Annotated in this window: 49 protein-coding genes and 1 pseudogene (2 of these 50 cut by a window edge); 15 read left to right on the forward strand and 35 right to left on the reverse strand. The window is 71.5% G+C overall.

Going from position 1 to position 57671, the window contains the following annotated elements:
* On the reverse strand, positions 1-330 hold the 5' portion of the coding sequence (locus F5972_RS22140) for a PAS domain-containing sensor histidine kinase (protein ID WP_225311740.1). It extends 927 nt beyond the left edge of the window; 330 of the gene's 1257 nt are visible here — the first part of the coding sequence; its start codon is at positions 328-330; its stop codon lies off the left edge, out of view.
* 292 nt (positions 331-622) lie between these two features.
* On the opposite strand from F5972_RS22140, the gene F5972_RS22145 reads away from it, so the two are divergent.
* Positions 623-1228 (forward strand): hypothetical protein, encoded by a 606-nt coding sequence (locus tag F5972_RS22145; protein WP_150935468.1) that lies wholly within the window; start codon positions 623-625, stop codon positions 1226-1228.
* 34 nt (positions 1229-1262) lie between these two features.
* Here F5972_RS22145 and F5972_RS22150 read toward each other — a convergent pair whose 3' ends face one another.
* The 4 genes from F5972_RS22150 to serA form a co-directional block, all read right to left on the reverse strand.
* Positions 1263-2354 carry a branched-chain amino acid aminotransferase gene (locus F5972_RS22150; RefSeq protein WP_150935469.1) on the reverse strand — a complete coding sequence of 364 codons (1092 nt, stop codon included), beginning with the start codon at positions 2352-2354 and terminating at the stop codon, positions 1263-1265.
* Between the two features lie 142 nt (positions 2355-2496).
* Positions 2497-3543, reverse strand: coding sequence for a 3-isopropylmalate dehydrogenase (locus tag F5972_RS22155; protein ID WP_150935470.1), 1047 nt, complete (start codon positions 3541-3543; stop codon positions 2497-2499).
* Positions 3544-3624: 81 nt separating this feature from the next.
* Positions 3625-3750: a hypothetical protein gene (locus tag F5972_RS38920; RefSeq protein ID WP_263641850.1), complete on the reverse strand. Its 126-nt coding sequence runs from the start codon at positions 3748-3750 to the stop codon at positions 3625-3627.
* Positions 3751-4119: 369 nt separating this feature from the next.
* Positions 4120-5709, reverse strand: a complete 1590-nt coding sequence (serA, locus tag F5972_RS22160) for a phosphoglycerate dehydrogenase (protein WP_150935471.1) — start codon at positions 5707-5709, stop codon at positions 4120-4122.
* A 370-nt stretch (positions 5710-6079) separates the two neighbouring features.
* On the opposite strand from serA, the gene F5972_RS22165 reads away from it, so the two are divergent.
* From F5972_RS22165 to F5972_RS22175, 3 genes are all read left to right on the forward strand, one after another.
* Entirely contained in the window at positions 6080-6949 is an 870-nt protein-coding gene (locus tag F5972_RS22165; RefSeq protein ID WP_150935472.1) for a hypothetical protein, read from the forward strand.
* A 171-nt stretch (positions 6950-7120) separates the two neighbouring features.
* A complete protein-coding gene (locus F5972_RS22170; protein ID WP_150935473.1) occupies positions 7121-8524 on the forward strand; it encodes an MFS transporter in 1404 nt (467 codons plus the stop codon).
* Positions 8525-8767: 243 nt separating this feature from the next.
* Entirely contained in the window at positions 8768-9661 is an 894-nt protein-coding gene (locus F5972_RS22175; RefSeq protein WP_225311728.1) for a CAP domain-containing protein, read from the forward strand.
* Positions 9662-9734: 73 nt separating this feature from the next.
* Here the strand turns inward: F5972_RS22175 and F5972_RS22180 are convergent, their stop codons facing one another.
* The gene (locus tag F5972_RS22180) at positions 9735-10520 is read right to left on the reverse strand and encodes a hypothetical protein (RefSeq protein WP_150935475.1); all 786 of its coding nucleotides are present in this window, start codon (positions 10518-10520) and stop codon (positions 9735-9737) included.
* A 242-nt stretch (positions 10521-10762) separates the two neighbouring features.
* Between F5972_RS22180 and F5972_RS22185 the strand changes: the two genes are divergently transcribed.
* On the forward strand, positions 10763-11296 hold the full coding sequence (locus F5972_RS22185) for a DUF1707 and FHA domain-containing protein (RefSeq protein ID WP_150935476.1): 534 nt from the start codon (positions 10763-10765) through the stop codon (positions 11294-11296).
* Between the two features lie 113 nt (positions 11297-11409).
* Here the strand turns inward: F5972_RS22185 and ilvC are convergent, their stop codons facing one another.
* The 5 genes from ilvC to F5972_RS22210 all read right to left on the reverse strand — a co-directional run bounded on the left by ilvC (position 11410) and on the right by F5972_RS22210 (position 19007).
* Positions 11410-12402, reverse strand: coding sequence for a ketol-acid reductoisomerase (gene ilvC, locus F5972_RS22190; RefSeq protein ID WP_150935587.1), 993 nt, complete (start codon positions 12400-12402; stop codon positions 11410-11412).
* Positions 12403-12462: 60 nt separating this feature from the next.
* Positions 12463-12987 (reverse strand): acetolactate synthase small subunit, encoded by a 525-nt coding sequence (gene ilvN, locus F5972_RS22195; protein WP_111698790.1) that lies wholly within the window; start codon positions 12985-12987, stop codon positions 12463-12465.
* A gap of 49 nt (positions 12988-13036) precedes the next feature.
* Positions 13037-14980, reverse strand: a complete 1944-nt coding sequence (locus tag F5972_RS22200; protein WP_263641851.1) for an acetolactate synthase large subunit — start codon at positions 14978-14980, stop codon at positions 13037-13039.
* A gap of 141 nt (positions 14981-15121) precedes the next feature.
* The gene (locus F5972_RS22205; protein WP_225311729.1) at positions 15122-17785 is read right to left on the reverse strand and encodes a putative bifunctional diguanylate cyclase/phosphodiesterase; all 2664 of its coding nucleotides are present in this window, start codon (positions 17783-17785) and stop codon (positions 15122-15124) included.
* A 301-nt stretch (positions 17786-18086) separates the two neighbouring features.
* Positions 18087-19007, reverse strand: coding sequence for a 2-hydroxyacid dehydrogenase (locus tag F5972_RS22210; RefSeq protein ID WP_150935479.1), 921 nt, complete (start codon positions 19005-19007; stop codon positions 18087-18089).
* A gap of 64 nt (positions 19008-19071) precedes the next feature.
* Between F5972_RS22210 and F5972_RS38280 the strand changes: the two genes are divergently transcribed.
* Positions 19072-20277: a PQQ-dependent sugar dehydrogenase gene (locus tag F5972_RS38280; RefSeq protein ID WP_225311730.1), complete on the forward strand. Its 1206-nt coding sequence runs from the start codon at positions 19072-19074 to the stop codon at positions 20275-20277.
* A gap of 348 nt (positions 20278-20625) precedes the next feature.
* Here the strand turns inward: F5972_RS38280 and F5972_RS38285 are convergent.
* The 7 genes and pseudogenes from F5972_RS38285 to F5972_RS22250 form a co-directional block, all read right to left on the reverse strand.
* Positions 20626-21966: pseudogene (locus tag F5972_RS38285) on the reverse strand (VanW family protein); the annotation flags it as partial.
* 719 nt (positions 21967-22685) lie between these two features.
* A complete protein-coding gene (gatB, locus tag F5972_RS22225; RefSeq protein WP_263641852.1) occupies positions 22686-24194 on the reverse strand; it encodes an Asp-tRNA(Asn)/Glu-tRNA(Gln) amidotransferase subunit GatB in 1509 nt (502 codons plus the stop codon).
* Positions 24191-24781 carry a DUF4276 family protein gene (locus tag F5972_RS22230; RefSeq protein WP_150935481.1) on the reverse strand — a complete coding sequence of 197 codons (591 nt, stop codon included), beginning with the start codon at positions 24779-24781 and terminating at the stop codon, positions 24191-24193. Before F5972_RS22230 ends, gatB begins: the two co-directional genes overlap by 4 nt.
* Positions 24778-25953, reverse strand: coding sequence for an AAA family ATPase (locus F5972_RS22235; protein WP_150935482.1), 1176 nt, complete (start codon positions 25951-25953; stop codon positions 24778-24780). The genes F5972_RS22230 and F5972_RS22235 overlap by 4 nt, the downstream gene beginning before the upstream one ends.
* 25 nt (positions 25954-25978) lie before the next feature.
* Positions 25979-27469, reverse strand: coding sequence for an Asp-tRNA(Asn)/Glu-tRNA(Gln) amidotransferase subunit GatA (gene gatA / locus F5972_RS22240; RefSeq protein WP_150935483.1), 1491 nt, complete (start codon positions 27467-27469; stop codon positions 25979-25981).
* Positions 27466-27765: an Asp-tRNA(Asn)/Glu-tRNA(Gln) amidotransferase subunit GatC gene (gene gatC, locus F5972_RS22245; protein WP_150935484.1), complete on the reverse strand. Its 300-nt coding sequence runs from the start codon at positions 27763-27765 to the stop codon at positions 27466-27468. The genes gatA and gatC overlap by 4 nt, the downstream gene beginning before the upstream one ends.
* A 148-nt stretch (positions 27766-27913) precedes the next feature.
* Positions 27914-30061 (reverse strand): putative bifunctional diguanylate cyclase/phosphodiesterase, encoded by a 2148-nt coding sequence (locus F5972_RS22250; protein ID WP_150935485.1) that lies wholly within the window; start codon positions 30059-30061, stop codon positions 27914-27916.
* 287 nt (positions 30062-30348) lie between these two features.
* Between F5972_RS22250 and F5972_RS22255 the strand changes: the two genes are divergently transcribed.
* The 3 genes from F5972_RS22255 to F5972_RS22265 all read left to right on the forward strand — a co-directional run bounded on the left by F5972_RS22255 (position 30349) and on the right by F5972_RS22265 (position 33246).
* On the forward strand, positions 30349-31743 hold the full coding sequence (locus F5972_RS22255) for a glycoside hydrolase family 6 protein (protein ID WP_150935486.1): 1395 nt from the start codon (positions 30349-30351) through the stop codon (positions 31741-31743).
* A 217-nt stretch (positions 31744-31960) separates the two neighbouring features.
* Positions 31961-32389, forward strand: coding sequence for a hypothetical protein (locus F5972_RS22260; protein ID WP_150935487.1), 429 nt, complete (start codon positions 31961-31963; stop codon positions 32387-32389).
* Positions 32390-32802: 413 nt separating this feature from the next.
* The gene (locus tag F5972_RS22265) at positions 32803-33246 is read left to right on the forward strand and encodes a hypothetical protein (RefSeq protein ID WP_150935488.1); all 444 of its coding nucleotides are present in this window, start codon (positions 32803-32805) and stop codon (positions 33244-33246) included.
* 423 nt (positions 33247-33669) lie between these two features.
* On the opposite strand, the gene ligA is transcribed toward F5972_RS22265, so the two are convergent.
* The 3 genes from ligA to F5972_RS22280 form a co-directional block, all read right to left on the reverse strand.
* On the reverse strand, positions 33670-35898 hold the full coding sequence (gene ligA / locus F5972_RS22270) for an NAD-dependent DNA ligase LigA (RefSeq protein WP_150935590.1): 2229 nt from the start codon (positions 35896-35898) through the stop codon (positions 33670-33672).
* Positions 35899-36227: 329 nt separating this feature from the next.
* Complete coding sequence (locus F5972_RS22275; protein ID WP_150935489.1) at positions 36228-36662, reverse strand: hypothetical protein; 435 nt, start codon at positions 36660-36662, stop codon at positions 36228-36230.
* A gap of 111 nt (positions 36663-36773) precedes the next feature.
* On the reverse strand, positions 36774-37778 hold the full coding sequence (locus tag F5972_RS22280) for a methionine synthase (RefSeq protein ID WP_150935490.1): 1005 nt from the start codon (positions 37776-37778) through the stop codon (positions 36774-36776).
* Between the two features lie 18 nt (positions 37779-37796).
* Here F5972_RS22280 and F5972_RS22285 point away from each other — a divergent pair, with 18 nt between their 5' ends.
* The gene (locus F5972_RS22285) at positions 37797-38426 is read left to right on the forward strand and encodes an MBL fold metallo-hydrolase (protein ID WP_150935491.1); all 630 of its coding nucleotides are present in this window, start codon (positions 37797-37799) and stop codon (positions 38424-38426) included.
* Between the two features lie 2 nt (positions 38427-38428).
* Here the strand turns inward: F5972_RS22285 and mnmA are convergent, their stop codons facing one another.
* Positions 38429-39526, reverse strand: coding sequence for a tRNA 2-thiouridine(34) synthase MnmA (gene mnmA, locus F5972_RS22290; protein ID WP_263641853.1), 1098 nt, complete (start codon positions 39524-39526; stop codon positions 38429-38431).
* A gap of 86 nt (positions 39527-39612) precedes the next feature.
* Between mnmA and F5972_RS22295 the strand changes: the two genes are divergently transcribed.
* From F5972_RS22295 to F5972_RS22305, 3 genes are all read left to right on the forward strand, one after another.
* Complete coding sequence (locus F5972_RS22295; RefSeq protein ID WP_150935492.1) at positions 39613-40653, forward strand: DUF695 domain-containing protein; 1041 nt, start codon at positions 39613-39615, stop codon at positions 40651-40653.
* 202 nt (positions 40654-40855) lie between these two features.
* A complete protein-coding gene (locus tag F5972_RS22300) occupies positions 40856-41776 on the forward strand; it encodes a Rieske 2Fe-2S domain-containing protein (protein WP_225311732.1) in 921 nt (306 codons plus the stop codon).
* Positions 41773-42327, forward strand: coding sequence for a hemerythrin domain-containing protein (locus tag F5972_RS22305; RefSeq protein WP_150935493.1), 555 nt, complete (start codon positions 41773-41775; stop codon positions 42325-42327). Before F5972_RS22300 ends, F5972_RS22305 begins: the two co-directional genes overlap by 4 nt.
* Before the next feature lie 22 nt (positions 42328-42349).
* Here the strand turns inward: F5972_RS22305 and F5972_RS22310 are convergent, their stop codons facing one another.
* A complete protein-coding gene (locus tag F5972_RS22310) occupies positions 42350-43504 on the reverse strand; it encodes a cysteine desulfurase family protein (protein ID WP_150935494.1) in 1155 nt (384 codons plus the stop codon).
* A gap of 119 nt (positions 43505-43623) precedes the next feature.
* Between F5972_RS22310 and F5972_RS22315 the strand changes: the two genes are divergently transcribed.
* Both F5972_RS22315 and F5972_RS22320 read left to right on the forward strand, forming a co-directional pair.
* Positions 43624-44115 (forward strand): TetR/AcrR family transcriptional regulator, encoded by a 492-nt coding sequence (locus F5972_RS22315; protein ID WP_150935495.1) that lies wholly within the window; start codon positions 43624-43626, stop codon positions 44113-44115.
* A gap of 236 nt (positions 44116-44351) precedes the next feature.
* On the forward strand, positions 44352-45569 hold the full coding sequence (locus F5972_RS22320) for an MFS transporter (protein ID WP_150935496.1): 1218 nt from the start codon (positions 44352-44354) through the stop codon (positions 45567-45569).
* A gap of 27 nt (positions 45570-45596) precedes the next feature.
* Here the strand turns inward: F5972_RS22320 and F5972_RS22325 are convergent, their stop codons facing one another.
* The 12 genes from F5972_RS22325 to F5972_RS22380 form a co-directional block, all read right to left on the reverse strand.
* Positions 45597-46157 (reverse strand): SRPBCC family protein, encoded by a 561-nt coding sequence (locus F5972_RS22325; RefSeq protein WP_150935497.1) that lies wholly within the window; start codon positions 46155-46157, stop codon positions 45597-45599.
* A 146-nt stretch (positions 46158-46303) separates the two neighbouring features.
* The gene (locus F5972_RS22330) at positions 46304-47257 is read right to left on the reverse strand and encodes an electron transfer flavoprotein subunit alpha/FixB family protein (protein ID WP_150935498.1); all 954 of its coding nucleotides are present in this window, start codon (positions 47255-47257) and stop codon (positions 46304-46306) included.
* A gap of 11 nt (positions 47258-47268) precedes the next feature.
* The gene (locus F5972_RS22335) at positions 47269-48048 is read right to left on the reverse strand and encodes an electron transfer flavoprotein subunit beta/FixA family protein (protein WP_150935499.1); all 780 of its coding nucleotides are present in this window, start codon (positions 48046-48048) and stop codon (positions 47269-47271) included.
* A gap of 182 nt (positions 48049-48230) precedes the next feature.
* Complete coding sequence (locus F5972_RS22340; protein ID WP_150935500.1) at positions 48231-49460, reverse strand: serine/threonine-protein kinase; 1230 nt, start codon at positions 49458-49460, stop codon at positions 48231-48233.
* Positions 49461-49508: 48 nt separating this feature from the next.
* Positions 49509-51419, reverse strand: a complete 1911-nt coding sequence (locus F5972_RS22345) for a serine/threonine-protein kinase (protein WP_150935501.1) — start codon at positions 51417-51419, stop codon at positions 49509-49511.
* A gap of 11 nt (positions 51420-51430) precedes the next feature.
* The gene (locus tag F5972_RS37415; protein WP_191910260.1) at positions 51431-53650 is read right to left on the reverse strand and encodes a serine/threonine-protein kinase; all 2220 of its coding nucleotides are present in this window, start codon (positions 53648-53650) and stop codon (positions 51431-51433) included.
* A 106-nt stretch (positions 53651-53756) separates the two neighbouring features.
* The gene (locus F5972_RS22355; RefSeq protein WP_150935502.1) at positions 53757-54272 is read right to left on the reverse strand and encodes a YbaK/EbsC family protein; all 516 of its coding nucleotides are present in this window, start codon (positions 54270-54272) and stop codon (positions 53757-53759) included.
* Positions 54273-54316: 44 nt separating this feature from the next.
* Complete coding sequence (locus tag F5972_RS22360) at positions 54317-55159, reverse strand: M55 family metallopeptidase (RefSeq protein WP_150935503.1); 843 nt, start codon at positions 55157-55159, stop codon at positions 54317-54319.
* Complete coding sequence (locus tag F5972_RS22365; protein WP_150935504.1) at positions 55156-56382, reverse strand: DUF6395 domain-containing protein; 1227 nt, start codon at positions 56380-56382, stop codon at positions 55156-55158. The genes F5972_RS22360 and F5972_RS22365 overlap by 4 nt, the downstream gene beginning before the upstream one ends.
* Positions 56383-56388: 6 nt before the next feature.
* The gene (locus F5972_RS22370; RefSeq protein WP_150935505.1) at positions 56389-56739 is read right to left on the reverse strand and encodes a hypothetical protein; all 351 of its coding nucleotides are present in this window, start codon (positions 56737-56739) and stop codon (positions 56389-56391) included.
* A gap of 56 nt (positions 56740-56795) precedes the next feature.
* Positions 56796-57575 carry an enoyl-CoA hydratase/isomerase family protein gene (locus F5972_RS22375; protein ID WP_150935506.1) on the reverse strand — a complete coding sequence of 260 codons (780 nt, stop codon included), beginning with the start codon at positions 57573-57575 and terminating at the stop codon, positions 56796-56798.
* Positions 57576-57596: 21 nt separating this feature from the next.
* Positions 57597-57671, reverse strand: the 3' portion of a protein-coding gene (locus F5972_RS22380; RefSeq protein WP_150935507.1) for a glycosyltransferase family 4 protein. 984 nt of this gene lie beyond the right edge of the window; 75 of the gene's 1059 nt are visible here — the last part of the coding sequence; the start codon falls outside the window, past its right edge; its stop codon occupies positions 57597-57599.

Consider the following 57671-nt stretch of genomic DNA (forward strand, 5'->3'; position numbering starts at 1 on the left):
GCTCCAGTATCGCTCCTCGAACACCCCCGGCCTGCCCGGCGCCTCGACGTCGTACCGCTGCAGCGGCATGAAGTTCCGCCGCCGCGTGGTGAGCACCTGCTCCAGCGAGGCGCGCAGGCTGGCCGCCCCCTGTGCCCCGGTATCCAGGGGCGCTGCGGGGTTGGGTGGGAAGACGTCGAACAGACGCCTGCCCAGCAGGTCCTCCGCCGTACGGCCGACCACCTTCAGGTACGTGTCGTTGGCCGCGATCATGACGAGATCGGGAGTCAGGATCAGCGAGGGGACATGACCCGCCCTGAACACCGCCTCGTAGTCGATCGTCGGCTTCATCACCGCGGCGCCCTTCCTCCGGCCCTCCTTCAAGAGTAGGTGAACGCCCAGCTCAGCCCTGCTGCGGCAGCCCTCGGCACGGGGCGAGTGGAGCGACGTGGCCCGGACGCGCCACGGCAATGATGGAGTAATAACCCGCCATGAAGGCGCCGGATTCATGATCGGCGTTCCTCCGACGAGTACGCTCGCGAATCGGTTCTTGTTCGCGGGCCAACCGTCATGCACGGACATCAGTGCAGCGGAAAGCACATGCACGCGGAAGCACGTGCACTTGGAAAGCAGGGGGCGACGAATGATTCACCGGCGCGGCGGGGCGTTTCTCACAGGCAGGGTCGCCGGTCTCCTCGTCGCCGGCGCCTCGGCCTCGACCGCCTTCATCACCGGTGTCGCGCCGATGGGTGCCGCCGCCGACAACGGACACGACCGCGCCGAGCGGAACGTCGTCCAGTCCCCCGGTGGGGAGCGACCCGGCGACCCACCCGGGGACAGGTCGGCCACGGGCGGTTCCACCCGCAACCACGGCTACCAGCACACCTCGGCGAACACGTCCGGCGGCTCCTCGAACGTGCAGAACGCGCTGTGCCGGCGCGCCCGGGTCTGCAACATCACCCAGCACGTGACCATCGCCGGTCCACGCGTGACCGTGAGCCCCTCGCCGCCGGCGACGCCCGCCGCGAAGCCGGTTCCGGTGCCCACGGTCACCGTCACGGTCACGATGACTCCCACACCCGCCCCGGCACCCCTCACCGTTCCGGCGGCGCCGTGCCCGGCCCCCCGGCCCCTGCTGAGCATCGACGGCAGGGTCGGCGCCGGGGTCGGCGTGGGCAGGGGCGCCGGCCTGCTCGACGGGCTGCTGTCGCTGTCCCTCCTCGGAAGGGGTGCGGCCTGCCCCGGCTGAGCGGCGTGTCCGGCGCGGGCCGCCCGCGACCGCGTCAGCAGATCTTGTGCACCCAGTGGTGGGTGTCGGGGCGAGCGCCGTACTGGATGCCGACGAGCTCCTCGCGGATCCGCATGGTGACGGGGCCGGGGGTGCCGTCGCCCACGGTCCAGCTCCGGTCGGTGCCCTTCACCGAGCCGACGGGAGTGACGACCGCCGCGGTGCCGCAGGCGAAGACCTCGGTGAGCTCGCCCGACGCGCAGCCCGCCTGCCAGTCCTCGATCGAGATCTTGCCCTCCTCGACCGTGTAGCCCAGCTCGCCGGCGAGGCTGAGGATCGAGTCACGGGTGATGCCGGGCAGCAGGGTCCCGGTGAGCGACGGGGTGACGAGGCGGTCGCCGAAGACGAAGAACAGGTTCATCCCGCCCATCTCCTCGACCCACCGGTGCTCGAAGGCGTCGAGCCAGACCACCTGGTCGCAGCCCTCCTCGACGGCCTGCCGCTGGGCCACGAAGGCCGCCGCGTAGTTGCCGCCGCACTTGGCGAACCCCGTGCCGCCGGGCGCCGCCCGGGTGTACTCGGTGGACAGCCAGACCGACACCGGCTTCAGGCCGCCGGTGAAGTACGACGCGGCGGGCGAGGCGATGACCATGAACTTGTACTTCTGCGACGGGTGGTTCACCCCGAGCGCGGTCTGCGTGGCGATCATGAAGGGGCGCAGGTAGAGGCTGTGGCCCTCGGTCGTCGGCACCCATTCGCGGTCGGTCTGGACGAGGAGTTCGAGCGACTCGACGAACGTCTCCTCGGGAAGCGGGGGCATCGCCATCCGGGCCGCCGACTGGTTGAACCTCGCCGCGTTCGCGTACGGCCGGAAGGCGACGATCGAGCCGTTCGACTGCCGGTAGGCCTTGAGCCCCTCGAACAGCTCCTGGGCGTAGTGGAACACCGCGGTGGCGGGATCGAGCACGAGGGGGCCGTACGGCTGGAGCTTCGCGTCGTGCCAGCCCTCCCCCTCGGTGTAGTCGATGGAGACCATGTGGTCGGTGAAGACCTGGCCGAAGCCGGGGCTCGCCAGCATCCGCTCACGCTCGGCCGCACCGCGGGCCTGGGGGTTGTGCTGCACGTCGAACCTGAGGTGGGTGGTCATGGCGAGGTCCTTCTCTCTTCGTCGTCGTAGTCATTGTGCGACGAGTCGGCTAAGGGAAAACTAGGGCATTCGACAGGTATGAAAAAGCGCATGGCGGCCCATACCGGGCCGCCATGCGCGTCGTCTGGATGAGCGGCCGGGATCAGCCGGCTACTCGGGCGGCGATGTCGTCGCCGATCTCACGGGTGGACCGGGCGGTCCAGGCGCTCTGGCGCTCGACCAGGTCGTCGGCCACGGCCTGCTCGACCCGGGCCGCGGTCCCGGCGTGGCCGAGGTGGTCGAGGAGCATGGCGACCGACAGGATCGTGGCGGTCGGGTCGGCCTTGCCCTGGCCGGCGATGTCGGGGGCGCTGCCGTGGACGGGCTCGAACATGGACGGCGCCGTACGGGCCGGGTTGACGTTTCCGCTGGCCGCGAGGCCGATGCCGCCCGCCACCGCCGCGCCGATGTCGGTCAGGATGTCGCCGAACAGGTTGTCGGTGACGATGACGTCGAAGCGCTGCGGCTGGCTGACGAAGAACATCGAGGCCGCGTCGACGTGGCAGTAGTCGGTCTCGACCTCGGGGAACTCCAGGCTCAGCCGGTCGACGGTGCGGGCCCACAGGTCACCCGCGTAGGTCAGCACGTTGGTCTTGTGCACGAGGGTCAGCTTGCGGCGCGGACGGGCGAGGGCCTTCTCGAAGGCGTAGCGCACGACGCGCTCGACGCCGTAGGCCGTGTTCAGCGACTCCTGGGTGGCGATCTCGTGCGGGGTGCCGCGGCGCATGACGCCGCCCGCCCCGGCGTACGGGCCCTCGGTGCCCTCCCGGACGACGATCATGTCGATGTCCTCGGGGCCCGCCTGCCCGAGCGGGGTCGCCACGCCGGGGAACAGTTTGACCGGGCGGAGGTTCACGTAGTGGTCGAGCTCGAAGCGCAGGCGCAGCAGCAGTTCGCGCTCCAGGACGCCGGGCGGCACACTCGGGTCGCCCACCGCGCCCAGCAGGATCGCGTCGTATCCGCGCAGCTCGTCGAGCACCTCGTCGGGAAGCGTCTCACCGGACGCGTGGTAACGCCTGGCGCCGAGATCGTATTCGGTGGTCTCGGACTTGACGCCCGCGGCGTTGAGGACCTTGAGGCCTTCGGCGACGACCTCGGTGCCGATACCGTCACCGGGGATGACTGCCAGGCGGATGTTGCTCGACTCCATGCGTTCACCTTACCGGTTGTCTCGGAGACCGAAACACCGATCTCACCATTCGGTCCGCTGCCGGCACCGGAGCGTCCGGGGTCAGCGCTGGGGCACGCCCCCGTTGTCGCGGCGGTCCAGGGCGATCTGCAGGGCCGCGGCCGCCTCGTCCTCCGCCTCGTCGGCGCGGGTCAGGGGTGCGCGGTTCCAGGGATACATGTCGTACATGGCGAATCTCACTTCGACCGAGGAGTGGATGCGGATCCGTACGTCGTTCGAGGCGTCTCCGCGCGTCGCGGATCCGGGTGCACCGGCCACCGGTGGACCGCGGGTCACGCGGCACAGGTGGGCCGAAGGCCGATGACGCCACGCTCCACGACGGGCCGGCCCGCCCTGATCGGGCTCCGTCGTGACAGGTGTCACGTGCGGGGCGTCAACCCAGACAGTACCCCAGAATCTCCTAGGACGACCTACTATCTCGGATCGTGAGACGCGGGTCCCCGTGAGCCGCCGGAGAACAGAACGGCCCGGCGCGTACGCGCCGGGCCGTTCTGTTCTCCGGGTTCAGCCTTCGGGGTGACCGGGCCCTCCGGGGGATCAGTCCTCCAGGTCGACCGAGCGGCCGCTGTCGGCCCCGATCTCGCCGGCGATCTGCTCGACGACCTCGGACGGGATCGCGGTGTCGACGGTCAGCGCGATCAGCGCCTTGCCGCCCTTCACGTCACGGGAGACCTGCATCGAGGCGATGTTCACGCCGTGCTCGCCGAGCAGGCGGCCGACGGTGCCCACGATGCCGGGACGGTCGGCGTAGGTGAAGAACGCCAGGTGCTCGGTGGGCTCGATCTCCATCGCGTAGCCGTTGACCTCGACGATCTTGGTGATCTGCCGCGGGCCGGACAGCGTGCCGGAGACCGAGACCGTACGGCCGTCGGCGAGCACGCCGCGGACCGTGATCACGTTGCGCCAGTCGGGGCTCTCCGCGCTGGTGACCAGCTCCACGACCACCCCGCGGTCCTTGGCCAGCAGCGGCGCGTTGACGTAGGTCACCGCGTCCTCCACCACGCCGGAGAAGACACCCTTGAGCGCGGCCAGCTCCAGCACCCGCACGTCCTGCGCGGCGATCTCGCCGCGGACCTCAACGTCGAGGCGGGTCGCGACCTCCCCCGCGAGCGCGGTGAAGATGCGGCCCAGCTTCTCGGTGAGCGGCAGGCCCGGCTTGACGTCCTCGGCGACCGCACCGCCCTGGACGTTCACGGCGTCGGGCACGAACTCCCCGGCGAGCGCGAGCTTGACGCTGCGGGCGACCTGCGTGCCGGCCTTCTCCTGGGCCTCATGGGTGGAGGCGCCGAGGTGCGGCGTGGCCACGACCTGGTCGAACTCGAACAGCGGGCTGTCGGTGCAGGGCTCCTTGGCGAAGACGTCGATGCCGGCGCCCGCGACACGGCCCTCCTTCAGCGCGGAGTAGAGGGCGTTCTCGTCGATGATCCCGCCGCGGGCGACGTTGACCAGCCGGACGGTCGGCTTGACGATGTGCAGCTCGCGGTCGCCGATGAGACCGACGGTCTCCTTCGACTTGGGCAGGTGGACGGTGATGAAGTCGGCCTGCTGGAGAAGCTCGTCCAGCGACACCAGCCGCACGCCCATCTGGGCGGCGCGGGCCGGCTGGAGGTAGGGGTCGTAGGCGATGAGCTCCACGCCGAACGGCTGGAGCCGCTGCGCCACGAGCTGACCGATCTTGCCGAGGCCGAGGATGCCGACGACCTTCTCGTCCAGCTCGACACCGGTGTACTTCGAGCGCTTCCACTCACCGGCCTTGAGCGCGGTGTGCGCCTGGGCGACGTTGCGGGCGCTGGCGAGGATCAGGGCGACCGTGTGCTCGGCGGCGCTGGTGATGTTGGAGGTGGGCGCGTTGACGACCATGACGCCGGCCTTGGTCGCGGCCTCGACGTCGACGTTGTCCAGGCCCACGCCCGCGCGCGCGACGACGCGCAGCTTCGGCGCGGCGGCGATGGCCTCCGCGTCCACCTGGGTGGCGCTGCGGACGATCAGGGCGTCCACGTCGGCGAGGGCGGGCAGCAGCTGCGACCGGTCGGCGCCGTCGGTCTGACGGACCTCGAAATCCGCGCCGAGCACGGCGAGGCCCGCTTCGGAGAGCTCTTCTGCGACGAGTACGACGGGCTTGGTCACTGGATGAGTCCTTCGTGAGGTGCGACTGCCTGGACGACGCGAGTCTATCCGGGGCTTGTGAAAGTCCTCACGAGAGCCCGGCATACGAGACGGACGTCACGCGGGCGTCGCGGCGGCACGACGACCCGGTCTCAGATCGGCCCCTCGGCACCGCTGGTCCCACCAGGCCGGCGGGCGCCGAGGAGCGGCCGGAGTGGAGGATGCCATTGTGACGGACGGGATTCATGAGACCCCCTCATGTACAGGCCCGATCGGTCGATGTACCCCACCCCGGGAGATCCCATCCGGACTGTCGCCATCTTGGTATTGATCGCACCTATTCTTGGGGATTAGCCTGATTCGCCATGGTCCAGTCCCTATCGTTCTGGCTATGAGCATCGGGAACCCCTCCCTGGGCGACGTTCTCGCGCGACATGGCAGCCCCCGGCAACTCCTGGCGGCTCTCGCGGAGTGGGGCATCCTGGTGGCGGTCCGCCCCGACCGCTCCGTGGTGCTCGGCACGACGCAGAACGGCGAACGCGTTCTGCTCGGCTACACGTCCGAGGCGACGTACGCCCGGCACCGTGGCAGCCACTCCCTCTCGGCGTGCGACGCCGACACCGTCCTCGACATCCAGCGCGTCACCGGCGTGCGCGAGATCGTGATCGACGCGGCCGGCCCCGCCGCCGCCGCGGTGCCGATCGACGACCTGCGGCGTTACCTGGAGGCGACCCGCACCGGCCCCACGCCGGCCCTGTCGGCCCTGGGCTCGCCCGTCCCCACGGCGTACGCCACGGGGGCGATGGCGACCGTGACCCGCGCGCCGGCCGCTCCGCCGCCCGCCCCGGCCCCGGCCGCGCCCGCGGGGCTGCCGTCGCCGTGGATCCCGGCGCCCCGCCAGCACCTGTCGGGGGCGATGCAGGTCGTCGACCCCGGCTACCGCAGGTCGAACCATCCGATCCTGCCCGCGCTCCGGGTGGCGATAGGCGAGCTGCTGCGCGAGTATCCGCTCGTCCACCACGTGTGGATCTGCGAGGCGCGGACCGCAGCGGGCCTGTGGGGGATCATGCTGCACGTCAAGGTGCGCACTCCCGTCGCCGACGACATCGTGAAGGAACTGCACCGCCGCGTGCGCGCCCGGCTGCCGCAGCTCGCGGCGAGCGAGGCTCCGGTGCTCATGGCCCGCGTCGCCGACGCGCACACCGAGCGCCGCCTGATCGAGATCGGCGCGCACGTCGTCTGCCCCGACGTACGCGACTGAACGTCGTGCCGCGGGCCCGCTTCCCACGGGTCCGCGGGTCCGGAGTTCGCGACGCCGTCCCGCTCGCGCCGAGTGCGCCGATCCGCCCCACCGTCCGGGCGGAGCCGTTAGCCGCCGAACCGTTGCCGGGGAGATCTTCCGGCCGGGCCCGCGCTCGGCTTGAATGACGCAATGGCCCCCACCGCGGCGACGCCCTCCCCCTCCGCAGTGTCCCTCGGTGTGCGCCTCGGGTACGCCGTCGGCTCGTTCTGCACGGCCAACTTCTCCACGATCCCCGGGCTGCTGCTGCTCTTCTACATGACGAACGTGCTGGCGGTGCCGGCCGCGCTCGCGGGCGTCGTACTCTTCCTCCCCAAGGCGTGGGATCTGGTCGCCAACACGCTGGTCGGCCGCTGGTCGGACCGCACGGTCTCGCGCTGGGGTCCGCGCCGTCCCTGGCTGCTTGCCGGCGCGGTCGTGCTGCCGGTGTCGTTCGCCCTGATGTTCGCCGGGCCGCCGCTGACCGGGGCTCCCGCCGCCGTGTACGTCGGTCTCACCTTCCTGGCCGCCGCGACCGGATACGCCCTGTACGAGGTGCCGTACAAGGCGATGCCGGCGGAGATGACCACGGACTACCACGAGCGGACCTCGCTGCTGCAGTGGCGCATGGTCCTCATCGCGATCTCGATCGCGATGAGCGGCATCCTCGCGCCCATGATCGCCGGCGGGACGGCCGGGGGATACCGGACCATGGGCGTCGTCTTCGGCCTGGTCCTGCTCGCCTCGATGCTGGCCTCGTTCTTCGGCACCGCCCGCGCTCCCTTCACCGGGCAGCAGAAGTCCGAGGGGACGCTGCGGGAGCAACTCGCCGCGGCCCGCACGAGCAGGCCGTTCATGTGGCTGCTCGGGCTGAGCTCGGCGCAGACGCTCGCGGTGGGCGTGATGCTGGCCGGTTCGCCCTACTTCGCCGCCTACATCATCGGCGACCCGGGCGCCACCACCACCCTCTTCGCGGCTCTCGTCGGCCCGATGCTGGTCACCATGCCGCTGTGGGTGTGGCTGGCCCGCCGGCTCGACAAGCGCGGCGCGATGATCCTCTCCGGCACGATGTTCGCGGGCGGCGGGCTGCTGCTCCTCCCGACGCCGGTTCTCGGCTCCCTGTACGCGCACCTGTGCGTGATGGTCGTCGGCATCGGCTACGCCGGTCTGCAACTGCTGCAGTACTCCATGCTCGCCGACGTGATCGCCCACGACGGCGTGGTGAGCGGCGAGCGCAGGGGCGGCGTCTTCACGGGCCTGTGGACGGCCGTGGAGAACGCGGTCGCGGCGCTGGGCGCGACCATCTACGGCTGGGTGCTGAGCGCGGGAGGCTTCCTTTCGTCCGATCCCGAGCACCCGGTGACCCAGCCCGGGAGCGCCCACGTCGCCGTGATGATCGGCGTGACGGCGGTGCCCGCCCTGATCACCCTCGTGGGCGTACTGATGACCTTCCGGTACGACCTGACCGCCGCCCGCCTGGCCGAGGCGATGGCGCACGCGCACCCGGAACGGCCCGCTCCCCTTCCCCGGCAGGACCAGACCTCTCCGGAGCGCTGAGCCGCGCCTCCCGAGGCGCTTCCGAGGCACTCCCGGACGCTTGGGACGGCCTTAAGGCGGCCCTCTCGCCGTAACCTGCCCGTGACCTGCGGAGTGTCCGACATCGTGTGGTGTGCGGGGGATAAGTGAGACTTAAGGGAGGGTAGATATTTTAGAGGTTGGGGTGATTTTTTCGGACATGTCAGGTCGGAGCGCACCATAATGACGACTTCCCCAGCGTCTAACCCCCACTGGAGAATGATCGTGAACAGAGCGCTCGGAGCGGCCCTGTGCCTCGGGAGTGTCGTGGCCATCGGCGTGTCCGCCGGCCCCGCTCAGGCCGAGACCCAGCACGCGGGCTGCCGGGTCGCCGCCGCGAAGCCGTACGTCGCCGTGGACGGGAAGATCCGCGCGGCGGGCTCGCGGGCCGGTTGCGAGAACGGCGCCCGGTTCCGGGTCCGGATCCTGAAGAGCAGGCCGGGCCCCGACCGCGTGGTCAAGAGCGGCTCGAAGGCGGTCCGCAACGCACGCGTCACGGTGACCACGACCTGCGTCGACGGCGTCTACTACAGCTTCGTCACCGACTACCGCGGCCACGTGTCGCGGTCGAAGCCGGTGCGGCTCGACTGCTCCTCCCCCACGCCCGTGCCGAGTCCCTCGGCGGGCACCCCCACAACCGGCCCGGCGACTCCCACTCCCGGGACCCCCGCCCCCAGCCCGTCCGCGAAGCCCACCGTCAGCCAGGCGCCCAGCGCCTCTCCGACGGGCGGCACGACGGTCGGCACCGCCGTCGAGAACGAGGTCGTACGCCTCACCAACGTCGAGCGGGCGAAGGCGGGCTGCGGCCCGCTGAAGCACGACGCGCGGCTTCGCACCGCCGCGTACGGCCACTCGGCCGACATGTCCGCGCAGAAGTACTTCGACCACACGTCGAAGGACGGCCGCTCCTTCGCGGACCGCATCAAGGCCGCGGGCTACTCCTTCCGCGCCGCCGCCGAGAACATCGCCATGGGCTACCCCTCGGCCCAGGCGGTGGTGCAGGGCTGGATGAACAGCTCCGGACACCGGCAGAACATCCTCAACTGCACCTACACCGACATCGGCGTGGGATACGCCGCCTCCGGCAACTACTGGACGCAGGACTTCGGCAAGCAGTAGAACCCGACCGACACGAGTCCCGGCCCGCGGCGGCGCCGCGGGCCGGGATCAGTGCCGATCAGTGCGGATCAGGTCAGCCGGTGCACGACTGCCAGGTGGCCGGGTTGGCCGAGGTGTTGGTGTTCTGGAACTTGTAGTTCGGCGTGCTGTCGTTGAAGTTCCACAGGCTGCCGGTCATGTTGCTCCAGGTGCCGGAGGAGTTCTTCACCGTCTGCGCGACCATGACGGTCGGCTGGGTGCAGCTGATCTGCGGGATCGGGTAGGCGGAACCGGAGTCGGAGAAGTCCTCGATGTCGTGGGCGTACATCTCCACGGTCGTCCGGCTGTCGTCCGCCAGGAAGCGCCTGCCGTTGCCGTCCTTCAGGTCGACGTAGAGGCAGATCAGGGAACCGTTCACGTTGGCCGAGTGGTTGGAGTCACACCACTCGTAGATGAAGGTGAGCTCCTGTCCGACGTTGAGGTTCGTCATGACGCCGGTGCAGGTGCCCCCGCTTCCCCAGAGGCTCGCGTTGCAGAGCGAGTTGTTCCCGGTCGTGCCGTTGTCGTCTCCGTAGTAGTAGACCGACCAGGAGCTGGGCCCGCGGTAGATGCCGGACTCCAGGTTGTAGTACCACTGCCCGATAGCACCCCAGGCGGTGCTGCCGTTGTTGAGGGCGGGGACCTTCCAGGTGACCGTCCAGCCACGGGTGTTGCCGATGGTGCCGTTGTACCCCGTGGTGAGCGCGTACACGCCTGCCGTCGTCACGCCCGACTTCGGGGGGTGAGGAACGGCGTTCGCCGGGGTCGTGCCGAACACCGCGACGCAGGCCACGATGAGAGCGGCGGTCAACCACCGGACACGGAGGAGGGAGCGGACCAACGGTCTCTCCTTAAGTAGGGAATGCCGACAAATTCAGTGTCAAAGAGGATCTATCCGATCGGAATGCGCATTCGGTACATGACAAAGATCTTGATGTTGGAGGTAACAGATCTTGTCAGATTTCCTGAAGGCCGCTTAAATGTGATCACGCACAGCAAGGGAACGGGTGCGCGACGGTTCCGAGGGCAGCGGAATATGGCGTCTTCTGGACACCTCGGACCACAGCGGCGGATACTCCAGTCATGAGCTCTCCCCCGGTGCGCGCCTCCGACGGGGACCGCGAGCGTGCGCTGAGCGAACTCCGCGACCGGGCCGCCGAAGGACGCCTGTCCATGGAGACCTTCGTCGGCCGGGTTGACCTGGCGCTTCGGGCACGCAGCCGCGGCGAGTTGGACGAACTGGTCGCCGATCTCCCGCAGCGCGGGCGCTGGCGCAGAAGGATCACCGACGCGGTCGCCTCGGTGTCGGAGCTGAGCAACCGCCTCGAGACCGCCTGGCGGCGCCCGCGGCTGCCCCGCCTCGCCCTGCCCGCGGACGGACGTGCCCGCTATCTGGTCGGCCGCGGATCCGCCTGCGACCTGGTTCTCGCGGACCTGACCGTCTCGCGGATGCACGCGGAGCTACGGCGGCAGGACGACTCCTGGCTGCTCGTCGATCTCGGCTCGATGAACGGCACCCGGTTGAACGGCTGGCGGCTGGTCGGCCCCGCCACCGTCAGGGCCGGCGACGAGGTGGCCTTCGGCGACTGCGAGTTCCTGGTCTCCATGCCGGCCTGACCGGTCGCGAGGATCGTGAACGCGACGCGGCGCCGCTCCCCGCCCTCAGGCGAGGAGCGGCGCCGCGGTCACACGGGCCTCGGGTCGCGTCGGACGCTCCCCGGTGCGAAGGGTCAGGCCTGCTCGCCCTTGAGCCAGCTCATCATCGGGCGGAGCTTGGCACCGGTCTCCTCGATGGGGTGGACGGCCAGCTCCTCGCGGTAACGCTTGAAGTTGGTCTGCCCGCCGTCGAACTCCTCGACCAGCTCGCGGGCGAAGCGACCGTCCTGGACCTCGTCCAGGATGCGGCGCATCTCCTTCTTGGTCTCCTCGTTCACCACGCGCGGGCCACGGGTGTAACCGCCGTACTCCGCGGTGTCGGACACCGACCAGTACATCTTGGAGACGCCGCCCTCGTACATCAGGTCCACGATCAGCTTCATCTCGTGGAGGCACTCGAAGTAGGCGACCTCCGGCTGGTAGCCGGCCTCGATCAGGGTCTCGAACCCGGCCTTGATCAGCTCGGAGACGCCGCCGCACAGCACGGCCTGCTCGCCGAACAGGTCGGTCTCGGTCTCCTCGGTGAAGGTCGTCTTGAGCGCGCCGGCCCGGGTGCCGCCGATGCCCTTGGCGTACGACAGCACGAGCGGCCACGCGCTGCCGGTGGCGTCACGCTCGACGGCGACCAGACAGGGCACGCCGCGGCCGGCGGCGTACTGGCGGCGGACGAGGTGACCGGGGCCCTTCGGCGCCACCATCGCGACGTCGACGCCCGACGGGGCCTCGATGAGGCCGTAGCGGATGTTGAGGCCGTGGCCGAAGAACAGCGCGTCGCCCTCGACGAGGTTCGGCGCGACGTGCTCGGCGTACAGGTGCCGCTGGATGTGGTCCGGCGCGAGGATCATCGTGAGGTCGGCCTCTTCGACGGCCTCGCCCGGCGACAGCACGCGCAGCCCGTCGGCCTCGGCCTTCTCCCGGCTCTTGGAACCCTCGGGCAGACCGACCCGGACGTCGACGCCCGAGTCGCGCAGGCTCAGCGCGTGCGCGTGGCCCTGGCTGCCGTAGCCCAGCACCGCGACGTGGCGGCCCTGGATGATCGACAGGTCGGCGTCGTCGTCGTAGAAGATCTCAGTCACATGCTTGCCTTTCGAACAGTTTCCCTCGCGCCGTACGGTCCCACCGCGGCGCTATGCGCTGCGGTCGATCGCGCGGAGCGAGCGGTCGGTGATGGAACGGGCGCCGCGGCCGATGGCCACCATGCCCGACTGCACGAGCTCCTTGATGCCGTACGGCTCAAGGACCCGGACGAACGCGTCCAGCTTGTCGGTCGTCCCGGTGACCTCGATCGTGACCGCGTCCGGGGCCACGTCCACGCAGCGCGCCCGGAAGAGGTTCACGAGTTCGAGGACGTGGGACCGGCTCTCGGAGTCGGTCCTCACCTTGATCAACATCAGCTCGCGCTGCACCGACTGGCTGTTGTCGAGCTCGACGATCTTGATGACGTTGACCAGCTTGTTGAGCTGTTTGGTGACCTGCTCCAGCGGGAGTTCCTCGACGTTCACGACGATGGTCATCCGCGAGATGTCGTCGTGCTCGGTCGGCCCGACCGCCAGCGAGTCGATGTTGAAGCCGCGGCGGCTGAACAGCGCGGCGACCCGGGCCAGCACACCCGGCTTGTTCTCCGTCAAGACGGACAGCGTATGGCGGCTCATGCCAACTCCTCGTGCTGCGGGCCGGGCTCGGGACGGGACGGGAACGCGCTCATTCTCCGCCCTCCCAGTTCGGCGCCATGTCGCGGGCGTACTTGATGTCGTCGTTGCTGGTGCCGGCGGCGACCATCGGCCAGACCATGGCGTCCTTGTGGACGACGAAGTCGATCACGACCGGCACGTCGTTGATCTCCATCGCCTTCGCGATGGTCGCGTCCACGTCCTCCGGCCGCTCGCACCGCAGGCCGACACAACCGTACGCCTCGGCGAGCTTCACGAAGTCCGGAATCCGCTTGACCTGCTGCAGGTCGGTGTTGGAGTACCGCTCGTCGTAGAACAGCGTCTGCCACTGGCGGACCATGCCGAGGTTGCCGTTGTTGATGACGGCGACCTTGATGGGCACGCCCTCGATGGCGCAGGTGGCCAGCTCCTGGTTGGTCATCTGGAAACAGCCGTCGCCGTCGATCGCCCACACGACCTTGTCCGGGCAGCCCATCTTCGCACCCATCGCCGCCGGGACCGCGAAGCCCATCGTGCCGGCGCCGCCGGAGTTGATGAACGTCCCCGGGTGCTCGTACCTGATGAACTGCGCGGTCCACATCTGGTGCTGGCCCACGCCCGCCGTGTAGATCGCCTCCGGGCCCACCAGCGCGCTCACCCGCTCGATGACGTACTGCGGGGCCAGCGAGCCGTCGGCGAACTCCTCGTAGCCCAGGGGGTAGGTCTCCTTGTAACCGTTGAGGAGCTGCCACCAGTCGGCGTAGTCGCCCTTGCGCCCGTCGGCCTGCTCGGTGCGGACCGCGTTGGTCAGGTCACCGATCACCTCGCGGCAGTCGCCCACGATCGGCACGTCGGCGTGGCGGTTCTTGGAGATCTCCGCCGGGTCGATGTCGGCGTGGATGACCTTGGCGTGCGGGGCGAAGCTGTCCAGCCGGCCGGTGACGCGGTCGTCGAACCGCGTGCCGAGCGCGATCAGCAGGTCCGCGCGCTGGAGGGCGCCGACCGCCGAGACGCTGCCGTGCATGCCGGGCATGCCCATGTGCTGGGGGTGGCTGTCGGGGAAGGTGCCGCGCGCCATGAGCGTGGTGACCACCGGGATGCCGGTCAGCTCGGCCAGCTCCAGCAGTTCGGCCGAAGCCCGCGCCTTGTGCACCCCGCCGCCGACGTACAGCACCGGGCGCTTCGCCTCGGTCATCAGCCGGGCGGCCTCGCGGATCTGCTTGGAGTGCGGCCGGGTCACCGGGCGGTAACCGGGCAGCTGCATGACCGGGGGCCAGGAGAACGTGGTCGTCGCCGTCAGGGCGTCCTTGGCGATGTCCACCAGGACCGGCCCGGGGCGGCCGGTGGCGGCGATGTGGAACGCCTCGGCGATCGTCCGCGGGATGTCCTCCGCGTTGGTGACCAGGAAGTTGTGCTTGGTGATCGGCATGGTGATGCCGGAGATGTCCGCCTCCTGGAAGGCGTCGGTCCCGATGAGCGGGGTCGCGACCTGCCCGGTGATCGCGACGATCGGCACCGAGTCCATGTAGGCGTCCGCGATGGCGGTGACCAGGTTGGTCGCCCCCGGGCCGCTGGTGGCCATGCACACCCCGACCCTGCCGGTCGCCTGCGCGTAGCCCTCGGCCGCGTGGCCGGCGCCCTGCTCGTGCCGTACGAGCACGTGCCTGACCTTGGTCGAGTCGTAGAGGGGATCGTAGGCGGGGAGAATGGCGCCGCCCGGGATCCCGAACACCGTGTCGACCCCGACGTGCTCCAGTGCCCGCACCAGGGCCTGTGCACCTGTCATCTTTTCGGTCATCGGCTCGTTCCTTGTGGCTGAGCTTGTGGTGGCTGTGCTGGTGGCTGGTCTTCTACCGGCATAAAAAATGCCCCGTTCCGCTGGGCGGAGCTGGGGCGCGCGCAGGACTGAGGGCTTCGTCAGGCTGCGCGCCTGCGAAGTACTACGAGGATCCCACCGCGATGCATGGCTACAACGATGTCCGATGACCGCCCTCACGTCAAATCATCTGGGACGCCCATCTCACCATCCAAGACAGTGTTTCCCGCTTCACCGTCGGGGCGCTCACACCCGCCGTCTTCCCTCGCTCCTCAGTCCAGACCGGCGGCGCGCCCCTCCGGCTCGCTCGGTGTTTCCCGGCTAGGCGGTGTTCTGGAGGGTGGTGCCCGGCATGAGGTCGTCGACTCCGCGGGCGGTCATCGGGCGGGCGACCAGGTAGCCCTGCCCACGCGTGCAGCCCATTTTACGGAGCAGGTCGAGCTGCTCGGGACGTTCGATGCCCTCGGCGACGACGATCAGGCCGAGATCGTTGCCGAGCTGCACGATGGTCCGCGTCAGCAGGGTCAGCGTGTCGTCGCGCCCCAACCCGGAGACGAAGGACGGATCAATCTTGATCATGTCGACCGGAAGCTGGCGCAGGAACGCGAGCGACGCGTAGCCGGTGCCGAAGTCGTCGATGGCCAGCCGTACGCCGAGGGTCCTCAGCTCCGACAGCCTGCCGATCATCTCGCCGGCGTCCTCGACCAGCATCTCCTCGATGACTTCGAGGGTGAGCGCGCTGGCCGGCAGCCCGCTGTCGCTCAGCGCCTCCGACACGGTCTCCACGAAGCGCGGCGCCATGATCTGCCGCGCGGACAGGTTGAGCGCCAGCCCGATGTCCCAGGACGACGCGCGCCAGGCCGCCACCTCCTGACACGCCTCGCGCAGGATCCACTCACTCAGCGGCACGATGATCCCGGTGTCCTCGGCCGGGCCGAGGAACTGCTCCGGCGGCACGAACGTGCCTCCACGCCACCAGCGGATCAGCGCCTCGACGGCGGTCACCCGCGACGTGGCGAGGTCGACGACCGGCTGGTACTCGATCGCGAACTGGTTCTCCATCAGCGCCCGCTGCAGGTCCGAGGCGATCTCCAGGCGGCGTACGACGTCGGCGTGCATGTGGGTGGCGAAGACCTCCACCCGGCGCCCGCCGAGCTCCTTGGCCCGCGACATCGCGACGTCGGCGTTGCGCAGCAGGTCCCCGGAGGGCAGGCCCTCCTCGGCGAAGGCGACGCCGACGCTGGCCGTCAGCGCGATGTCCCGGTCGGCCACCCGGAAGGGCTCGTTGGAGACCGCGCGGACGAGCCGCTCGGCCAGGTCGATGGCGGTCTGCGCGTCGGCGCCGCCCACAGTGCCGCCCGACATGCTGCCGCCCGACGCGCCCCCCTCCAGGAGGACCGCGAACTCGTCCCCGCCCCACCGGCCCAGCGTGTCGTCGGCCCGTACGGCCGACCGCAGGCGGCGGGCGGCCTGGCCGAGCAGGTGGTCGCCGCTCGCGTGCCCGACGGAGTCGTTGACGGCGGTGAAGCCGTCGAGGTCCAGGAAGATCACCGCGGTGCCGGCCGCGCCGCGGCGCGTGAGCACGTCGCGGGCCCGCTCCTCGAAGTAGGCCCGGTTGGGCAGCCCGGTGACCCCGTCGTGGAAGGTCAGATGGGTGACCTGGTTGCGCAGCGCGACCTGGTCGCTGAGGTCGCGGATCGTGACCAGGACGAGGTCGTCGTCGCGTACGTGCCGGGCGGCGACCGTCTCGGTCGGCCGCCAGGTCCCGTCGGAGGCCCGGAAGCGGCAGGAGACACGGGTGCCGCCCTCCTGCTCCGGCCCGTCGTCCTCGTCCGCCATGCGGCTGATCAGCGCCTGCACGGCCGGGAGGTCCTCGGGGTGGACGTAGTCGAAGACCGGCCGGAAGGCGAGGTCCTCCGGGCGGTAGCCGTACGTCGCCTCAAGGCCGGGACCCGCCTCCTGGACGACCCCCTCGGGGTCGCAGACGAGCACCACGTCGCCGGTGTTCTCGGCGAGCCGCCGCAGCTGCTGCTCCCCCACGTCGACCAGGCGGCGCATGCCGGCGGTCTCGACCAGCAGCACGAACAGGCGGCCGAGCAGGACGAGCACGACCGTGGCGGCCACGATCGCGAGGGCGGCGTCGCGGGTGCCCCCGACGGCGTGCAGGGTGGCGACCAGCGTCGCGACGGCGACCAGCACGAGCGGGGTGGCGGCGGTCACCGCCGCGGTCAGCGGCCTCGCAGGCCGGTCCTGCTCCACCCACGGCGTGACGGCGAGGACGAGCAGCAGGGCGGGCACGAGGAGTCCGGCGACGAGGGGCGGATGGTCGCCGCCGAGCCGGGCGAGCGCGGTCGCCAGCTCCGCGACGGTTATCGCGGCGAGCACCCCGACGCCGGTGAGCCCGACCACCCGGTTGCCCGACCGGGACGCGGCCACCGCGGGCGTCACCGCGCAGGTCGCGAGCAGGCAGATCACGGGGAGCGCGAGGGCGGCGAAGAACGCGCCGGTGTCCTCCGTACGGCGGAACGCCGGGCCGAGCACCGCGACCCAGGCCACGGCGAACACGGACGCCGCGCCGAGATAGGCGTCGGCGGCCTGGCGGATCACCCCCCGCGTGTACGCCGGGGGTTTCACCGACAGACCGCAGCCGATCGCGAGCAGCACCGATCCGGCGAGGATGAGCAGGTCGGCGAAGGTGAGCACGAAGGGCGTGCCGTCGGCCACCGGGCGGACGCCCACGCCGAGGAGCCAGGTGAGCGATCCGGCGGTCATCCACCGCCAGGCGGCGGGCTGGCGCCGGTGACCGGGAGTCACGCGGGAGGCGGCCATGATCAGCGACACCGCCGCGAGGAGACCGGTGACGACTCCCGCGACCGCGGTCACCACCGGGGCGGAACCCCCGGTGATCAGAGCCACGACGATCGCCACCGCGCCGAGCCCGGCGGCGGTGGTGAGGGGGACCCTGGGGTCGCGCCTGACGTTCACGTGCGTCGCCTCTGCACCTGTCGCCGCCTCACCCCTGGCGGAGGTGCCTTCCGGGGTTTCGGCGGGGTCCGGAGTCGCGTCAGCGTCGCCGGTTCCGGTGGGGTGTGCCGTCACTGCCCCTCCCGTCCTCGACTCGGCTTTACTCTCCCTGTCACATGGCCAGTGTGCGCACAGCCGCTGATCGAGAGGAGGACAACCGACGAGTCGTCACCGATCTGATAACCAAGCCGTGCACGATGAGCCTCACCCTACGCACCCCAGGTCACGGCGCAGCCACGTTCCGGAATCCTTAACGGAGCGGTCAGTAATGCCCGGTGATCATGTTAGCGAGGGGCCGGCCCGTCAGATGACGGATGATCTGCTCGCGCACCAGTTCGCGCGTACGCCGGACGGAGGCGGGTGTGCTGCCGGCCACGTGCGGCGTGATGAAGACGCCCGGCGCGGTCCACAGAGGGTGATCGGAGGGCAGCGGTTCGACCGGCGTCACGTCGAGGGCCGCCCGCAGCCTGCCCGCCCGCAGTTCGGCCAGCAGCGCGTCGCCGTCCACCACCGATCCGCGCGCCGCGTTCACCAGCAGCGCGCCGTCCTTCATCCGGGCGAGGAACTCCGCGTCCACCAGGCCGGCCGTGCTCGTGGTGGCGGGCACGAGCAGCACGACCACGTCGGCGTGCGGGAGCAGCGCGGGAAGCTCGTCCTGGCCGTGGACGTTCTCCCGGGCCGTCCGCGCCACCCGGACGATCTCCACCTCGAACCCGGCGAGGCGCCGTTCCAGCGCCTCGCCGATCGAGCCGTACCCGACGATCAGCACGGTGGAGTCGGCGAGGACCCCGGTGTGGTGGTAGGTCCACTCCCCGCGCGCCTGCGCGGTCACGAAGCCGGGGAAGTCCCGCCGCATCGCGATCATCGCGCCCACCGCCCACTCCGCCGTACCCGCGTCGTGGACCCCGCGCGCGTTGCACAGCACCGCCTTCGGCGGGAGGTGCGGCAGGTACGGCTCGACTCCCGCCGTCACGGTCTGCAGCAGGCGGAGGTTGCCCATGCGGGCCAGCAGGCCGGGGATGCCCGGCACCGGGACCAGCGGCGGCACCCAGATCTCCACCTCCTCGGGCGGTCCGGGCAGTGGGCCCGTCCCGTCGTAGACCTTCCGGTCGGGGACGGGCAGCCCGTCCGGCAGGGTGGACAGATCGTCGGCGATGTCCTGTGTGGCGACCCAGATGTTCACAGGCAACAACCTAGGGAACCATCGCGACGGCCCGCGAGTAAGGGTGGACGAGGAGGTCACGGTGATGACGGACAGGCACGGCGCGGGCACTGCCCTGTCGATGGGGAGACTGTCGGCCGCGCTGCTGGCGGTCGCCCTGCCGGTGGTCGCGGGGTGCGGGCAGGGCGGAGAGGCGGGCAGGACTCCCCCGCCGCTGCCCGCCGCGAGCACCCCCGGCGGCTCGGGCGGCTCCGGCGCGGGCACGGGCGCGGCAACGGGCACGGAGACCGGTCCGGACGGCGCCGCGACCGCCGACGCTACGGGCCGGCCGCGCACGCTGGTCCGCGGGCTCTCGGTCCCCTGGGCGATCGCGTTCCTGCCCGGCGGCGACGCGCTGGTGACCGAACGTGAGTCGGCGCGGCTGCTGCGGATCACGCCGACGGGCCGGGTCCGGGAGGCGGGCGTGATCGAGGGGGTGTCGGCGAGCGGCGAGGGCGGCCTTCTGGGCGTGGCCGTCTCGCCCCGCTACGCGACCGACCACCACGTCTTCGTCTACCTGACCTCCGGCGACGACAACCGGATCGTCCGCTACCGCTACGACGGGCGGCTCTCCGAGCGCCGGGTGATCGTCACCGGCATCCCGAAGGGTGCCATCCACAACGGGGGCCGCCTCGCCTTCGGGCCCGACGGCTACCTCTACGCCTCCACCGGGGAGACCGGCGAGCGCGGCATGGCCCAGGACCGGAACGCGCTGGGCGGCAAGATCCTGCGCATGACCCCCGACGGCCGGCCCGCCCCGGGCAACCCCTTCGGGACGCTGGTCTGGTCGTACGGCCACCGCAACGTGCAGGGGCTCGCCTGGGACGAGCGCGGCCACATGTACGCCACCGAGTTCGGCCAGAACACCTACGACGAGATCAATCTCGTCGAGAAGGGCCGCAACTATGGCTGGCCGGAGGTCGAGGGCGTGGGCGGCCGTCCCGAATACGCCGATCCCCTGCTGACCTGGTCGACCGACCAGGCGTCGCCGTCCGGTCTCGCGTACGCGCGGGGCGCGCTGTGGGCCGCCGCCCTGCGCGGTGAGCGGCTGTGGCGGGTGCCGGTGGACGGGTCAGGACGCGCGGGGCGACCTACCGCGCTTTACGACGGCGAGTACGGCCGGCTGCGCGCGGTGGCCGCCGCGCCCGACGGAACCCTGTGGGTGAGCACCAGCAACCGCGACGGACGGGGTTCCCCCCGGGACGGCGACGATCGCATTCTGGTGGTCGCCGCCGCCGCGCCCCCGTCCTGATCTCTTTCGCTGCCCTTGTCCCTGAGCCTGGCCCTGCCCTTGTCCTTGCCCTTGTTTCCGTCCTGAGCCCTGCCCCTGGCCCTGGCCTTTTCCGCGGTCGCCGCCGCGCGCCTTGGCCGCACGGCAGACGACCTTGGCCTGGGCCCGGTAGGAGGTCCGGAAGGTCTGCCGGGAGACGACCTCTCCGCCCTGCCGCAGCACGCGGGTCACGGTGGCGGTGAACCCGGGCTGCCCCGGCGTCTCGACGCAGCCGGGGCCGTGCCCGGTCATCGGCGGCAGCGTGACCTGGGCGCCGGAGACCGGCCCCTGCAGGTCCACGTCGTACCGCCGGGTGCTCCACAACGCGATGTCCAGCGACGTGCCGGTGGCCGACGCCTGGACGAACACGCCGTACGGCGAGTCGTTCCTCCACCGCAGGTCCGGATCGGGGAAGGACACCGCGGCCTCGGTGCCGACCGGCAACTGCGGGGCGTGGACCTCGGGCGGGGTGTGCTCGGCGACCCGCAACCCGGCCCGGATCACCGCGTTCAGCAGAGTGGTTGCGACCTGGGACATCCCCGGCGCGTCCGTGCCGGACCTCCCGTCGATCAGCGTGGGGACGATGCCGTCGAACCCCGCCTCCGCGTCACGCCGCCCGAGCGCCTCGTTGAAGGAGAAGGTCTCCCCCGGACGGACCAGGCGGCCGTCCAGGAGCGCGGCCGCGGCCCGGATGTTCCCGGCGCGCTCCGGGCAGCAGGCGTAGGAGGTCGTGAAACGGCCGACCTCCTCCTTGATCCCCATGCGGCGCACGTCGTCGTCGCCGCTCCGCGGCGGCCCGTCCACGACCCGCACGGCCACCGTACGATCGCCGGCGCCGAGGGCGGTCACCACGTCGGCCGCGAGGCGGTCGGTGTCCACGCGCTCCCCCGGCCTCGCGCCGACCAGCGCCGGCCGTCCGCTCCTGATCGTGAAGGAGGCGTCGCGGGACGCCCGCCCGGGGTCGAGCAGCCTCGGCGCGACGGGGGCGGCCGCCGCGACGGCGTCGAAGCGGGGACGCAGGACCGCGCCGTCCGGCGTGAACGTCAGGTGCCGTGCCACCACGGCCGGCGGCAGGGAGACGGAGCGGGTCCCGTTGGTCAGCGTGAGCGGCGCGGCCACCGCCCGGCTCGCCCAGCGCAGGGCCCGGTGCACCTCGGCGCGGGTGATGTGCGGCAGGTCCCGCAGCGTGGGCGCCACCACGACGATCTCGGGGTCGAGGTATCCCCTCACAATCTGGTCGGCGGTGACCTTCCGGTCGAGGACGCGGCCCACCCGGGGATAGACCGGGACCGGGGTGACTCCGTCGAACGAGACGCCGCCCTCTCGCGCCGGGCTGTCCAGCCGGTCGGCGATGTCCCCGACCAGGGCGTCGAGCCGGCGCCGGTCGACCGACACCACGGGCTCCACCTCACGGCTGCCGGTGAGCGCGGCCCACACCGCCCACGGGCTCGGGAAGCCGGTCACCGCCCGGCGGACCGTCCCCTCGACGTCGAGCGACAGACCGGCGTCCCCCGGGTTCAGGGTCAGCCGCCGCGTGCCCTGCCGTACGATCACCGGTGTCCTGGTCTGGGCGTACAACCGTTCGTTCAGGGTGGCGGCGGCCTCGGTCCGGCTCTGGCCGCCGATGTCCACACCGAGCACGCTGGTGCCGGGCAGGACCTTCCCGGTCATGGTGAAGGCCGGCACGAGATAGAGCACGACGAGCAGCGCCACCAGGCCGATCAGCGTGCGGCCGAGGATGCCGCCCTTCTTCGGCGGGTCGAGCAGGTCGAGGTCCGGTGCCGCGACGACGACCGGTTCCTCCCGGACGGCGCGGTCCGGCACCGGCCACGGCTCGATCGGCGGCGCGGGCGGAACGGCGCCCGCGCCGGACGGCCGGGCCGCGGGCGCCGCCGGGGCGGGCGGTTCGGCGAAGATGTCGGCCGACACCCCCTTGGGCAGCGCCGACACCCCTCGAGGCAGGGACGTGACCCGGCGCACCGGGTGTACGCGCGGCGGGGGAGACGCCGCTCCGGACGGATCCGCGGGATCCGTGGGCGGGTCGCCGGACGCTCCGGCGTTACGCACGCCTCGCTCTCCTCAGGCTCAAGGTCAACTCCGATCAGTTAACCCTAAAACACCCTCCGCTGGATATCTCCGGAAGCAACAGCTCTGCCACGCTTTCCGTGGAGCGCGCACGCCTTTGTCACCCAACCGGTCGTCGCCGTCGGCCGAGGACAGATCACCCGCACCGCCGCACACGTGGCCTCGGCACGGCGGAGCGGGCCCGAGCAAAACAGGGCACAGTGGAGCCGGCCTCGGCGGCACACGCCCCTCACGCGGGGACGCACCCGGGCCCACTCCCTACCGGCCGCCCGCCGCTTCCGCAGCGGGCGGCGCGGGACGGTTCGTCACCCCTGGACGCCGAGCCGCTCCAGGATGAGCTCACGGGCGCGGCCCGCGTCCGCCTTGCCCCGGCTGGCCTTCATCACGCCGCCGACCAGCGCCCCGACGGCCGCGATCTTCCCGCCGCGCACCTTCTCCGCGGCGTCGGCGTTGTCCGCGAGCACCTGGTCGATGATCGACATGAGCTCGCCCTCGTCGCTGACGACCTGGAGCCCGCGCTTGTCCACGACCTCGTCCGGGCCGCCCTCGCCGGCCAGCACGCCCTCCAGCACCTGGCGGGCCAGCTTGTCGTTCAGCGCGCCGGAGGCGACCAGTTCCGTCACCCGGGCGACCTGGGCCGGGGTGATCGGCAGATCGGCGAGGGCCGTGGCCGACTCGTTGGCCCGCCGGGCCAGCTCGCCCATCCACCACTTGCGCGCGTCGGCGGCCGGGGCGCCGGCGGCCACGGTCGCCTCGACCAGGTCGATCGCGTCCGCGTTGTGCATGGCGGCCATGTCCAGGTCGGACACGCCCCACTCGTCCTGCAGCCGCCTGCGCCGGGCCGAGGGCAGCTCGGGCAGTGCGGCCTTGAGCGACTCGACCCAGGCCGGGTCGGGGGCGATGGGCAGCAGGTCGGGCTCGGGGAAGTAGCGATAGTCCTGCGCCTCCTCCTTCGACCGCCCGGAGGTCGTCTGCCCGGTGTCCTCGTGGAAGTGACGGGTCTCCTGCACGATCCGCCCGCCCCCGGTGAGGACGGCCGCCTGGCGCTCGATCTCCCCGCGCACCGCGCGCTCGACACTGCGCAGCGAGTTGACGTTCTTGGTCTCCGTACGGGTGCCCCACTCGGACGAGCCGCGCGGCATCAGCGAGACGTTGACGTCGCAGCGCAGCGAGCCCTGCTCCATCCGCACGTCCGACACGCCGAGCGAGCGCATCACCTCGCGCAGCTCGGTCACGTACGCACGGGCGACCTCGGGCGCGAGCCGGTCGGTGCCCTCGATGGGCTTGGTCACGATCTCCACGAGCGGGATGCCCGCCCGGTTGTAGTCGACGATCGAGTAGTCGGCGCCGTGGATGCGTCCGGTCGCACCGCCGACGTGGGTGGACTTGCCGGTGTCCTCCTCCAGGTGCACCCGCTCGATCTCCACGCGGACGGTCCGGCCGTCCACTTCTACGTCAAGGTAGCCGTTCACGCACAGCGGCTCGTCGTACTGGCTGATCTGGTAGTTCTTCGGCATGTCCGGATAGAAGTAGTTCTTCCGGGCGAACCTGCACCACGTCGCGATGGTGCAGTTCAGCGCGAGGCCGATCCTGATCGTCGACTCGATCGCCTGCTCGTTGGCCGTCGGCAGCGAGCCGGGCAGCGCCAGGCACACCGGGCAGACCTGCGTGTTCGGCGGTGCCCCGAAGGCCGTCGGACAGCCGCAGAACATCTTCGACGCGGTGCCCAGCTCGACGTGCGTCTCCAGCCCCAGCACCGGCTCGAAGCGCTCCAGCGCCTCGTCGTACGGCATGAGCGTCTCAGTGCTGCTCACAGGTAACCAAGTCCCTTCAATGCGTTTCTCGCGTCGACGACCCATTCCGCGTACGCGGGCACCTGGGCGAGGACGTTGAGGTCGATGTTACGAGCGATGTACTCGAAGTAGTCGCGTACGGGCTTCCCACGACGAGGAGCCACCTCGGCGAGCACCTTCTTGGGATCGGCGATCTTCTCGACATCCCGTGGGCGGGCAGGCAGGCGCCCGTGGTCGCTCCCGCTCAAGCGGCGCCACAGGGCGACGTCCGCCAGGAGCCACGCCTCCGTTTCCTGAACGGGCACCAGCGCTATCACCGGCGTGGACAGGCCCGAGTCGCGCGCGACCCGCTCCGCCTTGTCCCGCTCCTTGTGGTCGTTGTGCACGAAGAGGAGATGGCAGTCGCCCGCCAGCTCGCGGAGTGCGCCGGTCGTCCGGTCGTGGTCGTAGATCGATCGACGGGAGCCGATCTCCGTGCTCTCCACGTCGACCGCGCAGCGAGAGGACTGGACGGTGATCTCACGAAGCTGCCGCGAGATCACCACGCCGAGGAAGACCTCGTCGGTCTCCCCCTCGGCGATGAGTCCGGGCACGAGCGGCCTGCTCATGGCACCTCGCCCACCGCGCTCAGATACTTGCGCACCTGACGCGGAGAGACGAACGTGCCGGGTTCTCCCTCCGACCGCACCGGCTTGGCGACCGTGACCCTGGAGACCCTGTCGTGGTCGGGATCGACACGTACGGCGGTGTCGAGGAAGACCAGCGCGTCCGGCCTGAGGCGGTACAGCTCCGAGACCACCACCGGCGAGTGCGTGGTGAGTATCACCTGCCGCAGCGGCCGGTGGACACACTCCGGGTCGCTGAGATCCGTGACCCGCTCCTGGATCCTGCGGAGCAGTTCCGCGAGGCGACTCGGATGCAGGCCGTTCTCGATCTCCTCGATGAGCAGCACCCCGGCGTGGTCCGGGTCGTGGAGCGCCGCCAGCAGCGCGATGACCCTGAGTGTGCCGTCGGACAGCAGCGTGCTCGGCACCGCTCCCTGCCCGTCCACGAGCACGTCGAACGTCCACTCCTGGTAGCGGTCGTCCAGGACAGGCTGTATGCCGGCGATGTCCGGGATGAGTGCCGCGAGGTCCACCAGAAGTTCCTCGATCGCACCGTGGGCCAAGAGCCTGCCGAGAACAGTGGCGAGGTTGCCTCCACCGGGCTCCAGCGGCCCGTCAGACACCGCCGAAGACCGGGAACGCAGGTTCTTCGGATCGGGCTGATGCAGGCGCCAGTTGCTCAGTTCCCCGTACAGCAAGCGCCCAAGGCGAAGATCACCGGCCTGCTCCCCCACGAGCTCCTGCAGCGCCTGCCCCAGGACCTCCCGCGCCTTCCCCTGTTGGTCGATCACCCAACGGGGCAATCCGGCGACGGCGGAATCGGGTTTGAAGCGAAAGCTGGTCTCTCGCGGCACCCCGTCTTCGCTCAGCTCGGCTCCGCTCCCGAATACCTGCGGGAGGAGAGTGTCTCCCAACTGCCGAATGGCGTGAGCAGTGATTTCGAAACGGGAGGTGGCCCGTCCCTTGCCGACCCGGTGGAACAGCTCATGCGGCCGGCCCCGGCGGGACGTCAATGGCTCCTCGTCACCCCAGCCGGCACTGCGCACGTATCCCAGCGCGTCGAGGAGGTTGGACTTGCCGCTGGAGTTGGGGCCGACGAGGGCGAGGAACGGCGGGATGTCGAGCTGGAAGTCCAGGAAGGACTTGAAGCCGTCGATCTCGATGCGGGTGATCATGCCGCCGTTCCCCTCCCCTCGGCGACTACAGCGCGGGTGCGCGGGACAGCAGCGGGCCGCCCCACCGGCTCTCGAACGCCTTCTCCACGGCCGCGCCGACCCGGTAGCAGCGGTCGTCGGCGAGGACCGGGGCCATGACCTGGAGCCCGACCGGAAGGCCGTCCTCGTCCGCCAGGCCGCACGGCACCGAGATCGCGGCGTTGCCGGCCAGGTTGGTCGGGATCGTGCACAGGTCGGCGAGGTACATCGCCATCGGGTCGTCGGCCCGCTCCCCGATCGGGAACGCGGTGGTCGGCGTGGTCGGCGAGACCAGCGCGTCCACCTGCTGGAAGGCCGCCTCGAAGTCGCGCATGATCAGCGTGCGGACCTTCTGCGCCTGCCCGTAGTAGGCGTCGTAGTAGCCCGACGACAGGGCGTACGTGCCGAGCATGATGCGCCGCTTGACCTCGGGCCCGAAACCGGCCGCGCGGGTGAGCGCCATGACCTCCTCGGCGCTGCGGGTGCCGTCGTCGCCGACGCGCAGGCCGTACCGCATGGCGTCGAAGCGGGCCAGGTTGGACGAGCACTCCGACGGCGCGATCAGGTAGTAGGCCGGCAGCGCGTAGGAGAACGTCGGGCAGGAGACCTCGACGACCTTGGCTCCGAGCGACTCCAGCAGGTCGACGGCCTCGTGGAAGCGGGCGAGCACGCCGGGCTGGTAGCCCTCCCCGCCGAACTCCTTGACCACGCCGATCCGCATCCCCGCCACGTCGGCCTGCCGCGCGGCCTCCACCACCGGCGGCACCGGCGCGTCGATGGAGGTCGAGTCGAGCGGGTCGTGGCCGGAGAACGCCTCGTGCAGCAGCGCCGCGTCGAGCACGGTGCGGGCGAACGGCCCCGGCGTGTCGAGCGAGGACGCGAACGCGATCAGGCCGTATCGGGACGAGCCGCCGTACGTCGGCTTCATGCCGACGATTCCGGTCACCGCGGCGGGCTGGCGAATCGAGCCGCCGGTGTCGGTGCCGGTGGACAGCGGCGCCTCGTAGGCGGACACCGCGGCCGACGAACCGCCCGACGAGCCGCCCGGGATCCGGGACAGGTCCCACGGGTTGTGCGTCGGGCCGTACGCCGAGTTCTCGGTGGACGACCCCATGGCGAACTCGTCGAGGTTCGTCTTGCCCAGGATCACCAGCCCGGCCGCGCGCAGCCGGCCGGTCACGGTCGCGTCGTACGGCGGGCGCCAGCCTTCGAGGATCTTCGAACCGGCCGTCGTCGGCATGTCGGCGGTGGTGAAGACGTCCTTGTGCGCGATGGGCACCCCAGCGAGCGGGCCGGGGTTCTCGCCCCCGGCCAGGCGCTCGTCCACCTGGCGCGCCTGGGCCAGCGTCGACTCGGCGTCCACGTGCAGGAAGGCGTTGACGCGGCCGTCGACCTCGGCGATGCGGTCGAGGTGGGCCTGGGCGACCTCGACGGCGCTGACCTCGCGGGCGGCGATGAGCGCGCCCAGTTCGGCGGCGGTCTTCTGGATCAAGCTCATTCTTCCTCCCCGAGGATCCGCGGCACGCGGAACCGGTCGTCCTCCACCGCGGGCGCACCGGAGAGGGCTCCCTCGGGTGTCAGACTCGGCCGTACGGCGTCGGGACGGAAGACGTTGGTCAGCGGCAGCGCGTGCGAGGACGGCGGGATGTCGCCGGCCGCCACCTCCGAGACGCGGGCGACGGCGCCGACGATCTGGTCGAGCTGGGCGGCGAAGTGGTCGAGCTCGTCGTCGGCCAGTGCCAGCCGGGACAGCCGGGCGAGGTGAGCGACCTCATCGCGGGTTATGGCGGACATGAGTCGTCGAACCCGTTTCATGATGGAGATTGGACCTACCCATCCTAGGGCTCGCCGCCGAGCGCGGCCGACCTGGCGACGCCGCGTCACACGGTCTTAATCCGAGCTTTCCCGCCCCGGGCGGCTGCCCGCGGCCCGGGACGGCGACTCAGTGCGAGGCGAGCCGGGCGTCACCCGGGTGACCGCCCAGGGCGGCGCCGAGCCGGGCGCGCAGCCAGGTGGTGGCCTCGGTGGCGGACATGGGCTTGGCCAGCCACCATCCCTGCCCCGCGTGACAGCCCATCTCCCGCAGCGACTCCGCGATCTCGGGCGATTCGATGCCCTCGGCGACCGACCTCAGCCCGAGAGACCGGACGAGGTCGATGATCGAGCGGACGATGCGCTCGTCGTCCCCCGGCTCGCCGAGCCGCCGTACGAACGACGCGTCGATCTTCACCTCGGAGACCGGGAGCCGCTGGAGCCGGACCAGGGAGGAGTAGCCGGTGCCGAAGTCGTCCAGCGCCAGCTGGACGCCGAGCCCGGCCAGCGTGCGGATGGCCTCGGCGCTGTAGGCCTGGTCGGTCATGAGGATGCGCTCGGTGACCTCCAGCCGGATGGCCTCGGGTGGCAGGTCCAGTTTCTCCAGCCCTGCCTCCAGCTGCTCGGGCAGGCCCGAGTCGAGCAGGTCGCGGGCCGACACGTTCACCGAGACCGGCACGTCGAGGCCCGCGTGCCACCAGCGCGCCGCCTGCCCCAGCGCCTTCCCGATCACATGCTGGGTGAGCTCGCGCATGAGGTACGACTGCTCGGCCAGCGGGATGAACTCGGCGGGCGAGATCGGCCCGCGCACCGGGTGCCACCAGCGCAGCAGCGCCTCGACGCCCTCGACCGTGCCGTCCTCCAGGCTCACCTTGGGCTGATAGTGGAGCTCCAGCTCGTCGGCGTCGATCGCCCGCCGCAGGTCGCCGAGCAGGCTCAGCCGCTCGGGCGAGTTGCGGTCCTTGCCCGGCAGGTAGAACTCGATGCCGGTGCGGCCCTCCTTGGCGAGGTACATCGCGACGTCGGAGCGCTGCATCAGCAGCTCGAAGTCGGGGGCGTGATCGGGATAGAGCGCGATGCCGACCGACGCGTCGAGGTCGAACGTCATGCCTTCGAGGCGTACCGGCTCGGTCAGCGCGACCCGCAGCCGCGAGGCGACCTCCCTGGCCGCCTGCGCGTCCCTGATGGACGGAAGCAGCACCGCGAACTCGTCCCCGCCGAGCCGGGCGACCACGTCACCCGGCCGCACGCTGTGGGTGAGCCGGTGGGCGACGATCTGCAGCAGCCGGTCGCCGACCGGGTGGCCGAGCGTGTCGTTGACCTCCTTGAAGCGGTCGAGGTCGAGCAGCAGCAGCCCCACCCGCTCGTGCGCGCGCGCCTCGGCCAGCGCCTCCTCCGTGCGTACGATCAGGATCTTGCGGTTCGGCAGGCCGGTGAGCCCGTCGTGCGTCGCCTGGTGGTCGCGGCGCAGCGAGAGCGTCGCGGTCCAGTGGACGGCGGCCAGCGGCGCGACGAACAGCGGGACCAGCGCTGGGGAATGCGCCATCACCACCACGACCAGCGGCGCGAGGCCGAGCAGCGTCCCGTAGACGAGCGCCTGCGGGCCGAGCGAGGCCTTCATCACCCGGAGCAGGGGGCGGCGCTCATGTAGCGCCACCGCCTGGCAGACCAGGACGGCGCGGACCACGAAGTACGCCGCGGCGGCCAGGGCGATGGCAGGGATGTCGAGGCCGTCGGGCGTCCACGGCGAGTGCGGCTGCGGGTGCGCGCCGAACGCGGCCAGGGCGCCGGCCGCGGCCGTGCAGGCCAGGGTCACCTGGGCGAGGTTGAACAGCACCCGGTGCCAGGCCCTGCGGTGCACCAGCCCGCTGACCACCACGGCGACCGCCTGCATCAGCGCCGCCGTCGGCAGTCCCTGGTACATGAGCACCGCGAAGGTGAACATCGTGGAGGTCGGCGTGCCTCCGACCAGCGTCGAGGAGCTGAACGTGACGGGACGCAGCTCGCCCAGCACCACCAGGACGGTCAGCATCCAGAACAACGGGGTGCGCGCCGCCTCGGCCAGCGTGCCGGGGCCGGCGCCCAGCCCGAACTCGGCGACGGCGAGCGCGGTGACACCGGCGGCGCTGACCACGGTGAGGTACGCCCATAAAGGCGATCCGGGGCGTGGCCCGGTGTCCCGGGTGTCGACGGGCGCACCCAGTTCGCCCAGGTCGGCGGCGGGGAGGAGAACGCGTGGCACCCCGGTGAGCGGCATGAGACCGCGTGAAAGCGTCATAGGTAAGAAACCCCCCAAGAGGTCACTATCGGAGGGTACGGCCTCTGGGCCACTTCGCGAAACCGGTTGGGCACACTGCGTCACCATGATTTCTGGAGAAATCACGGCACGGTCGGACTCGTGGTGAAACTTTCAAGTGATCCACGCGCCCATTCCCCCGCCCGCCTGCGTCTATTAGGTTGATCGTCCAGCCGAACCCATGTCGGCCCTTCTTGGACCCCCGTCCCGGTCCCTACGATCCGAGGGAACTGTGGGAGCGCTCCCACATTACCGGACGGAGTAATTCCATGTCTCGCAGAAGGCCCTTGACGGCGGCCATTCTCGCCGCGGCCACCACGGTCGCCGTGGGAGCGGCCGTTGTGACCTCCACCGCGGCCCAGGCCGCCGACTCCGTTTTCTACGTGGATCCGACGACCAGCGCCGCCAAGTGGGTCGCCGCCAACCCCAATGACAGCAAGACCGCGGTCATCCGGGACCGCATCGCCGCCGTCCCGCAGGGCCGCTGGTTCGCCAGCTACAACCCCTCCGCGGTGCGCAGCCAGGTCGACGCCTACGTGGGCGCGGCCGCGGCGGCCGGCAAGATCCCGATCATGGTGGTCTACGAGATGCCGAACCGCGACTGCGGCGGCGCGAGCGCGGGTGGCGCTCCCGACCACGCGTCGTACCGGGCCTGGATCGACCAGGTCGCCGCGGGCCTCGGAGGGCGTCCGGCCTACATCATCCTGGAGCCCGACGCCCTGTCGATCATGCCGAACTGCATGAACTCCTCCCAGCAGGCCGAGGTCCAGGCGTCCATGGCGTACGCCGGCAAGAAGTTCAAGGCCACCTCCTCGCAGGTCAAGGTCTACTTCGACGCGGGCAACGAGGCCTGGGTGGGCGCCTCCGACATGGCCAACCGCCTGCGGGGCGCCGACATCGCCAACAGCGCGGACGGCATCTCGCTCAACGTCTCCAACTACCGGTACACCTCCGCCACGGTCTCCTACGCCAAGAACGTCATCGGGGCCACCGGCCTGTCCTGGCTGAAGGCCGTGATCGACACCAGCCGCAACGGCAACGGCCCGGTCGGCAGCGAGTGGTGTGACCCGGCCGGCCGCGCCACCGGCACCTGGAGCACCACCAACACCGGCGACTCGGCCATCGCCGCGTACCTGTGGGTCAAGCCTCCGGGCGAGTCCGACGGCTGCATCGCCCCGGCCGGTCAGTTCGTCCCGCAGCGGGCGTACGACCTTGCGATCGCCGCCCCGTACACCCCGCCGCAGTCCCCGTCGGCCTCGCCGACGCGGTCCCCGTCTCCGTCGCCTTCGCCGTCGCCGTCCGCGTCGCCCTCTGCCTCGCCGTCGGCTTCACCGTCGGCGTCGCCGACCTTCACCGGCGACAAGGGCTGCACGGCGGTCTACAAGGTCGTCAGCGCGTGGGGCGGTGGGTTCCAGGGTGAGGTCGCCGTGACCAACGCGGGCTCCTCGGCGATCAGCAACTGGACGGTCAAGTGGAACATGCCCGGCGGGCAGTCCATCACCCAGTCGTGGAACGCCAACCTGACCGGCACCACCAGCATCACGGCCTCGAACCTGAACTGGAACGGGAACCTCGCTCCGGGCTCCAGCACCACGTTCGGCTTCCTCGCCAACTCCAGCGGAACCCCCTCCACTCCCAACCCGCTGAGCTGCACCGCTTCCTGACCCCCGCATGAAACCAGGCGTGCCGTACGGTCCTCCCCAGCCGTCCGGCACGCCTTCGCGTGTGCCTCACGATTTCCCGGCCACCGCGGCACCGCCACTCGTACGGCCTCGCTCGCAGGCTCTTTACCCACCGGTACTCACACTAGGTAACCGGTGAACAGCAAAGCGTTTAGGATGTCCAGGGAAACCACCGTCACTACTCCCCCAGTAGGTGCTCATGGGTGACGACGCCCTCTGCGAAGAGCAGGCAAGCCGGCACGACGCGATCGACGGCACGGTGATCGAGCTGCGCCCCTTCAGCCGGCGACGAGGGAGTGACCCGATCCGGTTGCAGATCGGAGAGCGCCCCTGGCGGCCCACTCCCGACACGCGGGTGGTCGAGATCTACGAGGAGTGCGACCCGCCCACCGCGGGACTGATCGAACAGGACGGCAGGCTCTACGTCTTCGACTGCATCGACGGCCGCGGGTCGAAAGTCAGCTTCTGGGCCTACACCCAGGTCGACGCGATCGAGGTCAGCCGCCTCCAGAACGCCGCCGGTGACGACCTCATCCGCCTGCTGGACGCCCTCTTCGCCGACAGGCCGTCCATGGCCGCCCTCGTCTTCGACAACCTCATCGAATCAAGCGCCCCCATCAACTGTTGATCCCCAAGCGAGCTCGCAGGCGAATAGCTGAACAACCACCTCAACGATGAGGATTGGGTCACACAGTATGGAACGATCCACAAGCCGATCGACGGTACGCCGTTCAAACGGAATCCCTCGGCCCACGAAGTTCCACACGAACTCTCACTCCTCAGGGGCAAGCTGACGCCAGACGAAGCAGCGATGGCGGTGAACCACCGACGTGTTCAAGGAGCGATCCCGGGAGAAGGCGTACGCTATGCGCTAGTCGGCAAGCTGCGAGCTGCCGGATTTCGGGTATGGGCCAGTCCAACGAGACGTATACCCGGGCATGTCTCCGTAGCACTGGTAGACGACGACCGCCTGTGGACCAATGATGACAGGGACAGGTTTGACGCCTGCTTCGAGTCGACAAGCTGGAAGGAAGGCATCCTGTGAGCGACCTGATCAAGCTGGGTATCGGAGAGCGCCCCTGGCTGCCTACCCCCGATTCGGAGATGATCGAAGTTTTCGACCGTCTCAATATGCCTACCGCCGGCCTGATCAGGCAGAACCACAAGCTCTTCGTGTTCGACTGCCTCGAAGGCCACGCTATGGAAGGCAACGTATGGGTGTATGCCTACGTCGACGCGGCCGAGGTGCAGAAGATTCAGGAAGGCCAGGCTGAAGACTTCACTCGCCTGCTCGATCAAGCGTTCACTGGCAAGCAGATCATGGCGGCTCTCGCTGTCAACGCACGACTTCGTTCGGGCGCTCCCGTCGAAGGCGAGACGATCAGGCGCCTGGGCCTGCTGAAAGCAGTGTTCGACCAGCTCTCCATGGGCCTCGACATCGCGAGCGAGACCAAGAACGCGATGGCGCAGCTGGTCGACTGCTGACGTCGACCTCCTCAGGTGGCCACCGGGCAGCACAGCGCTCCCGATCCGCACAGGACCGGGAGCGCGTTTTGCTGCTCAGCGGCACCGGCTCAGGAAGCGCGTGGATCGCACAATGTAAGATCGCATCTACGTTAGATCGGTTCTACGTATAACCGGCACGACCTGGCTGGCAGCGACCTCTAGGTGAGGGAGCCACTGCAGTGCTAGCGGGCGTGGTCGTCTCCCGCGTCTCCCGGTCGGGGGTGGACGGCAACCTGCCGCTCACCGCGCACTGGGGTCCCGACGAGCTGCTGGCCGCCTGGCCGTGACGGCCCAGGACCGTCTCGGCAGCCGTACGCCTCGCGTCGCGCTGGTCTGATTCCCGGCGACTCCGAGTGCCGGCACTGGCGACTCCGAGTACGGGCGCGGGGGCGTTCCTCGGGATCACTCCTCGGGGGTGACGGCGGCGGCGCGGGCGGCGTCGGGGCCCTCACGGAGGAGCGTGTGGAAGCCTTCCTCATTGAGGATGGGAACGCCGGCCTTGACCGCCTTGTCGTACTTCGAGCCGGGGTTGTCCCCCACCACCAGGAAGCTGGTCTTCTTTGACACCGACGAGGTGACCTTGCCCCCCTGGCCGGCGATGGCCTCGCTCGCCTCGTCGCGGCTGAAGTCCGCGAGCGTGCCGGTGACGACGAACGTCAGCCCCTCAAGGGGGCGCGGCCCCTCGTCGGCCGCGGACTCGTCGGCCATCCGGACTCCGGCGGCTCGCCACCTCTCGATGATCTCCTGATGCCAGTCGACCTCGAACCATTCCTTGATCGCGGCGGCGACCTTGGGGCCGATGCCCTCCACCACCGCGAGTTCCTCCTCCGATGCCTTGGCGATGGCGTCGATCGAGCGGAACTCGCTCGCCAGGGCGCGCGCCGTCGGCGGCCCGATGTGCCGGATGGACAGCGCCAGGAGCACCCGTGACAGCGGCTGCTCCTTCTTCACCTCGAGTTGCTGGAGGATCAACTCCGCATGCTTGCTCGGTTCGCCGGACATGTTGGCGAAGAACGAGACCACCTTCGGCTCGCCGGTCTCCGGATCGGTCTTGGGCAGGCCCGTGTCGGCGTCGCGCACCACCGACCTGATCGGCAGCAGCTTGTCGATCGTCAGGTCGAACAGGTCGGCCTCGGTGCGGACCGGCGGCTCCTGCGGTGGCAGCGGCTGCGTCAGCGCGGTCGCGGCGACGTAGCCCAGCCCGTCGATGTCGAACGCTTTGCGCCCGGCCGCGAAGAAGATCCGCTCACGGAGCTGCGCGGGGCAGGAGCGGGCGTTCGGGCAGCGCAGGTCGGCGTCGCCCTCCTGCTCGTAGGCCAGCTCGGTGCCGCACTCCGGGCAGTGCGTGGGCATGACGAACTCCCGCTCGCCGCCCTGCCGCAGGTCCACGACCGGACTGACGATCTCGGGAATGACGTCGCCCGCCTTACGCAGCACCACGGTGTCGCCGATGAGCACGCCCTTGCGCACCACCTCCGAGGCGTTGTGCAGCGTCGCCCGCTCCACGGTCGACCCGGCCACCACCACCGGCTTCATCACGCCGAACGGCGTGACCCGGCCCGTCCTGCCCACGTTGACCTGGATGTCGAGGAGCTTCGTGGTGACCTCCTCGGGCGGGTACTTGAACGCGATCGCCCAGCGAGGCGCCCTGCTGGTCGAGCCGAGCTGCCGCTGCACGGGAATCCGGTCGATCTTGACGACCACCCCGTCGATCTCGTACTCGGGCTCGTGCCGGTGATCGTTGTAGTGGGCGACGAACCCGCGGATCTCGTCGAGCGATTCCACGACCTTGTAGCGGTCGCTGACCGGGAGGCCGAGGTCGCGCAGCCGCTCATAGACCGCCGACTGGGTGCCGGGCAGCGGCCCGCTGCCCTCCCACTTGCCCACGCCGTGGACGATCATCCGCAGTGGCCGCTGCGCGGTGACGCGCGGGTCCTTCTGCCGCAGCGAGCCCGCGGCCGAGTTGCGCGGGTTGGCGAACGGCGGCTTGCCCGCGTCCATGAGCTGCTCGTTCAGCTTCTTGAAGCCCTCGACCGGCAGGAAGACCTCACCGCGGACCTCCAGCAGGTCGGGCACGTCGTCACCGGTCAGCCGGTGGGGCACGTCGCCGAGCGTGCGGATGTTGGGCGTGATGTCGTCGCCGGTGTTCCCGTCGCCCCGGGTCGCGCCGCGCACCAGCCGGCCCTTCTCGTACACGAGCGCCACGGCCAGGCCGTCGATCTTCAGCTCGCACAGGTAGGGCCCGGGGTCGGCCTCGATGAGCCGTTCGGCCCTGGCCTGCCAGGCGGCGAGGTCGTCGTCGTCGAAGGCGTTGTCGAGGCTCTCCATGCGCTGGAGATGGTCGACCGGGGTGAACTCGGTGGAGACCGGCGCCCCCACCTTCTGTGTGGGCGAGTCGGGCGTCCGCAGGTCGGGATGCCTCTCCTCCAGCGCGAGGATCTCCCGCATCCAGCCGTCGTACTCGGCGTCGCTCACCGTGGGCGAGTCGAGCACGTAGTAGCGCCAGTTGGCGTCATCAAGCAGCTCCGCGAGCTCGGCGTGCCGCTCCCGCGCCTCGCTCGGCGCGCTCTGCGCATTCGCCGCGCTCTCCGCGCTCTGCGCCTGCCCGCTCTCGGCGGGCTCGTCTGTCACGTCCTCGAACTCGTCCCCGGACTCGCCCACGATGTCGTCGAGCCCGTCCGCCCTGTCGGTCACGTCGCCCGTCTCCCCTCGTCAACGACCCAGGCCAACCGTATCCCCGGGGACCGACAGAACGCGAAGGACGGGGGCGGGAGCCGCGCCGAGGACGAGGAACGGCTCCCGCCGGACCACTCCGCGAGGGGACCGCTCCAGACCGCGCGGCCCCTCGTTTTCAGGAGCGATCGAGAATTACGGTAGACCGCTTGCAGCCCACTTTCATTCCTTTTTGTCCGGTCTACTCGGGCCGGTCAGGGTGGATGGAGGGGGACCGGCCCGAGAGTTCAGCCGCCCTGGGTCCAGACCCGTTCCCAGCGCGAGCAACGGCCGGTGACGCGGGTCGCGGTGCCCCGGCAGACCCTGGCCTTGGCGAGCAGCATGTATCCGGCGTTCACCCGGAAGGCGCGCGGAGTGGACTGCGAGCAGTTGCGGAAGGTCGCGGTGCGATACCTGCCGTGGTCGGTCAGCCACTTGATCGTCACCCACGAGCAGGTCCTGGCCCCGCCCGCGTCGTAGAGGTCGCCGGCGATACGCAGGCCCGACGAGCTCGACCGGACCGATCCGCTCGCCCAGCCCTTGTAGTCGGAGGACGCCGTCGGCCCCCACTTCCAGGTCTCCGCCGCAGTGGTAGCCGTGGCGGCCGAGGCCGGAGCCGCGACGAGCCCCACACACAGGCCGGTGGCGGCGAGAGGGAGCAGAAGGCGCACAGCGCTTCGCATGGGTCTTTCTCCTGACGGGTGAACTTCCAGCACGTCAAGAGATAGGCCCCGGGGCTTGTGAATCACTTGGGAACGGGCTGGGAGATCGCTTGGATCGCCCGTCCCCCGCACCTACTCGCCGGGGTCCTCGCGCAGGACCCGGGCCGCCTCCCGGCACCGGGCCAGCGCCGCCCTGGCGTACGCGGGTGAGGCCCCGGCCAGGCCGCAGGCGGGGGTGAGCACGACCTGCTCGGCGAGCCGGGCGGGCGGGAAGCCGAGGCGCCGCCACAGCTCCACCGCCGGCCGGGCCACCACGCCGACGTCCGCCAGCCGGGTGTCCGTGCCGGGCACGACGCCGAGCAGCAGCGCGAGGCCCTTCTCGATCGTCTCGCCCAGTTCGTCCTCGTCCCTGCGCCGCAGCAGCCCCGCGTCCACCGAGACGCCGCGCGCGCCCGCCGTACGGATCACCTCGTACGGCACGCCCGGCGCGCAGCAGTGGACGACCGGGAACGCGGGCGCGAGCGCGGACAGCACCGTTCTCAGCCGCTCGGCCGCGACGGGCGACTCGACGGCGGCCAGCCGCCCGAAGCCGGACGCGGTCGGCACCGTGCCCGCCAGCACGCCGGGCAGCCCCGGCTCGTCGATCTGGACGACGAGGTCCGCTCCGGGGACCCGCCGCCGGACCTCCGCCACGTGCTGCGCCAGTCCCTCGGCCAGCGACTCGGTCAGGTCGCGTACGGCTCCGGCGTCGGCGAGCACCTTGTCGCCGTACCTGAGCTCGATCGTCCCGGCGAGCGTCCACGGGCCACATGCCTGGATCTTGAACGGACCCCGGTAGCCCTGGGCGACCTCCTCCAGGCCGTCGAGGTCGCGGGTGAGATGGTCCCTGGCCCGCTTGAAATCCCGGCCCGGACGGTCGGAGAGCCGCCAGCCGGACGGCTGCACCTCGACGGGCAGCTCGACCAGCAGCGACGCCGTACGGCCGATCATGTCCGCGCCGACTCCCCGGGCGGGCAACTCCGGCAGATAGGGCATGGGCAGCTCACCGAACGCGGTGCGCAACGCCTCAAGATGGTCCTCGCCCGGGTAGGACCCCACCCCTGTGGCCGTGGCCTCGCTCCACGGGTACTCGCTCACGGTCACTAGCTTAGAGACATGAAACTCACCAAACTCGGTCACGCGTGCTGGCGGCTGGAGAAGGACGGGCGGACGCTCGTCATCGACCCCGGCTCCTTCAGCGGCCCGGGGCTCCTCGACGGCGCGGACGCGGTGCTGATCACCCACGAGCACTTCGACCACGTGGACGCGGGCCTGCTCGGGAACGCGAGCCCCGACCTGGAGGTCTTCACCTGCCAGGCCGTCGCCGACCAGCTCGGCGAGATCCCGGCGAAGGTCCAGGTTGTCACCCACGGGGACGGCTTCGACACGGCGGGCTTCCACGTCAGCGCGGTCGGCGAGTGGCACGCGCTCAACCTGCCCGACGTCCCGCCGGTGCAGAACATCGGCTTCTTCGTGGACGACGAGGTGTTCTATCCCGGCGACGCCCTCACGCCGCCGGGACGCGACGTCCCGACGCTGCTGGTGCCGACCAACGCGCCGTGGCTCAAGGCCGCCGAGATGCTGCTCTACCTGCGGTACGTCCGTCCCGCGCGGGCGTACTCGACCCATGACGGCATCGTCAACGACATCGGCGCGAAGCTGATCGACAACTGGCTCGGCATGGAGGCCGGCCGGCAGAGGGCCGACTTCCGCCGCATCCCGCCCGGGGAGAGCGTGGAGGTCTGACCTCAGACGGCCGAGGCGATCGTGGCGGAGCCGAGGACGGCGTCCCCGTCGTAGAGGACGGCCCCCTGGCCCGCCGCGACGCCGGTGGCCGGCTGGTCCAGCGCGATGTGCAGCTCGCCGCCCGACAGCTGGGCGCGGCAGCCGTACACCTCGCCGTGCGCGCGTAGCTGCACCGTGCAGGTGATCGGCTCGTACGGCTCCGGCAGCGGCCCGTTCCACACCGGCCGCTCGCCCACGACGGCGCGCACCTCCAGCGAGGCGCGCGGGCCGACGGTGACCGTGTTGGACACCGGCTCTATCGACAGCACGTAGCGCGGCCTGCCGTCGGCGGCGGGCCGATCGACGCGCAGGCCCTTGCGCTGGCCGATCGTGAAGCCGTACGCCCCCTGGTGGCTGCCGACCACCTGGCCGGTGAGCGCGTCGACGATCGGTCCCTCGGCCGCGCCGAGCCGCTCGGCGAGGAAGGCCCGGGTGTCGCCGTCGGCGATGAAGCAGATGTCGTGGCTGTCCGGCTTGTCGGCCACGGTCAGCCCGCGCCGCGCGGCCTCCTCGCGCACCTCGGCCTTGGTCGAGCCGCCCAACGGGAAGATCGCGTGCGCGAGCTGCTCGCGGGTGAGCACGCCCAGCACGTACGACTGGTCCTTGGCGTCGTCGACGCTGCGCCGCAGCACACCGTCCTCCAGCCGCGCGTGGTGGCCGGTGGCGACCGCGTCGAAGCCGAGCGCGAGCGCCCGGTCGAGCACCGCCTCGAACTTGATCTTCTCGTTGCAGCGCAGGCAGGGGTTGGGGGTGCGCCCGGCGGCGTACTCGCCGACGAAGTCCTCGACCACGTCGCGGTGGAACCGTTCGGCCATGTCCCACACGTAGAAGGGGATGCCGATGACGTCGGCGGCGCGGCGGGCGTCGCGGGCGTCCTCCAGGGTGCAGCAGCCGCGCGCGCCGGTGCGGTAGGACTGCGGGTTGGAGGACAGCGCCAGGTGGACGCCGGTCACGTCGTGCCCCGCCTCGGCGATCCGGGCGGCGGCCACCGCGGAGTCGACCCCGCCGGACATGGCGGCGAGCACGCGGAGCCTTCCGGTGGGCTTTGCTGTGGGAGCCATAACAGTTCGAGGTTACCGCCCCGATGCCGGCGCGGGCGCGCGCCCGCGTTGGCATCGGGGCGGGCGGGCTGGGAGGATGCGGGGTCATGCGACTGTTCGGGCGCGAGAGCGAGCACGCCGACCCCGCCGAGGCCATCGCCGCGTTCTGGGCCTGGTGGGAACAGGCCCGTCCGGGGATCGACGCGCACGTCGAGGCGGAGGATCCCGAGGCCCTGGCCGAGACCATCGGCCCGGCCGTGGCCGCGCTGCACCCGTCCCTCGTCTGGGAGGTCGTGCCCGGGCGGTTCGCCGTGCACGCCCTGGTCGTCAGCGCGTCGGGCGATCCGGAACTGCGGCCGTTCGCCCACCGCTGGGCCCTGGCCGCGCCGCCGGTCGACGCGATGTGGGAGTTCCACCCCTCGCGCCAGGCGAACCCGCAGGCCGAGAACGTCACGATCGACGTCGGCGGGCGGGAGTTCGGGCTCGACCGGCTGGTGGTGGCGTTGCGCGTGCCGCCCGGCACGCCGCGCGTGGACGTCACCGCCTTTCACCCCATATTTCCGGATATCGATGACGACGCCCGGATGGAGGCGGCCCTCACCGCCCTCGACTGGCTGCTGGGCGAGGACGAGGTGGCCCGCTGGGTCGGCGAGATCCAGGCCGCCGAGTTCGAGCCCATCGACGCGCTCCCGGCGATCCACCTGCCCTCGGTCGTCGCCGACGTGGCGGAGGGGTTCGCGGAGGAGCAGTGGGCGCTGCTGGAGGGCCACACCGCCACCGGCGGCCGTCTCACCGCCGCGGCCCGCTATCCCCTGCGCCCGGTCGACTTCCCGCTGTTCGACCAGCACATCGCCGTCACAGTGCCGTACGAGCACGCCGACGCGGACGGGCAGCCCACCGGGGCCTCGCTGGACGCGCTGCGCGAGTTCGAGGAGCGGCTGACCGGACGGCTGGCCGAGCACGGGTCGGCCGTGCTGGCGGCCCACCTGAGCGCCGACCACACCCGCACGCTGCACCTCTACGCCGACCCCGCCGCCGACGTGCCGCCGGTGATCGACGAGGTCGCGGCCGGTTGGAAGGAGGGACCCGCCCGGGTCGAGACGGCCGAGGATCCCTCCTGGAGCGCGGTCGCCCCCTTCCTCACCTGAGCCCTGTTCCCGACCTGAACCCCCTCCTGACCTGAGCCGGCTTCCCGGCTCCGACCAGCTCCTGACCCGAACCAGAAATTCAGCGCGTTTCATGACATATGGGACGGGCACGCCGCGATAGACCGACGCGCGGGCGAGCGCCCGCGCTCCGCCCGTTCCCGCAGCCTGCGGGGCCGATCCGGCGATGGGATTGGGATCGGACATGGCTCATCGCGCACTGGACCGGATGCTGGACGCGATCGAGGGCGACGGCCGCCTCGACCGGCCGGGTCACCGGCTCGAACAGGGTCTCGCGTTCACGGAGAACCTCCTCGGGGTCACCAGGGGCCGCGCCCGCGGTCTCCTGCACGGCGTCTGGCTGGGACACCCCGTTCATCCGTTTCTCACCGACGTCCCGATCGGCTCGTGGACGATGGCGCTGGTCCTGGATCTCACCGGGCAGAAGCGCGCGGCGCGCACAGCCGTGGGAGTCGGTCTCGCCGGGGCGCTGGCCGCGGCCGTCACCGGTCTGCACGACTGGCAGTACACGCACGACAACGCGCGGCGGGTCGGGCTGGTCCACGGCACGCTCAACGCGCTCGCCCTCGGCCTGTACGGCTGGTCGTGGTGGCAGCGGGGCCGGGAACGCCACCTGCGCGGCCTTCTCGCCGCCCTGCTCGGCTATCCCCTGATCATGGTCAGCGGCTACCTGGGCGGCGCGCTCACCTACAACCACCGGATCGGGGTCGACCAGACGGACCGGCGGCTCGAACCACGCCGTTTCACCCGGGTGCTGGCCGAGCGCGACCTGACCGACGGCAGGCCGCACCGGGCGCGGGCGGGCGGCGTGGACGTCGTCCTGGTCCGCTCGGACGGCCGCATCCACGCCCTGGAGGACGCCTGCCCGCACCTGGGCGGCCCGCTGTCCCAGGGCTGGCTCCGCGACGGCTCCATCACCTGTCCCTGGCACGGCTCGGCGTTCGAGCTGCACAGCGGAGAGAGCCTGAACGGCCCGGCCGTCGCGGCCGCGCCGTGCCTCCAGACCCGCGTACGGGACGGGTGGATCGAGGTGCGCCGGGCGCCCACGGTGGTCAGCGCGCCGCCCGGCAGCACCCTGGTCCACCAGCAGGAGGTGCGGCCATGAGGAGACGACCGCAGGTGCTCACCGAGGTGCGGGAGGCGCCGGCCTCGCCGGAGCGCGAGAAGGCGACGCGGGTGCTCGTGGAGCACCACGAGGTGCTGCGCGGGCTGATGCGGCGCCTGCTGGAGACGCCGCGCTCCGAGCCCGGACGGCGGCGCGCGCTCGCCGACGAGCTGTTCGACGAGCTGCGGATGCACGAGATGATCGAGGAGGACGTCTTCTATCCGGCGATGCGGGACGTCACCCCGGGCATCGCGGCCGCCTGGTCCGAGCACCGCCAGCTCAGCGACCAGCTCGCGGCGCTGGTGCGCGCCGACCCGCGGTCCGGGCGGTTCGACCGGGAGCTGGGGGTGATGCACGACGCGCTGGAGTCGCACGCCCACCTGGACGAGGAACGGCAGATGTTCCCCGAGATCGAGCGCTTCGCGGACGAGGACCTGCTGGTGGAGCTGGGTGACCGGCTCCGGGACCGGCTGGCGCGGCTGCGCTCGTCGCGGCGCACGCGGACGCTCCTCCGCCTGCAACGGGCCCTGCTGCGCCTCACGGCCCGATAGAAGCCGTACGGCGAACGGCGCACTACGACAGGCCGGCGCGCCGGGCGCGCTCGACGACCTGTCCGATGACCTCGACGACGCGGTCGACGTCCTCCTCCGTGGACGTGTGGCCGAGCGAGAAGCGCAGCGACCCGCGGGCGCGCACGCCGTCCTGACCCATCGCCATCAGCACGTGGGACGGCTGGGCCACCCCGGCCGAGCAGGCCGAGCCCGTGGAGCACTCCACGCCCTTGGCGTCGAGCAGCATGAGCAGGGCGTCGCCCTCGCAGCCGGGGAACGAGAAGTGGGCGTTGGCCGGCAGCCGGTCGGCGGGGTCGCCGTTCAGCACGACGTCGGGCACGGCCCGCCGTACGCGCTCGACGAGATCGTCGCGGAGCGCCGACAGGCGTTCCGCGGCCGCGGGCTGCTCGGCGACGGCCGCCTCGACGGCCGCGGCGAACCCGGCGATGGCCGGGGCGTCGAGCGTGCCGGAGCGGATGTCGCGTTCCTGCCCGCCGCCGTGCAGGACGGGGACGGGATCGACGCCGCGCGCCAGCAGCAGCGCCCCGACGCCCACGGGCCCGCCGACCTTGTGGCCGGAGACGGTCATGGCGTCCACGCCCGAGTCGGCGAACGAGACCGGAAGCTGGCCGACCGCCTGCACCGCGTCGGTGTGGAACGGGATGCCGTGCTCGTGCGCGATGGCGGCCAGCACGCGCACCGGCTGCACGGTGCCCACCTCGTTGTTGGCCCACATCACGCTCACCAGCGCGACGTCGTCCGGGTCGCGGTCGATGGCCTCGCGCAGCGTCTCGGGGTGGACCCGGCCCTGCTCGTCGACCCGGAGTAACTCGACCCGGGCGCCGTGGTTGTCGCCCAGCCAGTGGGCGGGGTCGAGGGCGGCGTGGTGCTCGATCGCGCTGACCAGGATCCTCGGCCGCTTCCTCGCCCAGAACAGGCCCTTTATGGCGAGGTTGTCGGCCTCGGTGCCGCCCGCCGTGAACACGACCTCACTTGGCCGGGCGCCGAGCGAGCCGGCGATCGTCTCGCGCGACTCCTCGACGACCCGGCGGGCGCGGCGGCCCGCCGCGTGCAGGGAGGAGGGGTTGCCCACCTGACCGAGCTGGGCCGTCATCGCCTCGATCGCCTCGGGCCGCATCGGGGTGGTCGAGGCATGGTCCAAGTACGCAGATCCCATGACCCCTCCCCTGAACGCCTTTCGTGCGCACCAAGCGTATCCGGGGAGACCGGGAACACCGGAACGATGTCGCGAGTTGACCGTCCAGCCGGTACAGTAGGTGGCATGAGGAGGGTGGCATGAGGCGAGACGAGTTGCTCGACGCGGCCGAGGCCCTGCTGCAGGACCAGGGCTCCCAGGCCCTGACCCTGGCGGCGGTGGCCGAGCGCGCCGGCGTCAGCAAGGGCGGCCTCCTCTATCACTTCGCCACCAAGGAAGCGCTCGTCAAAGGGATGATCGAGCGCCTGATCGCCGACTTCGACGCGCTGATCGAGGCACAGGGGGAGAGCACCTACACGCGCTCCTATGTCGCCGCGACGTTCGAGGCGGTGGAGACCGGACGGCTCAGACGCTGGGCGGTGGTCACCGGCGCGGCCGGCGATCCCGCGCTGCTCGCGCCGTTGCGTGAGGCGATGGCCCGCTGGATGCGGCAGGGACTGGACGACGAGCCCGACCCGCCCGCGTCCCAGATCGTACGGCTGGCCTGCGAGGGCGTCTGGGAGGTCGCCACCCACTGTTCGGCGATCGTCGACTTCGCCGCCGTCCGCGCCAGGCTGCTCGCCCTGTTATAGGGCTCCGTCAAGGCTCTTCCCCCAGGCGCTGCCGCAGCGCCTTCTGTGACACGCCCTCTGTCACGGCTTCTGGGACGCGTCCGCGCCGGGCGCGGACCGTGCCCACTACACCGAGCCGTACGCGCGACTGGTGGTCGCCCTTCCTTCCGGCTGAGCCGTGAAAGGGCGACCTGCTGCTGTCTGCCCACTTCTCCGGGTTCGGAAACCCACTTGACTCACATGGAAAGGAAGCTGTGATGACCCGCGCTTTGAGGAAGGCCCGTCACGGGGCAGTCCTCACCTTTGTCCTGGCCGGCCTGATGTGCGGAACGTTCACCGTGCGCCTCCCCGCCCTGGCCGACCGGCTCCGCCTCCCGGAGTCGTCGGTCGGTCTCGCCCTGCTCGGCTGGGGCGTCGGCGCGCTGCTGACCATGCAGATCATGCGCGTCGTGCTGGGCAGAGCCGGGAGCCGGGGCGTCCTGCGCACGGCCGTTCCCCTGTGCGCGGCATCACTGGTCCTCGTCGCGCTCGCGCCGTCCTTCCCGGCGCTGGTCGCCGCGACCGCGCTGTTCGGCATGGCGTTCGGCGCGGTCGACGTCGGCATGAACGCGCAGGGCTCGCTGGTCGAGCGCGCGTACGGCCGGCCCATCATGATCGGCATGCACGCGGGCTGGTGCGTCGGCGCGATCGCGGCGGGCCTGCTGGGCACGGCCGCCATCGCGCTGGGCCTGTCCCTCACCACCCACATCCTTCTGGTGGCCCTGGTCTCGGCGCCCGCGGCGCTCGCGCTCAGCCGTACGCACCTGCCCGACCGGGCGCCGGAGACGGGCGCCGCGCGGGAGAGCGGCCGCGCCCGGCGGAGGCTGCCGGGGGTCGTCTACCTGCTCGGGGCGATCACGTTCGCCGCGTTCATGGTCGAGGGCGTCGTCGCCGACTGGAACGGGCTCTACCTGCTCGGCACGCTGCACGCCTCCGAGGCGGTCGCCGCGCTCGGCTATCCGGTGTTCGAGGCCGGCATGCTGGTCGCGCGGCTCGGCGGCGACCGGCTGCGCGGCCGCCTCGGCGCCCGCGCGCTGATCGCCCTGTCCGGCGGGGCCACGGCCCTGGCGTTCCTCGCCGTCGTCGCCGCGCCTGTGACGGCGGCGGCCGTGGCCGGGCTGTTCTTCGTCGGGCTCGCGGTGGCGACCATCTCGCCGATGGCGCTGTCGCTCGCCGGCACCGCGACGGCGGAGCCGGGCCCCGCGATCGCGCAGGCGAGCGCCATGGGCTACGCGGGGCTGCTGCTCGGGCCGGTCGTGATCGGCTTCCTGTCCGCCGCGGCGTCGCTGCGGCTGGCCATGGGTGTGGCCGTCGTCCTCGGCGTCGTCATCGCCGCGGCGGGGCGGCTGCTGCCCGCGTCCCGTACGGAGATCGTCCCGCTGCGGGCGTCCGCCCGCGACGGAGGCGAGGAGCCCCACCTGCCGCTGGCCGCCTGACGCCCGTCCCACGAGCCCGGCCGGGGGTCAGCCCCGGCCGGCCAGGGCGGCCTCCTCGGCGAGGGTGACGAGCCGGTCCACGGTCTCGGGCAGCGCGCCGCCCAGGATCTTCTTCATGATGGGGGTCAGCAGGAGCGCGGTCGGTCCCTTCACGGAGACCTTGAAGGTCACGTCCCGCGTGCCGTCGCCGCGGTCGTCGATGGTGTGCTCCCAGTCCATGAAGGTGCCCCCGGGCAGGAAGAACCGGTCGGTGTACCTGCGCATGGGCTCGCACTCGATGATCTCGAAGCGGACGGCCGACTGACCCTTCAGCTTGACGCGGCCGGTGGCGCCGAGGGCGAACGGCCCCCCGTCGAGGCGAATCCAGTCCAGCCCGTCGTCCCAGCGGACGCGTGCGGGGACGTCGGCCCACAGGGGCCAGATGTGCTCCGGCTCGGCCGTGGTCTGCCGCGTGACCGTGATGAGGTGCGTGGTGCGCAGTTTCCCGAGCGCGGCCACCGTCGCGGCGACCACCGCCGTTCCGGCCGAACCGCCTATGAGCATCTTGATCCCGCTTGCCATCCGAACCATCCCCTCGAATCTGGTCATCTGTCTATATCATACGTATGTATAAGACAGATTGCCAGGCGCCCGGAGGAGGATTTCGCGCGAGATCGCCGCGCCGCCTCCATACAACCCCATGAACGCCGGAAGCGGCGCCGCGTCAGGCGCGGCGCCGCTTCCGATCCGGGGTGCTACTTACGCTTCTCGATCTCCTCGGTGAGCTGCGGGACGATCTGGAAGAGGTCGCCCACCACGCCGTAGTCGGCGACTTCGAAGAGCGGCGCCTCGGCGTCCTTGTTGATCACCACGATCGTCTTCGAGGTCTGCATGCCGGCCCGGTGCTGGATCGCGCCGGAGATGCCCGCCGCGATGTAGAGCTGCGGCGACACCGTCTTGCCGGTCTGCCCGACCTGGAACTGGTGGGGGTACCACCCGGCGTCGGTGGCGGCGCGCGAGGCGCCGACCGCCGCGCCGAGGGAGTCGGCGAGCTTCTCGATGATCGCGAAGTTCTCACCCGAGCCCACGCCCCGGCCGCCGGAGACCACGATCGCGGCCTCGGTCAGCTCGGGCCGGCCGCCCTTCTCCTGCACGACCCGCTCCACGATCCGGGCGGCGCGGGCGGCGTCCGACAGGGCGACCTCGATCTTCTCCTCGGCGCCGGCGCCGGCCGCGGCCACGGGAGCGGTGCTGTTCGGCCGTACGGTGATGATCGGAAGGCCCCGGGTCACCCGGCTGTGGACGTTGACGCCGCCACCGAAGATCGACTGCTCGGCCACGAAGCCCTCGCCGACGCCCACCGCGTCGGAGATCACTCCGGAGTCCGTCTTGATCGCGAGCCGCCCCGCGACCTCCTTGCCCTCACCGGTCGCCGCGAGGAAGACCGCGGCCGGGGAACGCTCGGCCACCAGGTGCGCGAGCACCTCGGCCTTGGGCGCCGCCACGTAGTCGCCGATCTCGTCGGCCGCCGCCACGTAGATCTTCTCCGCGCCGTACTCGGCGAGCCTGGCCTTCGCGCTGTCCGAGTAGCCGGGGCCGGCCCACACCGCGGCGGGCGTGCCCAGCGACCGGGCCAGGGTCAGCAGCTCGAAGGTGACCTTCTTGACGTCGCCGTCGACGTGGTCGACGAGAACCAGAATCTCAGTCATCTCGGGGCCCCTCAGATGAACTTCTTCGACGCGAGGAACTCGGCGGCCCTGGCGCCGCCGTCGCCCTCGTCCTTGATCACAGTGCCGGCGGCCCGGGGTGGGGCGGCGGCGAAGTCGACGACCTCGCTCCACGAGTTCGCCAGGCCGACCTGGTCGGCCGCGATGTCCGCGTCGGCGATGCCGAGCGTCTCGACCGGCTTCTTCTTGGCGGCCATGATGCCCTTGAACGACGGGTACCTCGGCTCGTTGATCTTCTCGACCACCGACACGACGGCCGGCAGCGAGGCCTCGACCTTGTCGTAGCCGTAGTCGGTGATCCGCTCGACCCGGATGGCGGTGCCCTCGATCTCGACCTTGCTCGCCAGCGTGAGCTGGGGGGCGCCGAGCCGCTCGGCCAGCATCGCGGCGAGCATCCCGGTGCGGGCGTCGGTCGACTCCGAGCCCAGGATGACCAGGTCGAAGCCGATCTTCTTCAGGGCCTGGGAGACGGCGTAGGAGGTGCCGAGGGCGTCCGAGCCGTGCAGCGCGTCGTCGTGCAGGTGCACCGCCTTGTCCGCGCCCATCGCCAGGGCCTTACGGATGGTCTCGGTGGCCTTGGCCGGGCCCATGCTCAGGACGGTGACCTCACCGCCGTGGGCCTCCTTGAGCCGCAGCGCCTCCTCGACCGCGTACTCGTCGAGCTCGTTGACGACGCCGTCGGCGGCGTCGCGGTCGAGCGTCTTGTCTTCGGACCTCAGCTTGCGCTCGGTCGCCGTGTCGGGGACCTGCTTCACGCAGACGACGATGTTCATGGCCGGTGGCCGACCTCCCCTTTCCGTACGGCTGACGCCGCGATTACGCACAATGTTACCCATGGGTAGCTTAGTCGCAAACCTCCAGGCCCGCACCGTGCCCATGTCACATACCAGGCCCATCTCACACTACCGAACTTTGTTCCGGTATCCGGGGGTCAGAGCGGTCGCGGGTCGCCGGGTCAGCTCGCGAACACGAGCATGCCGAGGATGAACACCACGGTGCCGACGGCCATGAGCAGCGTCGTGGTGCTGAACAGCGTGCTGAGCAGCGCCCAGACCCCGACGGCGCCCACGCCGCTGACGGCGTCCACCACGAGCCTGCGCCGCCGCGAGCGTGCCAGCAGCCCGAACCCCGCGTCGGCCACCAGGGCGATGCCGTAGAGCACCAGCAGGAGAAGGGACACCTCCGGGAAGTTCGCCCGCGCGGCGGCGGCGAACAGGCCCACGACCACCGCGGAGCCCACCACCCAGCGGCGGTGCAGCTTCTCCCGGTGCGCGGCCCGCGGGTCGTCCACCTCCGCCCGCCTCGCGCGCCGGGCGGGCCGCCGGTCGCCCGGCCGCCACTCGCGGGTGGACGCCTCGGAGAGGGCCTGCTGCGAGGGCTCGATCCCGTCCAGCACCGGCGCGGCCTCGTTCAGGCGGCCGGCCAGTTCGGCCGTCTCGGGGCGGGCGGCCGGATCGCCGCTCAGGCACCGCTCCACGAGCGGGGCGAGCCACGCCGGCACGCCCGACAGGTCGGGCTCCCGGTGCACCACCCGGTAGGCGACGGCCGCCGCGGGTCCCGTCCCGTACGGCTGGCGCCCGGACGCGGCGAAGGCCACCGTCGCCCCCCAGGCGAACACGTCCGCCTCCGGCCCGGCGTCCCGGCCCTCCAGCACCTCCGGGGCCAGATAGCCGGGTGTCCCCACCACCGCGCCCGACGCGGTCACCGACGCCGACTCCAGCGCGCAGGCGATGCCGAAGTCGATCACGTACGGCTCGCCGTCGGAGACGATGACGTTGGCCGGCTTGAGATCGCGGTGGACGACCCCGGCCGCGTGGATCGACTCCAGCGCCTCCGCCAGCCCCAGCGCCAGCCGCAGCAGGGCCGCTCCGGTGACCGGCCCGTCCTTCGCCACCACCGCGCTGAGCGGCCTGCCCTGGACGTACCGGGTGACGATGTACGGCCGCTCCCCCGACAGCGAGGCGTCGAGCACCTCGGCGACGTGCCGCCCGCGCACCCGGCGCATGGTCTCCACCTCGCGGGCCAGCCGGGTGATCGCGAACGCGTCGGAGGCGACGTGGGGATGCAGGACCTTGACGGCGACCGTGCGCCCGTCGGCGTCGAGCGCGAGATGGACCTCCCCGAACCCACCCGACCCAAGTGCGGAGATCAGACGATAGGGACCGAGCTGTTGTGTCGTGCCCATTGAGTCTCCCGCTTCGCTCGGCGGTCGGGACGGGGTCAGGTCCAGGGGTCAGGTCCAGAAGGTCAGGAAGCCCAGGCCGATGCGGTCCATGATGTCGCCCACGACGCCGCCGATCAGGTTGACGACGGTGTCCTCACCCTTCCGTTGGAGATCCCCGACGATTTTGTCGATCGCCACCTTCGGCGGCTGCCAGGGGGCCCAGGAGGCGTCCGCGGACAGCGCCGTCATGATCGCGAACAGCGCGACCGTGCCGACCACGATGGTGACGATCATGCCCGCGCCCGGGCTGCGGATCACCGCGGTGAGCGTACGGGCCACGGCCTTACGCGGGGCCTTGCCGCCGGGCAGGAGGAACAGCCCCGCGACGAAGGCGCCGGCCGCGTAGGCCGCGGCGGGGTCGGTATGCACTCCCCCCAGGTAGTGGAACCCGCCCCAGCAGCACATGGCGAACATCACGGCCAGCGGCACCTGTACCACCGTGGCCAGGCCGGCCCTGATCAGCGCCCAGGGCGTGCCGAGCACCGCGAGGAGCGGATCGGCGCCGCTGGTGCCCCTGGCCGCCCTGCGGTCGGCGAGGTCGCCGAGCAGGTACTGCCCCACCCGCAGGCACAGCGCGGCCACCGCGGCGAACAGGCTCACCACCACCGGCAGCAGGCAGGCCAGCGCCACGAGAGTGGCCAGCAGCAGGGCCGCGAGCACGGGGTGCCGCGCGCGGTAGGGAGCCCGCGGGGGTTCCGGCGCGTACGGCGCGGCCGGCGTGACCGGGCCGGGGGCGGGCGGCCGCGCGACCTGGGGCTCGGGATAACCCGCCACCCGCTGGTCGGTGTGCGGCTGGAAGACCGCCGGCTGGTACGGCGGCGGGGGCGGACCCCCCTGGCCGTACGGCGGGGCCTGCGGGTGCGCCGGAGGCGGCGCGGACACCGGACGGCGCTGCTTCGGCGCCCGGGGCTCCCGGTAGGGCCGCTCCGGCTCCACGTAGTTCACCGGCGGCAGCAGGTCGGAGTAGCTGTCGTCGTCCGACGGCAGCACGCTGGTCCGGGGTCCGTTGCGCGTGCCGTTTCCCTGGCCGTTACCGGGGACCGTCGTCTCGTCGAGCAGCCGGGTGCCGTCGAGGACCCTCGTCCCGCCGTCCTGCGGGGTCTCCCGCAACACCGTGATCGTGGGGTCGAGCGACCGGGTGAGCCGCAGCAGCGACGCGGCGGTGGGGCGCGACGCGGCGTCCGACGCCAGCGCGAGGCGGAGCCAGCCGCGCAGCCAGACCGGCGCGACATCCACCTGGGCCTTGCCCTCGAGGATGTTGTAGCAGACCGACTCGAACGTGCCCGAGCCGAACGGCGGCTTGCCGGTGACCCCGAAGAACACCGTGGCGGCCAGCGCGTGCACGTCGGCCGCCTGGGTGATCTGGGTGTCCCGGATGATCTCCGGGGCGAGGTAGCCGGGCGTGCCGACGAACATCCCCGTCTGGGTCAGCCGCGTGGCGTTGACGAGGTGCGCGATGCCGAAGTCGATCACCAGCGGCTCGCCGTCCACCAGCATGACGTTGGCCGGCTTGAGGTCGCGGTGGATCACGTCGGCCGCGTGGATGGCGACCAGGGCCTCGCAGAGGCCCCGGGCGAGCCGGACCACGGCGTCGTCGCGGAGCGGGCCGTCCTCCAGCACGGTCTGCTCTAAGGTCCGCCCGGGGGCGTACCGCGTCACGATGTACGGCGCGGCGCCGGTCAGGTCGGCGTCGAGGACCTCGGCGACGCGCCTGCTGCGCACCCGCCGCATGGTCTCGACCTCACGGGTCAGCCGGTCGCGTGCCTTGAGATCGGAGGCGACGTGCGGGTGCAGGACCTTGACCGCGACCTCGCGCCCCTCCGCGTCCAGGCCGAGGTGGACCACCCCCATGCCGCCCTCACCGAGCTGCCGCAGCAGCCGGTAGGGGCCGATCCTCTCGGGAGCCTCAGTAGCCGACATCTCGTCCCCCGTCACCCATACCCTGCCTGTCTCCGCAGGTCCCCGAGCCGATCAAGTACTGACAGAACGTCGATGGGGCCCCAGAAGTGCCCTGCTGTCTGTTTACCCAGGAGGGCGGCGAGCGCGATCGCCGCCGTGAGCACCGCGAACGCCCCGATCCCCCAGGCGAGCCCCTGCGCCGCGCCGTCGCCGGGAGCGAGCGAGGCGAGGGTCCTCCGCATCTGCCGGCTCGGGCCGGTCACCCCCGGCCCCGCGCACAACGTCCACAGCGCCACCGCGACGCCCCAGCTCAGCGCGGCGACCAAGGGCGCCGACCCCACGAGCACGGTGAGCGCCAGCGTCACGGCCATCCCCAGGACCAGCGCGTACGGCACGAGAGCCAGCGTGATCCCGGCGGACCTGACGAGCGCCGCCGGCCGGCCCACCACCCGCAGCACGTCCGTGGCCGCGGCGCCCGCCGCGCGGCGGGTGTTGAGGTGCGCCTGGTCGAGGTCGGCGGCGCGGAGCAGCACCGCGACCGGCACGGCCAGCAGGCAGACCAGCATCGGCGCGACCACCGCGAGGCTCGTCATCACGACGAGCAGCAGCGCGCTCGCCACGCCGTACGCCCTGGAGCGCTGGAGCAGCCCACCGGGCGGGAACGGCGGCACGGTCGGCGGCGGCACCCGCAGCGTCGGCATGTACGGCGCCGGATTCCGCTGGACGGTGTTCTGCTGGTGGAGGTTCTGCTGATGGGCGTTCTGCGGGGGCTGATAGTGCTGGTGGATGTGCGGCGTCTGCTCGTAGATCTCGGGCGCGTGCCCGAAGAGGGCCTGGTCGCGGGCCGCGACGTCCCGGTGCCCCATCCCCTGTGAGCCCATCCCCTGTGAGACCGGCCCGTGCGGGCCCGCCTCGCGCGGAGCCTGGCGCGGCGGCGGCGGGTCGTGCGGCAGCGCGGCGCCGCCGGTGACGGCCTGGCGCACCTCCTCGGAGGTGACCCGCCGCGTGGGGATGTCCCCCTCCGGCCGCAGCATCGGCGTGCGCCACTCGTCGGGCCCGGTCGCCGGAGAAGGCCCGGTGGCCGGGTGCGTGCCGGGGCGGGACGGGGGCGTCCGGGTGGGGATGTCGCCCTCCGCCGGCGACCCGAGGCCCGCCTTCCGCAGGTCCTCCCCGGTGACCCGCACGGTCGGGAAGGGATCGCCGCCCTGACCCGCCACGGGCGTGTCCCGCAGCAGGGAGACGAACTCCTCCGCCCGGTCGGCGGGGCGCGACGGCGTGACCGGAGGCGTCGCCACGGGCGCGACCGGCGGCGTCACCACCGGTCCGGCCGCCTGTGGTCCGGTCGCCTGCGGTCGCACCGGTGGCCGGCCGCCGAAGTCGGGCACCTGCTGGCCGCCGGTGTCGTCGACGTTGGGCACCGTGGTGATCTCGTCGGGCACCCGCGGCCTGCCGCCCGCGCCCTGCGGCATGAGCCGGCCGACCTGCCGCACCAGCTCGGCCGACGTCGGCCGTCTGACCGGGTCGCGGTTGAACGCGGCGCGCAGCACCGGCTGGATCGGCGCCGGAGCGGCGTCCACGTTGGCCCGCCCGGAGGTGATGTTGAAGAAGATCATCTCCAGCGTGCCCTTGCCGAACGGCGGCTGGCCGGTCGCGGCGTACAGCACGGTGCCGGCCCAGGCGTGCACGTCGACCTGTGGCCCCGCCTCGTGGCCCTCGATGATCTCCGGGGCGAGATAGCCCGGCGTGCCGATGAACATGCCGGTCTGGGTGAGCCGGGTGGCGTCCACCGCCTGGGCGATGCCGAAGTCGATGAGGACGGGCTGGCCGTCCAGCATCAGCACGTTGCCCGGCTTCAGGTCGCGGTGGATGACCCCCGCGGCGTGGACGGCGGCGAGCGCCTCGGCGACCCCCATGGCGACCTTGAGCACACCGTCGAGGGGCAGCGGGCCGTCCTTCTTGACGATCTCGTCCAGCGCCCGTCCCGGCACGTACCGCGTGACGATGTACGGCCGGCGGCCGGTGACGTCGGCGTCGACGACCTCCGCGATGTGCCTCCCGCGCACCCTGCGCATGGTCTCGACCTCGCGTGACAGCCGCCTGCGCGCCACGTCGTCCCCCGCCACCTCCGGGCGCAGGACCTTGACCGCCACCTGCCGGCCCTGCGGGTCCAGGGCGAGGTGGACCACCCCCATGCCACCCTCACCGAGCCGCCGGAGCAGCCGGTACGGGCCGAGTCGGTCGTCTTGATTCATCGCCTTAGCACCATACCGACTAAAAGAACGCCCATGAGTGAACCATCGCGCCACATCTCCGCTCAGCACAACGGAGAAAGGACGCGATCGGTTTCCGGGCGGGTGATCACATGGTGAGCGCGAGGACCTCCCCACGGGTCGCCGCGACCAGCGCCTCGCCGGAAAGCGCCAGCTTGGAGCGGCGGACGCCGCTGCCGATCACGACGAACGGCCGCCGGATCACGTTTTCGTCAACGAGCACCGGCCAGCCGTCGGGCAGCCCGATCGGGGTGATGCCGCCGTACTCCATGCCGGTCAGTTCGACGGCCTCCGCCTGCGGGGCGAAGGACGCCTTCCTGGCGTCCAGATGACGGCGTACGACGCCGTTGACGTCGGCCCGCATCGTGGCGAGCACCATGACGGCCGCGTACCTCGTCTCCCCGCCGCGCCTGGCGCTCACGATCACGCAGTTGGCCGAGTCCTCCATCTCCACGCCGTACCGCTCGCAGAAGGCCGCGGTGTCGGCGAGGCCGGGGTCGATCTCGGCCACCCGCGGCGGCACGCCGAGCGAGGCGACGGCCTTGGCGACGGGATCGGCGAGCAGATCCGGCCGGTCGGAGACGGGAACCCATTCGAGCGGCATTCGGTCCTCCTTGACCGCGTGGTTGGAGCGTGGGGCGCCGGACGTCAGCCGTACCGGCCGCTGCCGCAGGCGACCTGCCCGCCGATCATGGAGAAGAGCCCGAACAGGGCCATGATCTCGTGGTAGTCGTCCGTGGCGAACTCGGTGTGCCGGGGGTCCACGAGCCGCACGCCGGGGATGATCGCGCAGGCCGCCGCGATGGCGGTGGAGTTCCACTCCACGCCCAGGACGTACGGCGGCTCGACCACGTAGGGCCGGAAGCCGGCCAGCCGGCCGAGGGCCCGCGCCGTGCCCTCGCGGATCCGCCGCCAGGCGACGGCCGGGGGCAGCAACTCGGCGGAGAACCTGTCGACGCCCTTCTTCACGGCGACGGTCTCGACGTCGCCGAGCAGGTCCCGGGCCTCCTCGCAGACCGCCTCGTCGCCGGCGACGAGCGCGACCGGCACGCCCATCGACCCCGCGAAGCCGGCGACCAGCCGGGTCTCGCCGCAGATCTCGCCGTTCAGGTAGACGTTCTGGATCTCCTTGCCCATCCAGGTGTGGTTGAGCACGCCGTGCGCCACCCCCGCACGGGCGTGGTAGCCGGCGAGGCAGGCGGCGTCCATGCCGGCGGCGAGGCCCTGGCCCATGCGGTGCGGCTTGCCCGGGCCCCTGATGAGGGTGGCCCGCTCGTCCAGCAGGTCGATCCTGAGGTTCTTGGTGGACCCGTGCGCGTCGTTCACCAGCACGGACGCCGCGCCGGCGTCGAAGGCGCCCTGGACGACCGCGTTGGCGTCCCCCGTCATCAGCTCGCAGCCGCGCTCGTAGCCCCGGCCGCCGTGGTGCATCTCCTCGGGGTCGGTGAGGCCGGTGACCCCCTCCATGTCCACCGAGAGATAGATCTTCATACCGCCGTCCATGCCTCCACCTGGCGCTGCTCGTCCGCGGTCATGAGCCCGACGTGCTCCCGCATGTAGGCGCCGACCTCCCCGCGCCAGGGCTCCGGCGTCTCGTCGATCGCGGGGGGATAGCAGTGGTCCATCCAGCGGGTGGACTCCACGGTCGCCCGGAGATGCTCCGCCGCGTTGGCGAACGGCGTGGTCTCGATGCCCGGCACCCGTGCGCAGCCGTACTCGATCGTCTCCTGGCCAGGGTACGGCGGCGGCTGCTGCCAGGGGCGGGCGGGGACTGATCGGGCGGTGAGCGTCGTCTTGAGCGGGCGTCCCTCGACGGCGGCGAGGATCAGCTCCTTGCGCAGGCACTTGCCGCACTTCTGGCATGGTCCGGACATGTCACCACGCAGGCACCAGCGCACCAGATGCGCGAGGTCGGAGCCCAGCGCCATGCGCATGGTCACGGGCTCGCTCACCCCGCCGACCGGGAGCGCCAGCGGAACACCGGCGGCGGCGTACAGCCGGCCCCACGGCCCGCGCGTCCCCCACATGGGGTTGTCCGACGAGAAGCGGTCGGCCTGCCGGCCGTTGTCGAGCCATCGCGACCCCAGCTCGTAGCCCAGGGCGACGCCGCCCAGATCCAGGTCGTCCGCGAGGAGCAGCGCCCCCACGGTGACGGCGTGGTGCTCTGGATAACCGGGCCGGGGGCGGCTGAGCAGGAACTCCAGGTCCGACGGGACGATGTGGAGCTCCCGGCCGGTGCGCCGGGCGAGATCGGCGAGCACCTCGGCGCGGTAGTGCGTCCACCGGTTCGGCACGCGCGGGTGGCTCACCCGCTGGAAGTGGACGAACGGCGCGTCGGGGAACATCGCGGCCACGGCCATCGAGTCGGCGCCGCCGCTGTAGGAGACGGCCAGGCGGGCGCCGCTCCTGGCGTCCTCTCCCACCGGCCCGGCGTCCACCCCCCATCCCGTACGCAGCGCCTCGGCGAGTCCCGGAGAGATCGGCCGGTCGAAGGTCACCCGGCGGCGGGTCCACGGGGCGACGACCGTCCAGGCGGACAGCGCGAGCAGGTCGGGGTGGGGGGACCCGCCGCCGGCTCCCGTGTGGACGTGACAGGAGTTCGTCCGCAGTTCGACCGGGGTGCCGTCGGTGCAGGCCCCCGTGGTCTCGTCCTCGGGGTCGAGCAGGAAGACCAGCCGCCACACGCCCTCGTCCCGCGTCCATGTCACCCGCATGACCGGCTACCCCACACGCCCGGAGTCGCCCACGCGCGCCGACAGGCCGTCGATCGCCTGCCAGATGCGCATCTCGTTCTGCAGCAGCGTGTCGACCGCCTCGGCGGTCTCGGTCGCGAGGCGGTGCGCCTCGGCCGCCTTCGGGTCGGCGGCCGCCTTCACCGGCGCCGCGCTCCCCCGCCGCAGCCGGTCGATCTCGTCGCGCAGCGCCACGACCTCCCGGCGGAGCATCTGCACCTCCCACAGGGCGTCCTTGAGGTCCTGCCGGTGGTCGGGTTTGGTGACGTACCGCGAATCGAGCCGGGACAGCAGCGCCCGGCGCAACCGCGACGGGGTCAGGACTCGCAACCGCATCATGAACCGCCACGATAGCGGCATTTTGGAGCGATCTCGGCCCAACTCCGGAGGCCGTTTCAGCGGCCGGTGAAGGTGGGGCGGCGTTTCTCCGCGAAGGCCGTCATGCCCTCTCTGGCGTCCTCGGTGGCGAACAGACCGGAGAACTGGAGCCGCTCGATCTCCAGGCCGGTGTCCAGGTCGGTCTCCAGGCCGTGGTCGACGGCCAGCTTGGCCGCCCGGATCGCGGCGGCCGGTCCCCCGGCGAAGGTGGCGGCGAGTTCGAGCGCCGCCGGGTAGACCTCCTCGTCGGGGACGACCCGGTCCACCAGGCCGATCGCGAGCGCCTCGGCGGCGGAGACGTGCCGCCCGGTGAAGATCAGGTCCTTCGCCCTGGCCGGGCCGACGAGCCGGGGCAGGCGCTGGGTGCCCCCCGCGCCCGGGATGATCCCGAGGGTGATCTCCGGCTGGCCGAGCTTCGCGCTCTCGCCCGCCACCCGGAGGTCGGCGCACAGCGCGAGCTCGCAGCCGCCGCCCAGGGCGTACCCGGTGATCGCCGCGATGACGGGCTTGCCGATCCGCGCGACGGCGGTGAAGCAGTCCTGCAGCGCACGCGAGTGCACGGCCATCTCGGCGTAGGACATGACCGCCATCTCCTTGACGTCGGCCCCGGCGGCGAAGACGCGCTCCCCGCCGTACACGACGACCGCGTGCGCGTCCGGATCGGCGTCCACCAGCCGCGCGGCCTCCGCGATCTCCTCCTGGACCCGCCGGTTCAGCGCGTTCATCTTCGGCCGGTCGAGCCGGATCGTGGCGACGTGCCCGGAGGTCTCCACCCTGACGAATTCAGCTTCACCCATGACCTCACCCTAGAGGGAAGATCAGCGTCCGAGCGGGAGGGGCTGCCGGGGAGCGCCGGGCTCCCGCGCCATCGCCTTGCGGTACACCTGCTCGTA

This window comes from Microbispora cellulosiformans, assembly GCF_008728085.1.
Classification (GTDB): Bacteria; Actinomycetota; Actinomycetes; order Streptosporangiales; family Streptosporangiaceae; genus Microbispora; species Microbispora amethystogenes.

What these genes read in the sequence shown, in the direction of transcription:
- F5972_RS22145 (WP_150935468.1), top strand. Translation starts at nt 623, where the DNA reads ATGATTCACCGGCGCGGCGGGGCGTTTCTCACAGGCAGGGTCGCCGGT.
- F5972_RS22150 (WP_150935469.1), bottom strand. Translation starts at nt 2,354, where the DNA reads ATGACCACCCACCTCAGGTTCGACGTGCAGCACAACCCCCAGGCCCGC.
- F5972_RS22155 (WP_150935470.1), bottom strand. Translation starts at nt 3,543, where the DNA reads ATGGAGTCGAGCAACATCCGCCTGGCAGTCATCCCCGGTGACGGTATC.
- F5972_RS38920 (WP_263641850.1), bottom strand. Translation starts at nt 3,750, where the DNA reads ATGTACGACATGTATCCCTGGAACCGCGCACCCCTGACCCGCGCCGAC.
- F5972_RS22165 (WP_150935472.1), top strand. Translation starts at nt 6,080, where the DNA reads ATGAGCATCGGGAACCCCTCCCTGGGCGACGTTCTCGCGCGACATGGC.
- F5972_RS22170 (WP_150935473.1), top strand. Translation starts at nt 7,121, where the DNA reads ATGGCCCCCACCGCGGCGACGCCCTCCCCCTCCGCAGTGTCCCTCGGT.
- F5972_RS22185 (WP_150935476.1), top strand. Translation starts at nt 10,763, where the DNA reads ATGAGCTCTCCCCCGGTGCGCGCCTCCGACGGGGACCGCGAGCGTGCG.
- ilvN (WP_111698790.1), bottom strand. Translation starts at nt 12,987, where the DNA reads ATGAGCCGCCATACGCTGTCCGTCTTGACGGAGAACAAGCCGGGTGTG.
- F5972_RS38280 (WP_225311730.1), top strand. Translation starts at nt 19,072, where the DNA reads ATGACGGACAGGCACGGCGCGGGCACTGCCCTGTCGATGGGGAGACTG.
- F5972_RS22230 (WP_150935481.1), bottom strand. Translation starts at nt 24,781, where the DNA reads ATGAGCAGGCCGCTCGTGCCCGGACTCATCGCCGAGGGGGAGACCGAC.
- F5972_RS22235 (WP_150935482.1), bottom strand. Translation starts at nt 25,953, where the DNA reads ATGATCACCCGCATCGAGATCGACGGCTTCAAGTCCTTCCTGGACTTC.
- gatA (WP_150935483.1), bottom strand. Translation starts at nt 27,469, where the DNA reads ATGAGCTTGATCCAGAAGACCGCCGCCGAACTGGGCGCGCTCATCGCC.
- gatC (WP_150935484.1), bottom strand. Translation starts at nt 27,765, where the DNA reads ATGTCCGCCATAACCCGCGATGAGGTCGCTCACCTCGCCCGGCTGTCC.
- F5972_RS22250 (WP_150935485.1), bottom strand. Translation starts at nt 30,061, where the DNA reads ATGACGCTTTCACGCGGTCTCATGCCGCTCACCGGGGTGCCACGCGTT.
- F5972_RS22255 (WP_150935486.1), top strand. Translation starts at nt 30,349, where the DNA reads ATGTCTCGCAGAAGGCCCTTGACGGCGGCCATTCTCGCCGCGGCCACC.
- F5972_RS22260 (WP_150935487.1), top strand. Translation starts at nt 31,961, where the DNA reads ATGGGTGACGACGCCCTCTGCGAAGAGCAGGCAAGCCGGCACGACGCG.
- F5972_RS22275 (WP_150935489.1), bottom strand. Translation starts at nt 36,662, where the DNA reads ATGCGAAGCGCTGTGCGCCTTCTGCTCCCTCTCGCCGCCACCGGCCTG.
- F5972_RS22285 (WP_150935491.1), top strand. Translation starts at nt 37,797, where the DNA reads ATGAAACTCACCAAACTCGGTCACGCGTGCTGGCGGCTGGAGAAGGAC.
- mnmA (WP_263641853.1), bottom strand. Translation starts at nt 39,526, where the DNA reads ATGGCTCCCACAGCAAAGCCCACCGGAAGGCTCCGCGTGCTCGCCGCC.
- F5972_RS22295 (WP_150935492.1), top strand. Translation starts at nt 39,613, where the DNA reads ATGCGACTGTTCGGGCGCGAGAGCGAGCACGCCGACCCCGCCGAGGCC.
- F5972_RS22300 (WP_225311732.1), top strand. Translation starts at nt 40,856, where the DNA reads ATGGCTCATCGCGCACTGGACCGGATGCTGGACGCGATCGAGGGCGAC.
- F5972_RS22305 (WP_150935493.1), top strand. Translation starts at nt 41,773, where the DNA reads ATGAGGAGACGACCGCAGGTGCTCACCGAGGTGCGGGAGGCGCCGGCC.
- F5972_RS22310 (WP_150935494.1), bottom strand. Translation starts at nt 43,504, where the DNA reads ATGGGATCTGCGTACTTGGACCATGCCTCGACCACCCCGATGCGGCCC.
- F5972_RS22315 (WP_150935495.1), top strand. Translation starts at nt 43,624, where the DNA reads ATGAGGCGAGACGAGTTGCTCGACGCGGCCGAGGCCCTGCTGCAGGAC.
- F5972_RS22320 (WP_150935496.1), top strand. Translation starts at nt 44,352, where the DNA reads ATGACCCGCGCTTTGAGGAAGGCCCGTCACGGGGCAGTCCTCACCTTT.
- F5972_RS22325 (WP_150935497.1), bottom strand. Translation starts at nt 46,157, where the DNA reads ATGACCAGATTCGAGGGGATGGTTCGGATGGCAAGCGGGATCAAGATG.
- F5972_RS22330 (WP_150935498.1), bottom strand. Translation starts at nt 47,257, where the DNA reads ATGACTGAGATTCTGGTTCTCGTCGACCACGTCGACGGCGACGTCAAG.
- F5972_RS22335 (WP_150935499.1), bottom strand. Translation starts at nt 48,048, where the DNA reads ATGAACATCGTCGTCTGCGTGAAGCAGGTCCCCGACACGGCGACCGAG.
- F5972_RS22340 (WP_150935500.1), bottom strand. Translation starts at nt 49,460, where the DNA reads ATGGGCACGACACAACAGCTCGGTCCCTATCGTCTGATCTCCGCACTT.
- F5972_RS22345 (WP_150935501.1), bottom strand. Translation starts at nt 51,419, where the DNA reads ATGTCGGCTACTGAGGCTCCCGAGAGGATCGGCCCCTACCGGCTGCTG.
- F5972_RS37415 (WP_191910260.1), bottom strand. Translation starts at nt 53,650, where the DNA reads ATGAATCAAGACGACCGACTCGGCCCGTACCGGCTGCTCCGGCGGCTC.
- F5972_RS22355 (WP_150935502.1), bottom strand. Translation starts at nt 54,272, where the DNA reads ATGCCGCTCGAATGGGTTCCCGTCTCCGACCGGCCGGATCTGCTCGCC.
- F5972_RS22360 (WP_150935503.1), bottom strand. Translation starts at nt 55,159, where the DNA reads ATGAAGATCTATCTCTCGGTGGACATGGAGGGGGTCACCGGCCTCACC.
- F5972_RS22365 (WP_150935504.1), bottom strand. Translation starts at nt 56,382, where the DNA reads ATGCGGGTGACATGGACGCGGGACGAGGGCGTGTGGCGGCTGGTCTTC.
- F5972_RS22370 (WP_150935505.1), bottom strand. Translation starts at nt 56,739, where the DNA reads ATGATGCGGTTGCGAGTCCTGACCCCGTCGCGGTTGCGCCGGGCGCTG.
- F5972_RS22375 (WP_150935506.1), bottom strand. Translation starts at nt 57,575, where the DNA reads ATGGGTGAAGCTGAATTCGTCAGGGTGGAGACCTCCGGGCACGTCGCC.